This is a genomic window from Sphingomonas sp. Leaf38, from assembly GCF_001421825.1.
Lineage (GTDB): Bacteria > Pseudomonadota > Alphaproteobacteria > Sphingomonadales > Sphingomonadaceae > Sphingomonas.
The window spans coordinates 186,307-235,893 of sequence record NZ_LMLD01000012.1 but is presented as its reverse complement, the minus strand read 5'-3'; the positions used below and the strand labels follow the sequence as shown (position 1 = coordinate 235,893).

Sequence of the window (49,587 nt, the reverse complement as noted above, 5' to 3'; positions counted from 1 at the left end):
ATGGGTATCTGCAGGACTATCCGATCGAACGCTTCTGGCGCGACCTGCGCGTGCATTCGATCCTCGAGGGGACCAACCAGGTCATGCGCATGATCGTCGGCCGCGAGCTGACGCGGCAATGAGTCCGCGCAGCTTTGCTCGCTCCTTCTCCTCCGCGGCTCCGCGTCTCCGCGTGAACCAAGCATTTTCTCACGCGGAGACGCGGAGGCGCGGAGATTGTGCCCGGGAGGAGACCGCGTGACTGAGGATCTGATCGTTGCGAATGAAGGGCCTGTCGGCCGTATTCGGTTGAACCGACCAAAGGCATTGCACGCGCTTAACCTCGCTATGTGCGAGGGCGTGCTGGAGGCGCTCGAGGCGTGGCGCGGGGATCCGTCGTTCGAGGCGATCATCGTGGATCATGCCGAGGGTCGTGGGTTCTGTGCGGGCGGGGATATCCGGATGCTGGCCGCATCGGGTGCAACCGACGGCGTCGAGGCGCGGGCGTTCTTCCATGCCGAGTACCGGATGAACCACCGGCTGTTCGTCTATGCCAAGCCGATCGTGGCCTTCATGGACGGGATCACAATGGGCGGCGGCGTCGGGCTCGCGCTGCCGTGCACGTACCGGGTGGCGACCGAGAACACGAAGTTCGCGATGCCCGAGACGGGGATCGGGTTGTTCCCCGATGTCGGTGGCGGCTGGTATCTGTCGCGGCTGCCCGGGCGGATAGGGCAGTATCTTGCGCTGACCGGGCATCGGATCAACGGCGCCGATTGCCTGGCGCTGGGCCTGGCGACGCATTATCTGACGAGCGCCAAGCTCGAGAGCGTGAAGGACTGGATCGTCGAGCGTCCGCGCGAGATCGACGTCATACTCGAAGGGTCGTCCGACGTGCCCGACGATGCCGAGATCATGACGCATCGTGACGAGATCGCCCGGCTGTTTGCGTCCGACGTGCTCGAGGAGATCTATGCCGCGCTCGACGCCGATGGTGGCGCGTGGGCGGCAAAGACGCTTGCGACGCTCAGGACCAAGTCGCCGCAGACGATGAAGGTGTCGCTGCGGCTGCTCCACGATGGTGCGGCGATGGCGAGCTTCGCGGACGAGATGAAACAGGAATACGCGGTCGGCGCGCATGTCGTGCAGCGGCACGACTTCATCGAGGGCGTCCGCGCGGTGATCGTCGACAAGGACAATGCGCCGCGCTGGGATCCGGCGACGCCCGAGGACGTGACCGATCACGTGATCGACCAGATCTTCGCGCCGCTGCCGGAGAGCGAGGCGTGGACGCCGGGTTAATCCGTCATTCGGACGAAAGTCGGGATCCAGAGCCATTTGCGATGACGCTCGTGGCTCTGGATCCTGGATCAAGTCCAGGATGACGATGCTTATTGGAGACTGACATGGCCGATTACGAAACGATCCTCGTCGAGCAGCGCGGGCAGGTCACGCTCGTCACGCTCAACCGGCCGCAGGCGCTCAACGCGCTCAATTCGCAGGTGCTCGCGGACCTGATCGCCGCATTCGCCGCGTTCGATGCGGATCCGTCGCAGGGCTGCGCGGTGCTGACCGGTAGCGCCAAGGCGTTCGCCGCGGGCGCGGACATCAAGGAGATGCAGAGCCAGGGCTTTGCCGACATGTATGCGAGCAACTTCTTCGCCGGCTGGGAGCAGGTGACGCGGACGCGCAAGCCGATCATCGCCGCGGTCGCGGGCTATGCGCTGGGCGGCGGCTGCGAGGTCGCGATGATGTGCGACTTCATCCTCGCCGCGGACACCGCCAAGTTCGGCCAGCCCGAGATCAAGCTCGCGGTGTCCCCCGGCATGGGCGGATCGCAGCGCCTCACGCATGCGGTCGGCAAGGCCAAGGCGATGGAGATGGTGCTGACCGGGCGGATGATGGATGCGGTCGAGGCCGAGCGCGCAGGGCTGGTCTCGCGGATCATCCCCGCCGACGAGCTGATCGAGGAAGCGGTGAAGACCGCAGCCACCATCGCCGCGATGGCGCCGTTGGCGGTGCTGGCGAACAAGGAGATGGTCAACGCGGCGTTCGAGACGGGGCTCGCGATGGGCGTCCAGTTCGAGCGGCGGCTGTTCCACGGGCTGTTCGGCACCGCGGACCAGAGCGAAGGCATGGCCGCCTTCGTCGAGAAGCGCGCGGGGAGCTGGACGGGGAAGTAGCAGGCGCGTCGCCGCCCGCCCGTTATCCTGACGAAAGTCAGGATCCAGGGTTACGGGCGGTGTCGGTCTTGGCTCTGGATCCTGACTTTCGTCAGGGCGACGGAGTTTGGGGGGCAGGACGTAGCCGCAGATCGCGGGGTTGGATCGCGAGCGACACAGTCGCCGCGGCAGATTTAGGAGAGAGAACATGGCACGCATCGGATTCATCGGGCTCGGCAACATGGGCGGCGGGATGGCTGCCAACCTGGCGAAGAAGGGCCATGACGTCCGCGCGTTCGACCTGAGCGCCGATGCGCTCGCCAAGGCGAAGGCCGCGGGCTGCCTGCCGGTCACCTCCGCCGCCGAAGCCGCGGACGGTGCCGAGGCGATCGTGACGATGCTCCCCGCCGGCAAGCATGTCGCCGAGGTGTACGACACGCTGTTCGGCGTCGCATCGCCCTCCGCGATCCTGATCGACTGCTCGACGATCGACGTCGCGACCGCCAAGCAGGTCGCCGAGGCGGCGCAGGCCAAGGGGCTCGCCGCGGTCGATGCGCCTGTCTCGGGCGGGATCGGTGCGGCCAATGCGGGGACGCTCACCTTCATGGTCGGCGGTTCGCGCGAGGCGTTCGATCGCGCGCAGCCGATCCTCGCCGACATGGGCAAAGCGGTGATCCACGCCGGCGCGAACGGCGCGGGGCAGGCGGCGAAGATCTGCAACAACATGATCCTCGGCGCGACGATGATCGCGACCTGCGAGGCGTTCGTGCTGGCCGACAAGCTCGGGCTCGACCCGCAGGCCTTTTACGACATCGCCAGCGTATCCTCGGGCCAGAGCTGGTCGATGACGAGCTATGCGCCGCTGCCCGGGATCGGGCCCGACACGCCCGCCGACCATGACTATCAGGGCGGGTTCGCAGCCGCGCTGATGCTCAAGGACCTGCGCCTCGCAATGGCGGCAGCGCAGGACGTCGGCGCGGATACGCCAATGGGCGCGAAGGCCGCCGAGCGCTACGAAGCGTTCGCGGCGGCCGGGCAGGGTGGGCTCGACTTCTCGGCGATCATCCGCACCTTGCGCGACTGAATCTCAGAGGAAGCGGATCAGCATCAGCAGAAGCCCGAGGATCGACGCCAGCCAGCACAGGCTGCGGACGTAGCGGATACCAAACAGATATAGCGGGATGTACGCGATCCGCGCGCCGAACCACAGCCAAGCACCGATCGCGCCGAGCCCGCCGGTGCGATCGGTCACCGCCAGCCCCAGCGCGAGCGCGACGAACACCGGATAGGTTTCCTGGAAGTTCTTGAGCGCGCGTTCGGCGCGGCCGGCCATCTCGCCCAGCGGCTTCTGGTCGCCGTCGCGTGGGCCGGCATTCCAGTCGAGCCCGCGATCGCGCGTCGCGGTCTGTCCCTGGATCATGACATAGGCGAACAGCAGGACCGTCGACCAGCCCAGCAGCAGCAATTCGGTAGGCAGCGTCATCGTCGATCTCCGCAAGGGGTGCGGGTCTCGAACGCCGCTACGCGCGCGGGGTTGCGCCGTGTCGGGGTGCGCTGACACGCTGGCGCGCATCATGCGCGCGGTGGAACGCGCGATCGGCATCGTCGATCGCGCCGAGCAACGCACCGAAGCACGGCGCCTCGTCGATCGGATAGACCCGCGACAGGTCGTGGCCGAGCGCGAAGACGTCGCGCTGCGTGAGCAACCCGATCGCGACGATGCGGTCTTGATCAGGCATGTGTCATGCTCCCATGGTGTAACACACGTTAACACGCCAAAGCGGTTATGTATCACAACTATTATACGACAAAGGGATCAAGCGAGGCTTAGTCAAGTCCAAGCCGTTCGCGGGCGTGCCACCGCGTCATCATCAGCACCGCCACCACCGCCAGGCCGGTCGCCAGTCCCGTCCAGATGCCGACCCCGCCCCAGCCGTGCGCGAAGGCGAGCCAGGCGCCGACGCCGATGCCGATCCCCCAATAGCCGATCGCCGCGAAGATCATCGGCACCGTCGTGTCGCCGAGCCCGCGCAGCATCCCCGCGCCGATCACCTGCGCGCCGTCGACGACCTGGAACACCGCAGCCACCGCGAGCAGCGAGATCGCCAGCGCGACGACCGGGGCGTTGGCAGGCGCGTCGACGTCGAGGATGATACCGATCAGCAGTTGCGGCGCGAGCACGAGCAGCAGGGCGGTCAGCACCATGAAGCCCTCGCCGATCGCGAACGCCGTCCAGCCGGCGCGGCCGATCCCGGCGCGGTCGCCCCGCCCCGAGGCGAGACCGACGCGGATCGTCGCCGCCTGCGCGATGCCGAGCGGGACCATGAAGGTGACGCTCGCGATCTGGATCGCGATGGCATGTGCGGCAAGTGGCACGGTGCCCAGCAGGCCCATGAGGAAGACGGCGGCGATAAACACGGTCGATTCGAACCCGAGCGTGATCGCGATCGGCAGCCCGAGTGTCCACACCGCGCGGTACCTCGGCCAATCCGGGCGCCAGAACCGGCCGAGCAGACGGTAGCGGCGGAACGGCCGAACGTAGACGATGACGGCGGCCATCGCGACGAAGCTCAGACCGTTGGCGATGCTGCTCGCGGTGCCAGACCCGAGCAGGCCGAGCGCGGGCAGCCCTGCATGGCCGAAGATCAGCAGCCAGTTGAGCGCGGCGTTGACGACCAGCAATCCGACCATCACCACCAGCGACCAGGCCGGTTTCTCGAGCGCGGCGACGAACGCGCGCAACACCAGGAAGGCGAGGCTCGGCAACATCCCCCACATGACCGCGCGTACGAACCGCGCCGCTTCGTGCGCGAGGCGCGGATCCTGATCGAGCAGGTGGACGAGGATCGCTTCGGCGTTCCACAGGATGATCCAGGACGGGATGCAGAGCGTGGCGGCGACCCAGATGGTCTGGCGCACGGTCCGCCGGATATCGCGCACCGCATGCGGCCGTGCGCCACGCTCGCGCGCGATCATCGGCACCGCCGCGGTGGTCAGGCCCATGCCGAAGATCAGGAAGACGAGATAGAGGTTGAGCCCCAGCGTCGCCGCGGCCAGCGTATCCGACCCGAGCCGCCCGAGCATCGCCACGTCGGTCGCGCCGACCAGCGCTTGCGCGAGGTTCGTCGCGACCAGCGGCCACGCGAGTGTCAGCGTGGATTTGAATTCGGTGCGCCAGGGGCGGGGCGGGGTGATCATGTCCCGGCTTTACCCCGGTTCGCCGGCAAGTCGATCACCGACCGATGCTTCGGCGTGGGGCAATCCGGCGCGCGCTCGCGGCGAGGACCCCGCCACTACCTACTCCGTCATCCTGACGAAAGGGGGGTGAGTGCGCATCAAAGACCTTAACGCTAGTCGGTATGCCGCCCTATCGCATCAACCCGGCGGCGCGGAGTGCGTGTTCGATCGTCGCCTGGACCCCCGCCGGAGCCGCCGCGCGCGGCTTCGCGGCGGGCTTGGGCGTCACCGGAATCGCGATCTTCGCAACGCGGTCGCCCGCCGCGGGCTTGGGCGCGGCGGCGGTGTCGATCAGGCCCCAGGAGCTGGCGATGACCGCGGTGCTCGAAATCCCGACGTCGAGCATGTACGGCCCCACAGCGCCGAGCCGTTCGCCGCGCGATGGATCGATCGGCGTGCCGTGCCCCATCCCCGGCACGGTCCAATCCTCGACCACCGCGCGCCCCTGCGCGTCCGACCAGGTCCGGTGCACCGCGTTTCCCTTGCGGTCCTCACGCACCGTTTTCGCGTCGACGCCGTGGATGCCGCGCCACTGCCTTGCGATCGTGTCGGCGTTGGCGACGCTCACGGTCGCGTCCGCGCCGCCATGCCAGATCGCCAAGGTCGGCCAGCGCCCGTCATGACCGCGCGCGCCGCTGCGGACGAGCTCGACCAGCGCCGTGTCGCTGGTGTCGCCATGCCCGCGCATCCGGTCGAGCGCCTGCGACACGCCTGTCGCGGTGCCGTAGGCGAGTCCACCGATCGCGGCACCGCCCGCGAACAGGTCGGGTCGCGTGGCCAGCATCGCGACCGTCATCGCGCCGCCCGCGGACAGACCGGTGACGTACACGCGGCTGCGGTCGAGAGCGTGGCGCGCGATCATCGTCTCGGTCATCTGTGCGATCGATTCCGCCTCGCCGCCCGCCTGCGCGGTGTCTTCGGAGGCGAACCAGTTGAAGCAGAGGTTGGGATTATTCGCGCGCGTCTGTTCGGGAAACAACAGCGCAAAGCCGGCCCGGTCGGCAAGCTGCGACCAGCCCGACCCGTGATCATAGCCCGCCGCGGTCTGCGTGCAGCCGTGCAGGACGACGACCAAAGGCGCGCCGGCGCGCAGACCGGGCGGTGCATAGCTGTAGCCGAGTAACGCGCCCGGGTTCGTGCCGAATTCGATCAACGGTGTCAGGCGGGTCGGCGCAGTGTCGCGCGGGATTGGTGCCCCGGCACGCGCCATGCGGGCGATGGTATCGGCGATGTTTCTCACAAATCGAGCCTTTCGTCGCAACGCGAACTCGGCCGCGATCATGTCTCAACGTGGGAAGTACATCATTTGTTGCTGCACTGCAGCAAAAAGGTCAGGTGTCTTGCCCGAGCATGTCGCACGCTTCGCCAATCGCTGTGTAGATCCGGTCGAGATCGGCATCGTCGATGCAATAGGGCGGCATGACGTAGACGGTGTTGCCGAGCGGGCGGAGCAGCAGGTCGCGGGCGCCGAAGAACGCGAGCAGGCGTGGGCCGATCTGCGACAGATAGCCGTCTTCGCCGCGCAGTTCGACCGCCGTGATGGTGCCGATCTGGCGCGCATTGGCGATGCGGGGATGTTGGGCGAGTGCCTCCAGCCGCGTCGCCTGACGGGCGGCGAGATCGGCGATGCGGTCGCGCACCGGTTCGTCGCGCCAGATCGACAGGTTCGCAGTGGCGGCGGCGCAGGCGATCGGGTTGGCGGTGTAGCTCGACGAGTGGAAGAACATCCGCGACCGGTCGGTGCCGTAATGCGCCTGGTAGATTGCCTCGGTCGCCATCGTCACCGCGAGCGGGATCGCGCCACCGGTCAGCCCCTTTGACAGGCACAGGATATCGGGCACCACGCCTGCCTGTTCGCACGCGAGCAGCGTGCCCGTGCGGCCCCAGCCGGTCATCACCTCGTCGGCGATAAACAGGACTCCGTGGCGCGCGCAGATGCGGCGCATTTCGGCTAGGATATGCGCGGGATAGATATGCATCCCGCCTGCGCCGAGCAGCAGCGGCTCGACGATGAACGCGGCCGGATGCGCGGCGCAGGCCTTCTCCAGCGCGTCGAGCGTCGCCTGCTCAAGCCCGGCGGCGGGAAACGGGATCGTCCCGACGTCGAACAGCAGCGGCGCATATGCCCGGTTGAACACGCCGCGCGCGCCGACCGACATCGCGCCGATCGTGTCGCCGTGATAGCCGTGTTCGAGCACGAGGATGCGGTGGCGATCCTCGCCGCGATCGAGCCAGTAGCCGAGCGCCATCTTCAGCGCGCACTCGACGCTGGTGGATCCTGAGTCGGAGAAGAACACGCGCGTCAGTTCGGGCGGCATGATCGCGGTGAGGCCGCGCGCGAGGTCCTCGGCGGGCTGATGCGTCCAGCCGGCGAAGATGATCTGGTCGAGCTTGCCCGCCTGCTCGGCGATCGCCGCCATGATCTTCGGGTTGGCATGGCCATGCGTGGTCACCCACCAGGACGAGATCGCATCGACGATCCGCCGGCCATCCGCCGTGTAGAGCGCGGCGCCCTCGGCATGCGTGACGAGCGGGATCGGCTCGCGCAGGCCGTGCTGCGTGAAGGGGTGCCAGACGGGGGACTCGCTCACCGGAACGCCGCCAGGTCGAAATTCGCGGCGAACGCTGCGGCCAGCGTCGCCGCGTTCAGCGGATCGAGACGCGGCAGGCGGCCGAGCCGGCGGACCTGGCCGAGCGCGGCGATCGTCGCCTCGCTATCCTCGACCGCATCGCCGACGAACGCGATGCCGAGGATCGGCACGCCGCGGTTGCGCAGTGCCTCGATCGACAACAGGCTGTGGTTGATCGTGCCGAGCCCGGTCCGCGCGACGAGCACCACGGGCTTTGCCCATCGCGCGAAAAGGTCGGCGAAGATCAACTCGCGCGTGACGGGCACCATGACTCCACCCGCGCCCTCGACCACCAGCGCGCTGTCGACCTCGGGCAGCGCGAGCCGCTCCGGATCGATCGCCACGCGGTCGATCTCGGCGGCGAGATGCGGCGAGCACGGTGTCGTCAGCCGGTAGGCTTCGGGGAGGACGCGGTCCGCGGGGACGCCGAGCGTCACGACCGACGCCGCATCGCTGCCGTCCGCCAGCCCGGCCTGCACCGGCTTCCAGTAGCGCGCGCCGAGCGCGGCGGTCAGGCCGGCGGCGAACACGGTCTTGCCGATATCGGTGTCCGTCCCGGTGACCACGATCGTCATTGCAGCGCCTCTTTCATAACCGCACCCAAAGCCTCGATATCCGCCGCGGTCGCGTTCAACGTTAACGATATCCGCAACCGCGACCCGCCCTCGGGCACGGTCGGCGGGCGGATCCCGCGCACGTCGAACCCTGCCGCCTGGATCGCGCCCGCGACGCGCATCGTCCGCGCCGCATCGCCGAGGACCAGCGGCAGGATCTGCGACCCGGTCGCCGCCACGCCATAGGGTGCCAGCACGCGCTCGGCGACCGCGACCAGATCCCACAGCCGATCGCGCCGCGCGGGTTCGTCCGCCATGATCCTCAAAGCCTCGCCGACGGCCAGCGCCATCAGCGGCGACGGCGCGGTCGAGAAGATGAAGCCACGACCGCGATTGACGATGAAGTCGCGCATCACCGCGGCGCCACACAGCAACGCGCCCTCGCAACCGAGCGCCTTGCCGCAGGTGCGCAGGCTGATGACGTTCTCTCGCCCGTCGAGTCCCTCGGCAAGGCCACGACCATCGGTGCCGAACACGCCCGTCGCATGCGCCTCGTCGATCAGCAGGATCGCGTCGTGGCGATCGGCGATCTCGGCGAGTGCGGCGAGCGGGGCTTGGTCGCCATCCATACTGTAGAGGCTTTCGACGGCGATCCACACGCGACCGGTACCGCCCGACGTGCGCCATGCGACGATCGCGTCCGCGAATGCGGCCGCGTTATTATGCGCCGCCGCGACGACGGTCGCGCGCGTCAGGCGCATCCCTTCGTGCGCGCTGGCATGGATCAGCGCGTCGTGGACGATCAGGTCGCCGCGCTGCGGCAGCGTCGCAAACAGGATAGTGTTGGCGACATATCCGCTGGCGAAGAATAGCGCGGCCTCGGTCCCGAAGAATCGCGCGGCATCCGTTTCCAGCGCCTCATGCTCGGGCGCATTGCCCCGCAGCAGCCGCGATCCGCCTGAGCCTACCGGTACGCCGGTCGCCAGAGCCTCGGTCATCGCGGCGCGCAATCGCTCCGATCCGGCAAGCCCCAAATAGTCGTTCGAGGCGAAGTCGATGCCTGTGCGCGGGCGGAGCGACCGGTACCGGTCGGCGGCGGTCAGCGTGGCGAGGTCTCGTTCCTGGTCGGCGAACATCATCGCGCCGCCCTAGTCATTATGCGGCGTGAAGACGATAGCGCGGGGTCCAAACCTCGCGTCATCTCACGCGGACGGCGCTTCATGCTACGGCACGTCGCTCATCGCTCGATATCGCGACTCCGCCGACCGGACATCAACACCCGCGAGTTGCGATCACCGCGAAAGTCTCGCGCTGGCCAATCGCACCCGCGGCGCTAGGTTAGGCCTTTAACGCCGCGATGAACCCGCGCGCGCGCGCGCCGACATCCGCTGCGGTCATCCCTGGCGCATACAGGGCAGAGCCGAGGCCAAATCCAGCCGCACCCGCCTTGCGCCAACCCGCCATGATCTCGGGCACGATCCCGCCGACCGGGAGGACACGTGCGTCCTTGGGGAGGATCGCGCGCATCGCCTTCAACACCGCGGGGCTTGCGGCTTCGGCGGGGAACAGTTTGAGCGCAGCGGCGCCAGCGTCGAGCGCGGCGAACGCCTCGGTCGGCGTCGCGATGCCCGGCAGCGCGACATAGCCCTGCTCTGCCGCGGCGGCGATCACGCGCACATTCGCGTTGGGCGCGATGATCAGGGTCCCACCCGCCGCGCCGACCGCCGCGACGTCCTCGACGCGCAAGACCGTGCCTGCGCCGACGACCGCACGCCCTTCGAACCGCCGCGCCAGCCGCGCGATGCTGTCGAGCGGGTCGGGCGAGTTCATCGGCACTTCGAGGATCGTAAAGCCCGCCTCGACCAGTGCTTCGCCGATCGCCTCGACCTCATCGGGTTTCACGCCGCGCAGGATCGCGATCAGCGGGCATTTGGCGAAGGCGTCGTCAAAGGCTTGGCGGTGCGTTGTGCCGGGGGTCATGCTGCAAGATCCTGGATGCGGGTGATGCCGGCCACGAACGCGGCCTGGCTGTCGATATGGTGTGAGATGCCGCCGAGCGCATCGATCGCGTCGGCATAGAGTGCGCCAAGCGCGGGGTCGGCAAGGATATGTACCGTCGTTCCGCGCTCGATCCGCGCGGCAGTATCCGCCCCGATCAGCAAACCACTTGCGAACGAGGCGGCGTGCGCATCGTCGGCGAGTCCGAGCACACCGCGCGCGCGGATCGCAAACAGGCTGGCGGCGAGATCGCGTTTCGCGCCCTCGCTAACGCCTTCGCGGAATGCTGGGCCGGGTTCGACCGGATGGCCGAGCTGGCTGGCGAGAATGCCGTGCGTCCGCAGCAGCGCGAAGAGTTCGCCGGTCATCGCGGTGGTGAAGCGGGTAATCGCGCCGCGCTCGATCGTCGCCCATTTGCAGTGCGTGCCGGGTTGGCACAGCAATGCGTCGGCAGGCACAAGCCCGGCAGCGACCGCACCGAGCAACTGCACTTCCTCGCCGCGCATCACGTCCGCGTGCAATCCGTCGCGGTACGACAGGCCAGGCACGATCGCGGTTCTATCGTCGATCCGGTGGAGCGCGGTGGCGATCTCCGCGAGCCCGGCGGGGGCAGCGACATAGGAAACGGTGTGCCAGCCGATGGTCGACCCGACCATGCCGGCAAGCAGCATCGGCAGATCGCCGAGCCGATCGCGGATGCCGGCGACCTCGCCCGCAAAATCGTCTGATTTCACGCTGGCCGCACCGCGTCCGTCACGCTCGACCGCGGCGACCTGGCCATCGTCGATCCGAAACGCGCGCCGATTGGAGGTGCCCCAGTCGACTGCGATGAAAGACGTCATCCCCGCACCCTCGATCCCGTCAGCCTGGTTCTCGCGCCTGCATATCGCCGGCCGTCTCCAGGCAAACCCATATCATGTCCCCAGAGCGACGCTCTGGACGTTCGGGGACAATTATACGACAATTGTTCAAAGTCCAGTGGGGTGCCTGATGACGCCATTATATGCTCGCTCGATCCAGACAGGTGACAGCGCGCTGATCTTGCGCCAGAACTTCGGGCGATGACGGCGGACATGACAGAGCATGATGGGGCGATCCCGGTGACGGCCGGCGGGCGGAACCTGACTCAGGCGCTGCTCGATACGCTGGGTCGCGCGATCGTGACCGGCTATTACGAGACGCGGTCGTTTCCAACCGAGGCGGACATCGCCACCAAGCATGACGTCAGCCGTTCGGTCACGCGCGAGGCGGTCAAGATGCTGACCGCCAAGGGGCTGGTGAGCGCCCGTCCGCGGCAGGGGACGATGGTGCAGCCATCGAGCACCTGGAACCTGTTCGACACCGACGTGCTGCGCTGGACGCTGGAGCGTAAATTCTCGGTCGACCTGTTGCGGCACTTCAACCAGTTGCGGATCGCGATCGAGCCCGAAGGTGCTGCGCTGGCGGCGCAGTTCGGCGACGAATCGGACCTGCTGGCGATTCACCGCGGGCTGGACCGGATGGCCGCCGCGGAGGCCGGCTCGGGCGACCCGCTCGATGCGGACATCGCGTTTCACGTCGCGATCCTGCGGGCGTCGAAGAACCCGTTCTATGCACAATTCCAGTCTGTCGTATCGACCGCGCTGCAGACCTCGATCCGCTTCACCAACCGGATCAAGGGCCGCTCGGCGAACGTCGCCGACCACGGTGCGGTCGCGGCCGCGATCGCCGCACGCGATCCGGACGCCGCCCGGATCGCCATGCGGCGGATCATCGGCGACGTACTGACGTTGATCGGCGACGAGTAACCGTCCGCCGATCTGGCGAGCGCGCGGCGTTATCCTCGATCACCTTTCCCGGCGGTTTTCGATTCACTTGGCTGATCCACGATAGGATTGCCGGAACGGGCCCGTTGGCGTGCCGTTGATCTGCAAAAGAGGGATGCGGATCGGTGCTCAAGATCAGTGAACGCGTAGAGAATAGTGTAGAATTGATGGCGGCGGCGCCGGTGGCGGCGGCACTGGTCGACCGACTGGCGCACGGCGGCATGGTCTATGTCGCCGCGGATGACCTGCGCGCGACCGAGATCGCCGCGATCGCCAGCGCATTGGCACCCGATGCGGTCGTCGTCGCATTGTCGTCGAGCGATGCGTTGCCAGGTGACGATTCGCCGGCATCGCCCGCCAATGTTGGCTTGCGGGTGGCTGCGCTCCGTCGCTTGCGGGCTGCGACCACGAGTGGAACCGGACCAATCCTGCTGGTGACGACCGCCGAGGCTACTGCGGTGCGCTATCCCGACCCTGCGATGTTCGACGCCGCGCCACCGCGGTTGGCGGTCGGCGAGACGATCGACAGCGACGCGTTCGCCACGACCGCCGCGGAAATCGGCTATTGCGTCGACGACCGTATCGACGAACCCGGGGAGATCGCGGTCCGCGGCAACGTGATCGACATCTTTCCCGCCGACCGCGCCTCGCCCGTCAGGATCGAATTCGCCGATGGCCGGATCACCGCGCTTCGGGATTATGACCCTGTGTCGCAATTGGGGTCGGCGGACGTCGCTTTCGTCGAGATCGGCCGTGCGACCGAACCATCGGCGGACAAGGGCGTCGCGATCCTGGTGCATCTCCCCGGCGCGGCGGTGGCGTTCGATCCCGGCGTCGATCGTCGTCGCGACCGGTTTCTCTCGCTCGCCGCCGATGGCCTGCCGCGGCGCAGGGCGAGCGCCGATCTGGTCACGGCAAAGGCGTGGGACGCCGCAGTCGCCAAGCGTGACGTCGTTGCCCTCGCGCCGGGCGACGACCGGGTACCGCGCTTTATCGAGCTGCGCGATCCGACGCGCGGGTTTGTGCGGCTGGCACGCGATGTCCTCGCCGATTCGCGGCTGGTGCTGATGGGATCGCCGCGCGACCTGCGGTTCCTCCAGCCGCGGCTCGAACGCGGTGCGAAGATCCAATTCGCGACGATCTCCTGCTGGTCCGAGGTGGCGGCCGCCAAGCCCGGCACTGCGATGATGCTTGCTGCGCCGGTCGACCGTGGCTTCGTCGCGGCGGGCGTCACCGTCGTCGCGAGCGCCGACCTGCTGGGTGGCCGTGCCCGCGGTGACGAACTCGGCGCGAGCGGCGGCGCTGCGCTTGCCGGCCTGTCGAGCGAACTGCGCTGCGGCGACGTCGTCGTCCATGAGGAGTTCGGGATCGGCATCGTCCGCGGGCTGGAAATGCTGCCCGATACCGGTGGCGATGCGATCGTCCTGGGCTATGCTAAGGACGGCCGTCGCCTTGTGCCGGTCGCGGAGGCGGATCGTATCTGGCGCTATGGTGCGGATGCGGATGCGGTGACGCTCGACGCGCTCGATGGATCGTCGTGGCAGAAACGACGTGGTGCGATCGATGCGGCAATCGCGGAGAGCGCTCGCACGCTTGCCGCGCTCGCCGCCGAACGTGCGGCGCGTACGACCGACCCGATCGTCCCCGACCGCGCCGCCTATGAGCGTTTTGCGGCCGGATTCGCCTTCACCGAAACCCCCGATCAGGCGCGCGCGATCACGACCACGCTGGCCGACCTCGCGCGCGGCACGCCGATGGACCGGCTGGTCATCGGCGATGTCGGCTATGGCAAGACCGAGATCGCCTTGCGCGCGGCGGCGGCGGTCGCGTTGGCGGGCCGGCAGGTCGCGATCGCCGCACCGACGACGGTGCTCGTCCGCCAGCATATCGAGACGTTCACGCGCCGCTTCGCCGGCACCGGCGTCACGGTTGCCGGGCTGTCCCGTCTTTCGAGCACGGCCGAAAAGGCCCGCGTGAAGGCGGGGCTCGCGGACGGGTCGATCGGCGTCGTGATCGGCACCGGCGCGATTGCGGGCAAGGGCGTCGCCTATCGCGATCTCGCGCTCGTCGTGATCGACGAGGAGCAGCGTTTCGGGGCCGCGGACAAGGCCAAGCTGCACGCGCTCGGTGCGGGCCATGTGCTCACGCTCAGCGCGACACCGATCCCCCGGACGCTGCAATCGGCGATGATCGGGCTGCAGGGTTTGTCGGTCATCGCGACGCCGCCCGCGCGTCGCCAGCCGATCCGGACCGCGGTCGCGACCTTTGACGACGCCGCCGTCCGTGCGGCATTGCGGCGCGAACGCGCGCGTGGCGGGCAGAGCTTCGTCGTGGTGCCGCGGATCGACGACATGGCGCCGCTCGCCGCGAAACTCGCCAAGCTCGTGCCCGAACTCGGGCTCGTCCAGGCGCACGGCAAGATGGCCGCCGCCGAGATCGACGAAGCGATGGTCGCGTTCGCCGCGGGGGACGGCGACGTGCTGCTCGCGACCAACATCATCGAGGCGGGGCTCGACGTGCCGCGCGCCAACACGATGATCGTCCACCACGCCGATCGGTTCGGCCTGTCGCAGCTGCATCAGTTGCGCGGGCGCGTCGGGCGTGGCGGGCGGCGCGGGCAGATCATGCTGCTGACCGACGGCGACGCGACGATCGCCGAGGCGACGCTTAAGCGGCTGCGGACGTTGCAGGCGTTCGATAGGCTCGGCGCGGGCTTCGCGATCAGCGCACGCGATCTCGATCTGCGCGGGGCGGGCGATCTCGTCGGCGAAGCGCAGGCGGGCCATATGAAGCTGATCGGCATCGACTTGTACCAGCATCTGTTCGGCCGCGCGCTACGGCTGGCGCGCGGCGAAAGCGTCGACGACGGGGTTCCCGACCTGCATCTCGACATCGGTGGGAGCCTGCCGGAGGCGTGGATCCCCGAGGAGGAAATCCGGCTGTCGCTCTATGGCCGCCTCGCGCGGCTCGAAGACGTCGCCGCGCTCGACCAGTTCGAGGCGGAACTGGAGGATCGCTTCGGAACCATTCCCGATCCGGCCCACCATCTGCTGCTGGCGACCCGCATCCGCCTGCGCGCCTGCGCGGCGGGAATCCGCCGGATCGATGCCGGCCCCGCCGCGATCGCGTTCACGCCGCACGATCGGCGCCGGAATGTACCCGCCGCCGATCTGGTCAAGAAGAACGGCCGCTGGATCGCCAGGCTCGCGATCGACGATCCGGTAGAGCGTGCTGCACGGATCGAGGCGATACTCGACACGCTCGCCGACTGATCACTCGGCGGCGGCCAGCGGGATCGATCCCGCGTCGCCACGCAATGCTTCGTCGGCCAGTGCCGCCAGTATGGCGCGGACCAGGTCGACGACGCGCGCGAACCCGGCACCCGGCGCGTGCAGCTTGCGGTCGAGATACAGCGTCCGGTCGAGTTCGAGCTGGATCGCGTGGATGCCGATAGCCGGACGGGCATGGCGTTCGAGAATGTGCCCGCCGGCATAGGGGGCGTTGCGCGCAACCGAAAAGCCGCGCGTGGCACATATCGCGTCGGCCCGATCGACGAACCGCGGCGCGGCGGCATGGCCGAACCGATCGCCGAGCACGATACGCGTCCCGCCCGGTCCAAGCGGCGGCATCGAATGCAGGTCGAGCAGCACCGCCGCGCCGAACCGCGCATGGGCGGCCTCGAGCGCGGCGGCGACCGCGGCATGATAGGGACGGTGATCGTTCGTGATCCGCGCCGTCACCTCCGCATCGCTGAACCGCCGCGCCCACAGATCGCCCGCGCCTGATACACGGCGCGGCACCAAGCCTAGGCCGCTGCGCAATTTGGCGGATTGGTGCGCGGCGGCGATCGTCGCGGCACCCTCGTCGAGCAGCGGATCGCGTTCGTGCTCGGCGCGATTAAGATCGATCCAGGCGCGTGCCCGGCGCTGGACGATCATCGCCTGATCGGTCCGCGCTGCCCGCGCGACCGCATCGACCAGCCGATCCTCGAGCGGGAGCAATGCCGCTAGCGGGACCCGCAACGCAGTTTTCAGGGCTAGTGGATAGTCGCGCCCGGCGTGCGGGACGGAGATAACCACCGGGCTCGACGGCGGCGCGGCGTCGACCCTGTCGAAGGATGGCCCATCGAGGGAGGGCCCGTCGAAGGAGGGGAGATGCATCGCGCCACGCTATAGCGACGCGTCGGCGCGGGCAATCGATCTGGAAATGTTAACCGCTTTGCGCGTACGAACAGTGTCTCAATGTAGGCGTGAAAACAGGACTTTAGATCGATGTTGCGAATCCTGCTGGCCGAGGACGACCAGGTCATGCGCGAATATCTCACGCGGGCACTCGAACGGTCGGGCTATGCCGTGACCGCGGTCGACCGTGGGACGGCGGCGATCCCGCTGCTCGAAACCGAGACGTTCGACCTGTTGCTGACCGACATCGTCATGCCCGAGATGGATGGGATCGAGCTCGCACAGAAGGCGGGCGAGATGTGCAAGGACCTGCGCGTCATGTTCATCACCGGCTTTGCGGCGGTCACGTTGAAGGCCGGCCGCGCGATGCCGCAGGCCCGCGTCCTGTCGAAGCCGTTCCACCTGCGCGACCTGGTCGCCGAGGTGGATCGGCTGTTCGAGATGGATAATGTCACCGGGATGCATTGAAGGCTTGCGCCCCGCGATAAGCGCGGCTAGTGGAGCGCTCCGGCGGGCGTGTAGCTCAGTGGTAGAGCACTGTGTTGACATCGCAGGGGTCGCAAGTTCAATCCTTGCCACGCCCACCATTGAATTGGCTCTATCCGGTCATCTCCTGCCCTGCGGCGGAAACGACGGATAGAGCCGCTTCACCGCACGGTGTGCGCGCGACGCGCGATGTATCGGCGTCGATCCCCCCAAAATGCGATGAACCGCGGGTCAGTCGATCTTGGATCGGCCCGGCGCGCAGAAATCCGGTTCGTGAGGAACGGGAACGATCCTCAATTGCCGTGGTGTGACGAGGCATGGCCAACGGTGGCGGTGCCGACGCGCCGTGGCTACGTAGCGGGAATGAACCCGCCCGCGCCGATGACCGAAGAACGCGACCTATCGTCGATCATCGCAGCGCGGAAATCGGCCTGGATACGGTCCGGGCGTACCACCAGAAGCGCTTCGGTTTCATCGAACCAAACTAGGCTGCGATCTTGAGGTCCTGCATCACGTCGGCGGTGATCGACAAGCTCCGCTTGCGCGCGTCGTGATCGTAGATCGCGCTCGTCACCATGACCTCGTCGACACCGGTTCGGGCAACAAACGCCGCGATCCCGCGCGCGACGGTGGCCGGGCTGCCGACCGCCGAGCATTGCAGGACATGTCCGAGGATCTGGTTGCCCTGCGCGCCGAGCGACTCACGGTAGCCCGCGACGGGCGGCGGCAGCTGGCGGGGGTTGCCGGTCCGCAGCGCGACGAACGACTGTTGTTGCGAACTGGCGAGCAGTTCGGCCTCGGCGTCTGTGTCGGCCGCGAAGACGTTGAACCCGGCCATCGCATGCGGCTTGGCGAGGCGCGCGGACGGGCGGAAATCGCGGCGGTAGATCGCGAGCGCGGCGTCGAGCGCATCGGGCGCGAAATGCGACGCGAAGGCGTAGGGCAGACCGAGCGCGGCCGCCAATTGCGCGCCGAACGTGCTGGAGCCGAGGATCCACATGTCGACGTCGGCGCCCGCGCCGGGCGTCGCGACGATGCCGGTCTGGCCGTCGTTCGCGAAATAGCTCTGCAACTCCATCACGTCCTGCGGGAAGGCGTTGGCGTCGGTCTCCAGCGTGCGGCGCATCGCGCGCGCGACGCGCTGGTCCGAGCCGGGTGCGCGGCCGAGGCCGAGGTCGATCCGGCCGGGAAACAGCGCGTCGAGCGTGCCGAACTGCTCGGCGATCGTCAGCGGCGCGTGGTTGGGGAGCATGATGCCGCCCGAGCCGACTCGGATCGTGCTGGTGGCTGCCGCGATATGCGCGATCACGACCGCGGTCGCGGCGGAGGCGATCCCGGTCATGCCGTGATGTTCGGCGACCCAATAGCGCTGGAAGCCGACACTTTCGGCGTGGCGCGCGAGATCGGCGGCATTAGCGAGCGCCTGGGAGACGGTGCCGCCTTCGACGACGGGGACGAGATCGAGCAGGGAATAGCGTGTCATCCGTCAGAGATAGGTACCGAGCGGTAGCTTATCCACCCCCCGTCATCCTGACGTCTACCGCCGTCATCCTGACGAAAGTCAGGACCCAGGGTTGCGGGGGGCGGCGCTTTTGGCTCTGGGTCCTGACTTTCGTCAGGATGACGGATTGGGGGGGGGCGTGGCCCTCAAAACCCCAGACTGTACCGCACGGCCATGCCGTGGTCGTCGGGCAGCGCGGCGATGTTGCCGGGGTCGCGGCGCCAGAACAGGTTCGTGTCGAGCCCGCCGCCGAACGCGGGCAGCCCGTAGCGCAGCTCGACGTCGAGTTCGCGGCCTTGCGGGGCGAGGTTGAGGCGTTGCGTGGTCCAGTCGGTGACGGTGCCGCTGGAATAGTCGAAATAGGTCGGGAGGCGGAGGTCGACGCCGCCGCGCGCGACGCGCAAGGGTTGGGCGATGCGCAGGCCCAGGCTGTCGCGGCCGAACACGCCGTCCTTGCCGATGTCGGCGGCAAACGCGGTGGTGCGGATCAGGCCATCGCCGTCGAACCCGCTGCGGACCAGCGCTCGCGTCCAGCCCTTCCGCATCGATCCGCCGACGCTCCAGCCCGCGCCCGCGTCGAATCGTGTCTTCGCATCGACGAACCACGTCGCTGCGCGCGTCGCCCCTAGCGCCGCATCGAAGCGCGCGCCGAGGACGGTGTCGCGCTCGTCCATCCGGGTGGCGGAGATCATCGTGGATACTCTGCCGAAGCGACGATCGACCGTCAGCGAGGCGCGGGTATAGGCCGAGCGCTGCCAGCGATCGCGGAGCCGCACGTCGCCGCCGCGCTGCGTCAGGACGTCGCCATTCTCGATTCCCGCGGTGAAGCCGAACCCGGCAACGCTCTGCCGCATCGCGCTGGAGGCGCGCGTGGTGCTGTCGAAGCCGATGCCGCCGGTGTTGGCGATCAGGAACGCGGGTTCGGACTGGTTGGAAAGCTGCGCGCTCAGCGCGCCGGATCCCTGCGCGAAGCCAAAACCGAACGACAAATTGCCGCCGAGCCGCTGCGTCACCATCCCGGCGATCGCGCGCGCGCTGGTCGCGTCGGTGGCGGACAGCGATGTGCGATCGAGCACAACGTCGCCGTTGGCGCGCGGGGCGAGCGTCATGGATACGGTCATCCCGCCTTGTGCTAGCGCGACGGTGCGGAAGCGCGATTGCAGCGCGCCGCCGAGCGAGCGTTCCGGGCTGCGACGGGCAATCGTCTTGGCAAGGTCGATTGCGAACGGGCGGCTGTAGCCGTCGAGGATTACCGCGCCGAGTTCGCCCTGCACTGCGTCGCCCATGGGGGCAGAGAGCGTGGCGTTGCCGCTCGTCGAGACGACGGCTTTCGAGCCCGCCATCGAGGTCGCCCCGAGCGGCTGAAATGCGCGCGTCAGGTCGAGCACGCCATTACCATAGACCGAGTCGACGCCCGGTGCGCCAACGTCGCGCGCGCTCTTGAACAGGATGTCGACGATCTGCGCGCCGGTGAGGTTGGGAAACGCCTGCGCCAGCAACGCGACTGCACCCGATATCTGCGGCGCGGCGAACGACGTGCCCGACCAAAGATAGGCGGTGTCGGTCTGGTCGGGCGCGCGGACGCTTTCACCGACCGCGGTGAGGAAATGCGCGGCGCCGGTGCCGGCGCGGTCGCTGAAGCTCGATATGCCATCGCCCGCGCCGATCGAGCCGGCGATGATGACCTGGTTGCGGCCTTGCGCCTCGCTGGCGACGTTGGTGAATGGATCGGGGTTGGTCGAGCCGTCATTGCCCGCCGCGATCACGACGACGAGCCCCGCGGCGGTGGCGCGGCCGACCGCATCCTTCAGGCTTTGCGGCATATCGGAGCCGCCGAGCGAGATGTTGACGACCTTTGCGCCCGCGACCCGTGCCGCGTCGAGGCCCTTGGCGATTGCGTCGGTGCCGAACTTACAGCCCGAATCCTCGTCGTCCTTGCTTGCGGTCGCGCAGGTGCCGGGGCGGTCGGCGCGCAGGACGATCAGGGTCGCGTCGAACGCCACGCCGTGCGTGCCCGTGCCGTTGCGGCGTCCGGCGAGCGTGAATGCGACCGCGGTGCCGTGGCCCCCCTCGTCGTCGATCGACGTGTTGCCGGCGACGTCCTGCGACGCGGATGAGATGCGGCTGCCGAACTCCTGGCTCTGCAGGTCGATGCCGCTGTCGATCACGCCTACGCCGATGCCCTTGCCGGTCGCGCCGACGGTATAGGCCGCGAGCGCGTTCATCGAGACGGCGCCGACGGTCGCGCGATATTCGGTGGTGTCGTTGCTGGACGGAGTCGGGGTCGGCGTAGGAGCGGGGGGCGGGGTCGGCGTCGGTGTCGGGGTCGGGGTCGGTGCCGGAATCGTCACCGACGGCGGAGTCGGCGTGCTGTTGATGCCGCCGCCACCGCCCCCACAGGCCGCAAGGAGAAGTCCTGTTGCCACTGGCGCCGATCGCAACAGGTCGGCCTTGATCCGTCGCATGAGTCCCACCCCTTTTACCCCGCCAAGCTACTGGAATATAAAGCGTTACGCGATGGTAAACATAGCGGGCAGACACGGCGGCGGTCGGAGCCGGCTTGCCCGCCCGGTTCGCGGTGCCTAGAGGTTCGCGCCATGCTTGCCAGCCTCGACCATGTTCGCAACTGGATCTTCGATCTCGACAACACGCTGTACCCGGCGAGCGCGGACCTGTTCGCGCAGGTCGACGCGCGAATGACCGGGTTCATCCAGGATCTGCTGGGGCTCGATCACGAACAGGCGCGGCGCGTGCAGAAGGGGTATTTCCACAATCACGGCACGACTTTGTCGGGGTTGATGACCGAGCATCACGTCGACCCGCACGCGTTCCTCGCGCATGTCCACGATATCGAGATGGACGTGATCGAGCATGACGCGCCCCTGGTCGCCGCGATCGCCAAGCTGCCGGGGCGCAAGCTCGTCTTCACCAACGGCGACACGCCGTACGCGACGCGGATCCTCGACCGGCTGGGCTTGAGCGAGAGTTTCGAGGCGATCCATGACATCCACGCGATGAACCTGATGCCGAAGCCGCACGCGTCGGCCTATGCCGGGTTCTGCGCGGCGTTCGATATCGATCCGGCGCAATCGCTGTTCGCCGACGACATGGCGCGCAACCTGACGCCGGCCAAGGCGATCGGGATGACGACCGTGTGGATCGACAACGGCTCCGAACAGTCGCCCGACGCGGCGCGCGACCATATCGATTTTACCGTGCCGGTGCTCGCACCGTGGCTCGAAACCATCCTGGAGACATCATGACCTTGCAGACCATCATCGACGCCGCCTGGGACGATCGCGCCAACCTCGGCCTGGAGACGAAGGGCGAAATCCGCGATGCCGTCGAGTCCGCGCTGGCGATGCTGGACGCGGGCACTGCGCGCGTCGCCGAGCCGACGGCTGACGGCTGGCAGGTCAATCAGTGGCTCAAAAAGGCGGTGCTGCTCTCGTTCCGGCTGAACGACAACGTCGTGATCGAAGGCGGCTCGGCTGGCGCGCCTGCGTTCGACAAGGTGCCGTCGAAGTTCGCCGGCTGGGGCGACGCAGAGTTCCGCGCGGCAGGCATCCGCGTCGTGCCGGGCGCGGTCGCGCGCCGCGGCAGCTTCATCGCCAAGGGTGCGATCCTGATGCCGAGCTTCGTCAATATCGGCGCCTATGTCGGCGAGGGCACGATGGTCGACGCCTGGGCGACGGTGGGCAGTTGTGCGCAGATCGGCAAGAACGTCCATCTGTCGGGCGGTGCCGGCATCGGCGGCGTGCTCGAGCCGCTCCAGGCCGACCCGGTGATCATCGGCGACGGCGCGTTCATCGGTGCACGCGCCGAAGTCGCCGAGGGCGTTCGCGTCGGCGAGGGCGCGGTTCTGTCGATGGGCGTGTATCTGGGCGCGTCGACCAAGATCATCGACCGCGCGACCGGCGAGGTGTTCAAGGGCGAGGTGCCGCCCTATGCGGTGGTCGTGCCGGGCTCGATCGGCGGCGGCGACGGCAAGCCTGCCTTGTACTGCGCGGTCATCGTAAAGCGGGTCGATGCGCAAACTCGTTCCAAAACCTCGATCAATGACTTGCTGAGGGACTGATCGGGTCGACAACCGGATGGGCGCTGCCTATCCGGGTCGAAACACACCTAGGAGAAATATTTTGACCGCTGCCGCCAGCCAGGTGCTCGACCGCGTCCTCGTTCTCGAAATGGTCCGCGTGACCGAGGCGGCGGCGATCGCCGCGTCCACGCTCGTCGGGCGCGGCGACGAGAAGGCGGCGGATGCCGCCGCGGTCGAGGCAATGCGCGAGGCGCTCAACTCGCTGTACATGGACGGCACCGTCGTCATCGGCGAGGGCGAGCGCGACGAGGCACCGATGCTGTTCATCGGCGAGAAGGTCGGCTCGGCGATCGGCAAGGGTCCGAAGATCGACATCGCGCTCGATCCGCTCGAAGGCACGACGATCTGCGCCACCGCAGGGCCGAACAGCCTCGCCGTGCTGGCGATCGCCGAAGAGGGCGGGCTGCTCAACGCCCCCGACGTCTATATGGACAAGATCGCGGTCGGTCCGGGCTATCCGGAGGGCATCATCGATCTCGACAAGACGCCGACCGAGAACATCATGGCGGTTGCGGCCGCCAAGGGCGTGCCGGCGCGCGACCTGATCGTGTGCGTGCTCGATCGCCCGAGGCATGAAAAGCTGATCGCCGAGCTGCGCGCGGTTGGATGCGGCGTGATGCTGATCGGCGACGGCGATGTCGCCGGCGTGATCGCGACGTCCGATCCGGAGACGACCGTGGACGTGTATATGGGCTCGGGTGGCGCACCCGAGGGCGTGCTGGCATGCGCGGCGCTGCGCTGCGTCGGTGGCCAGTTCAAGGGGCGTCTCCTGTTCCGCAACGACGACGAGCGCGGCCGTGCGGCGAAGTGGGGGATCACCGATCTCGACAAGCAGTACGACCTGTCCGAGCTGGCCAAGGGCGACTGCATCTTTGCCGCGACCGGCGTGACCGATGGCTCGCTACTGGCCGGCGTGAAGCGGAAGAAGGGCAAGATGACCACCGAGAGCGTGGTCATGCGCGCGTCGTCGGGGACGGTGCGTTGGGTCAAGGGCGAGCATCGGACGGATTGATCGGGGCAACACCCGGCGACCGTTCGGCCACGGCGTCCGCTGGCATAGGCAGTTCCTCGGCGGGAGGCCGAAGCGCGTCGCCACTCAGGCGACGCGCTTCTGTATCCAGTCCGCTCCGATAGCGACCCGGCCTTCGCCGGGGTGAGGTATTTGGTTCGGGGTGCGGACCGCAATGCTGTTTCCCCGCGAACACGGGGATCCAGTCCCACCTCCCGCCTTCGCGGGTGAACGAGGAGGAGGGCCCGGCATGATGCTTCCGACCGTCCTTCTATGCGCCACTCTCGTGGCGATGCTCTGGTTCCTCAAGGGCGACCTGCTCGGCTATCGTCGCACCAAGCGTCTCCCCGACACCGCATCACGTCAAAAGACCTACCGCCTGTGGATCGCCAAGGCGGTGATCGCCTTCGTCCTGCCGGCCGCCGCTGGGCTCGCGCTGCTCGAGCGGCTCGACGCACTTATCATGATCCCGTCGGAGTTCGACGACCTTCGCATGCTGCTCCCGCGCTTCGAGGGGGACAGTCGCGCGTTCGTGCTGGGGATGATGGGAGGCGGTGCGCTTGCAGGACTGGCGATCGGCGCGTTCCTCGCGACCCGGCGAAACGGGCGCATGCTGAAGCCGATCGGCAACGTCGGATCGCTCCTGCCGCGCAACCGCGCCGAGATCGCGAACGCCGCCGCCATGGCGATCACGGCAGGCATCGCCGAGGAACTCGCCTTTCGGCTGTTCCTCCCGCTTCTGCTGGCGCTCATCAGCGGCAGCGCGATCGTCGCATTCTGTCTGTCGCTTGCGCTGTTCGGGGCGATGCACCGGTATCAGGGATGGGCCGGCGTCATCGCCACGATGGTCGTCGGCGCATTGTTGACCGCGATTTACGTCATGACCGCATCGCTGTGGCTGGCGATGCTGGTTCACGCGCTGATCGACCTGAATGGATTGGTCATACGGCCGATCGTCGCCGGAGCGTGGCGCGTCAGTTCTTCATCCGCCAGCCGGTCTTGAAGATCAGCGCGATGACGATGAGGCATGCGGCGAGGAAGCCCGCCGTGACCGCGAGGCTGATCCCCACCGCGACGTCGCCCTGCCCGAAGAAGCTCCAGCGGAAGCCGCTGATCAGATAGACGACCGGGTTGAACAGGCTGACGGTGCGCCACGGCTCGGGCAGCATGTCGATCGAGTAGAACGCGCCGCCGAGGAAGGTGAGCGGCGTGATCAGCAGCGCAGGCACGAAGTTCAGCTGTTCGAACCCGTTCGCCCAGACGCCGATGATGAACCCGAACAGGCTGAACGCGACCGCGGTCAGCACCAGGAACGCGATCATCGCGAGCGGGTGTTCGATGCGCAGATCCACGAAGAACGAGGCGGTCGCGAGGATGATGAGGCCTAGGATCACCGACTTGGTGGTCGCCGCGCCGACATAGCCGATCACCATCTCCATCGCCGAGACGGGCGCGGACAGGAGCTCGTAGATCGTGCCGGTGAATTTGGGGAAGTAGATCCCGATCGACGCGTTCGAGATGCTCTGCGTGAGCAGCGACAGCATGATCAGGCCGGGGACGATGAAGCTGCCATAGCCGACGCCGCCGACCTGTTGCATCCGGCTGCCGATCGCACCGCCGAAGACGATGAAATACAGCGAGGTGGTAAGGACGGGGGTGACGAGGCTCTGCCACAAGGTGCGCAGCGCGCGGGCCATTTCGAAGCGGTAGATCGCCCAGATGCCGTGGATATTCATGCGCGCTCTCCGACGAGATCGACGAAGATGTCTTCGAGGCTCGATTTGCTGGTTTCGAGATCCTTGAAGCCGATGCCGAGTTCGGCGAGCTTGCGGAGCAACGAGGGGATGCCGGTGTGATCGGCCTGCGCGTCGAACACGTAGCGCAGACGCTTGCCGTCGTCCTGAAGCGACACGTCCCAGTCCGCCAGTTCGGCGGGGATCACGGTCATCGGATCCTGGAGCGACACGTCGAGTTCGCGCTTGCCGAGCTGCTTCATCAGCGCCGCCTTGTCGTCGACCAGCAGCAGCTTGCCCTTGTTGATGACGCCGACGCGGTCGGCCATCTCCTCGGCCTCCTCGATATAATGCGTCGTCAGGATGATCGTCGTGCCGCCTTCGCGCAGGCGGTGGACGAGCTTCCACATGTCGCGGCGCAGCGCCACGTCGACGCCCGCGGTTGGTTCGTCGAGAAACAGGATCTCGGGCTCGTGGCTGAGCGCCTTGGCGATCAGCACGCGGCGCTTCATCCCGCCCGACAATTCCATGATCTTGGCGTGGCGCTTGTCCCACAGCGACAGGTCGCGGAGCACCTGTTCGATATACGCGCTGTGGCCGGAGCGGCCGAACAGACGGCGGCTGAAGGTGACGGTGGCGAGCACCGTCTCGAACATGTCGACGTTGAGTTCCTGCGGCACCAGCCCGATTCGGCTGCGCGCCTGCTTATAGTCGCGGATCGCGTCGTAGCCGGCGACCTTGATCGTACCGGCGGTGGGCGTGACGATGCCGCAGATGATGCTGATCAGCGTCGTCTTGCCCGCGCCGTTGGGGCCGAGCAGCGCGAAGATCTCGCCGTTGCGGATGTCGAGATCGACGGGGTGGAGCGCGGTGGTACCGCTCTTGTAGGTCTTGGTGACGCCCGCGACGGACAGGATCGGTTCGGTCATTGGCACCCCTTTTTGTGTGGGGGAGATGGGGGTGGGGGGAGCTTATTGATAGGGGGCGGGCTACCCAAATCCCGTCATCCTGGGCTCGACCCAGGATCCAGAACCATGCACGTTCCGATTGTGGCTCTGGGTCCTGACTTTCGTCAGGATGACGGAGTGGGTGGGGTTAGCCCGCCCGCGCTGCCGCTACGGCCTTTTGCAGGTCTTCGAGCGGCAGCGCGCCGGACAGGACTCGGTCGCCGACGACCCAGCTCGGGGTGCCGGTCAGGCCGAGCTTGGCGGCGGTTTCCATGTTCTTGGCGATCTCGGCGTCGGCGGTCTTCGTGAAGCCCGCCTGCGAGAGGTCGACCCCGGCCTTGCCCGCCGCTGCGGCGATCGAGGCGTCGCTGACCGGGCCGCCGGCGTAGAGCGCGTCGTGGAACGGGGCGAACTTGCCCTGCTGTGCTGCCGCCAAGCTCGCGCGTGCGGCAATGCGGCTTTCGGCGCTGAGGATCGGGAGTTCGCGGAAGACGACGCGGACCTTGGGATCGGCGGCGATCAGCTTGGCGATCATCGGCAGGCTCGCACGGCAATAGCCGCAATTGTAATCGAAATACTCGACCAGCGTGACGTCGCCCTTGGGATTGCCCGCCCAGGCGCTGCCGAACGGCGTGAGAATCGCATCGCGGTTCGCGGTGACGGTTTTGCCGGACTCGCGGTCGCGCAGCTTCTCCATCGCCTCGGGGAGGATTTCGGGGTGCGCCAGCACGTAATCATGGACGATCGATTCGACCTGCGCGCGCTCGACGCCGCCGCCTTGCCGATCGAAACCCCAGACCGCGAGGCCTCCGATGACGGCGCCGGCGACAGCGATCGCCGGGAATGTGAATTTGCTCATTTGCGGCGCTTATACTGCTTGGGATTGTCGTCCATCACGTTCTGCGCGGCCATCGCGATATCCTGCGCGCGGATCCAGTCGGTGGTGTTCGCAGGGATATTGGCGAGCGCATATTGCGCGCTGGCCGACGCGGTCCGCATGTCGCCGCCCATGCTTGCGCGCTCGGCGGTCGCCAGCGCGGCGCGCGCGGTGTCGCCGGTCAGTTCGTAGACCGTGCCGAGCTGCATCCAGGCGAACGGGTTCTGGTCGTCGCGGCCGACCGCGGTGCGCAGGACGCGAGTCGCCTCGGGATAGTTCGCCTTGTTCTCGGTCGCTATCAGCGCGTGGCCGAAGGTGGTCGCGATCAGCGGGTTGTTGCGCGAGCCTTCGGTCGCCTCGCGCAACGGCACCAGAGCGTCGGTCGGCTTGCCCGCCTCGAGCAGGATCTGACCCTTGATCTCGAGGAAATAGGGGTCGGTCGGCTCGGCCTTCACCAGCGCGTTCGCCTCGGCATCGGCTTTCTCGGGATAGCCGGCTTTGTGGTACGCATAGGCGCGGGCGTAGTGCGCGTAGATCGACTGGTTGCTGGGCGGGAAGGCCTGCAGCGTCTGGTCGGCGGGCAGGACGTAACCGGCGAGCTTGGCCTTCACGCGGCGGAAGCGCTCCTCGAGCGCGGCGTCGGGCTTGTTGGCCCAGGCGGGCGAGGCCTGGAGATCGGCGGTAAGCGTCGCGACGCGCTCGCCCGACAGCGGATGCGACTGCATGAACGGATCGATGTTCGCGGTACCGAAGCGATATTCCTGCTGCTGCAATTTCTTGAAGAAGCTGAGCATGCCGCGGCCCGAGACGTTGGCCTCGCGGAGGAACTTCGCGCCGGTCGCGTCGGCGGTCGATTCCTGGACTCGGCTGAACGAGAGATAGCTGCCCATCGCCGCCTGCTGACCCGCCGCCATGATGCCCGCGCCGGCTTCGCCGCTGCCCGCGGCCATCGCGGCGAGGCCGAGCACCATCGAGAGCAGGTACATGCCCATGGCGGGCTTGGTGCCGCGGTCGGCGAGGACGACATGGCCGTCGGCGATGTGGCCGAGCTCGTGCGCGATGACGCCCTGGACTTCGTTGGCGTTGTCGGCGGCCTGGATCAGGCCTGAGTGAACGTAGACGGTCTGCCCGCCCGCGACGAACGCGTTGATCGACTCGTCGTTGATCAGGACGACCTTCACGTCGCGCGTCGACAGGCCGGCGGCCTTGATGAGCGGGTTCGACATCTCGGCGAACATCGTCTCGGTCTCGGCGTCGCGAAGAATCGACTGCGCCTGAAGGGGTTGCGTCCAGAGGAGGAGGGCGGTGGCTGCGGCGGCTACGAAGCGCTTCATGCCGGGGGTTATCGTCGATTGGTGGCGGGGGGGCAATGGTCGTGCGGCCGGGCGTGCGGTGGTCGGAGACGCGGGATCGTTCGGGGCGCGCGTCGACGCACTGTTGTGGTGATGGAGGGCGCGCTTGGAAACTGGACCTCCCCGGCGGAGGCCGGGGTCCAATTAGGGGACGGTGCTAATTGAGGGTGGCGCTTCGTTATTGCCACCTTTCCAATCGGGCCCCGGCCTTCGCCGGGGTGGTGGTGGGTGGGGGAGCCGGGGGCGTCCCTCTACACGCCGAACGTCCCAACCGCGCATTGCTCTTGTGTCATGTTCTCCCGCGAAGGCGGGAGCCCAGTCTGTGTCCCCGCCTTCGCGGGGACCCATGTTTTTGGCGCGGGGAACACGTCACCGGTAGCCGTCGTCCGTCCCACAAACGAAAACGGGCGCGGCCTTTCGGTCGCGCCCGTTTCTTTGGTCACAGCGTCCGGCGTTAGCCGAAGGTGCGCTGCCACCAGCCGCGGCGCGGGGCGCCGTCGGGGCCGTCGTTGGTGCCATCGTCGGCGCGGTCGGTCGCGACGTCCTGCGGCTGGACTTCGGCCTTGGGCGGCGTGGTCGCGATCGGCGTATCGAGCGGTTCGCTGGTCGGCGCGGCATCGCCGGCGTCGACCACGGCCGCCTTGCGCGGGCGACCGCGGGGCTTGGCGACCTTGGCAGGCGCGTCCTCGACGACCGGCGTTTCGGCCACCGCGTCCGACGCCTTGCGGCGCGCACGCTTGGGCTTCGGCGCCGCAGCCTCGATAGTCTCGGCGGGCGTTGCGCTCACCTCGTCCATCGTCGCTTCGGCGATCGCCTCACGACGACGGCGGCTCGGCTTTGGCGCAGCCGGCTCGGCCGCGACGGGCTCGGGCGCGACCGGCTCCGGCGCGACCGTCTCGACGTCCGCCTCGACCGCGCGCGGCTTGCGACCGCGGCGGGCCTTGGGGGCTGCCTCTGCAACCGGCTCGGCGATGTTTGCCGCAGCGGCTGCTGCGCGGGCGCGGGGACGACGGCGCATCTTCGGACCGTCCGCGACCTCTGCGACCGGCGCCTCCTGAACGACCGGCTCTTGCGCCGGCTCGTAGGGGGGCTCGGCATAGGTCGATTCAACCGGCTCATACGCCTCGGGCTCGGGGGCCTCGGCGATCAGCTGGGCATCGTCGATGCTGCTGACGGCGACCGACTGGCCGTTCTCCGACCCCTGCTCGTTGCGGCGACCGCCGCGACGTCCGCGACGTCCGCGACGACGACGGCCTTCGCCCTCGACGCCGTTGGCCTGTTCGGCCGACATGATGGTCTCGGCCTCCTCGCCACCACCGACTTCGACGATGTCGCCCTCGACCGCGTCGATTTCCTCGACGTTGGTGTCGGCGTCCTCGAACGAACCCTCGCCGTTGGTGCCTTCGACCGCGCCGTCCTCGCCGGGACGCGCGCGACCGCGACGACCGCGGCGACGACGACGCTTCTTGCCGCCTTCACCGTCCGCATCGCGACCCTCGCGTGGTGCGCGCTGCTCGCCGTTCGCCTCGCGACTCCCTTCGCGACGGCGTGGCTGCTCGGCCTCGGCCTCTTCGACCTCGTCCTCCTCGATCTCGTCCTCGATCTCCTCGGGAAGGTCGTCCTCGTCTTCCTCGATGATCTGGACGAACTTGGGGGCGTGCGCGGGCGGCGGGCCACTGGCCTCGACCGTCATGTGCGCGCCTTCCTCGTCCTGGCCGGGGATGATCTCGACGATCACGCCGTAGCGATCCTCGATCTCGGCGATGTCGGCGCGCTTGCGGTTGAGGATGTAGACCGCAGCCTCCTGGCTCGCGCGCAGCGTCAGCAGCGAGCCGCGACCGCGCGCGGCCTCGTCCTCGATGAGGCGGAGCGCGGAGATGCCCGACGACGATGCGGTGCGGACGAGCCCGGTGCCCTCGCAATGCGGGCAGGCGCGCGTCGATGCTTCGAGCACGCCGGTGCGGAGGCGCTGGCGGCTCATTTCCATGAGGCCGAACGACGAGATGCGGCCGATCTGGATGCGCGCACGATCGTTCTTCAGCGCCTCCTTCATCGCCTTCTCGACCTTACGGACGTTGGAATTGTTATCCATGTCGATGAAGTCGATGACGACGAGCCCGGCCATGTCGCGCAGGCGGAGCTGGCGCCCGATTTCCTGTGCGGCCTCGAGGTTGGTCGCGGTCGCGGTCTGCTCGATGCTGTGCTCGCGCGTCGAGCGGCCCGAGTTGATGTCGATCGAGACGAGCGCCTCGGTCGGGTTGATGACCAGATAGCCGCCCGACTTCAGCTGGACGACGGGATGGTACATCGCCGACAGCTGATCCTCGACGCCCGCGCGCTGGAACAGCGGCACGGGATCGGCATAGTGCTTGATGCGACGCGCGTGCGTGGGCATCAGCAGGCGCATGAACTCGCGCGCCTGGCGATAGCCGTCCTCGCCCTCGACGATGACCTCTTCGATTTCCTTGTTGTAGATGTCGCGGATCGCGCGCTTGATCAGGTCGCTGTCGCCATAGACGAGCGCAGGGGCCGACGCCTGCAGCGTGGCCTCGCGGATCCCGTCCCACAGGCGGGCGAGGTAATCGAAGTCGCGCTTGATCTCGACCTTGCTGCGCTGGAGCCCGGCGGTGCGGACGATGCAGCCCATCGAGGGCGGCAGCTGCATATCGGCCATGATCGACTTCAGGCGCTTGCGATCGCCCGCGTTGCTGATCTTGCGCGAGATGCCGCCACCGTGGCTCGTGTTGGGCATCAGCACGCAGTAGCGACCGGCCAGCGACAGATACGTCGTCAGCGCCGCGCCCTTGTTGCCGCGCTCTTCCTTGACGACCTGGACGAGCAGCACCTGGCGGCGATGGATCACGTCCTGGATCTTGTAGCGGCGGCGCAGGTTCATGCGACGCTCGCGCAGGTCCTCGACCGCGGCATCGTCGCTGCTCGACTTGCGCTTGCGACGTGGGGCGTCGCTCGCTTCGCCGCCTTCGAGTTCCTCGGCGACGTCGGGATCTACCCCGCCATCGTCCTCGAAGCGCTCGATATCGTCCTCGTCGTCACCTTCTTCGTCGTCCGCGTCATAGTCGGCGCGCAGCGCGGCCTCCTCTGCGGCATGCTCGGCTTCCTCGCGGAGCAGCGCGTCGCGGTCTTCCTTGGGGATCTGGTAGTAATCGGGATGGATCTCGCTGAACGCGAGGAAGCCGTGGCGATTGCCGCCGTAATCGATAAACGCCGCCTGGAGCGACGGCTCGACCCGCGTGACCTTGGCGAGGTAGATATTGCCTTTCAGCTGCTTGCGTTCGGCACTCTCGAAATCGAATTCCTCGATCCGGTTACCTTTGACGACGGCGATCCGGGTTTCTTCCCGGTGGCGTGCGTCGATCAGCATGCGCGTTGTCATTATAGAATCTCCGCGCGCGCGCCGGGCCTGTCGGCAGCCGTCGCGCGCTTGATGGTGGGGCGGTCGGACACGGACGTCCTGAGCCGCGGAAGGTATGCAAAACTGCCTCTGCTCGGTTTGCATGCCGCGGGAACTCTCCCTGCGGCGCCCGCACGACCGCGATCCCGTCGGCAAAGGCCGGTCGGAGAGCGGGGCGGGGGGAATGCGTCATTCGAGCGTCAACCTGAATTGCCGCGCCGGCGAGGATCCGCAGGCGGGCGTCGAGACCAGCGCGTCGCTGGTCAAAACCAGGCGACACACGGCTGTACGACAGGACTAGCACTGCATACCCGATCCCGCAATGCGCCACATTGTGTCGGCAAACCGCCCGCAGACACGCGCGCTTCACCGCGGAACTGGGGCAGCAAGGCGCAGAATTGCCGGAGCGGCAGCGCGTTGCCGGCAAATTCGTGGCAAACGGCAAATTAACCGCACACCGCAACGCGCCCTTGTGACACCGGGGCTTACCTGTCCGTGCAGCGATCGGATGTATCGATCAAAGGGGTGTAGCATGGATTTTCGCTGGACCGGCGGCACGTCCGCACGGCAAGGACGCGGGGTGTTGACCGTCATCGCCCTCATGGCCGGCTGGCTGGCGAGCGTGCCCGCCTGGGCGGCGACCGTGCAGAGCGTCGCGATCCGGGACGGGCGGATCGTGATCCGGTTCGACGAGGCGGTCGGCGATGCCGCCAGCCGCGTGCTGACCGGGCCGCGCCAGATCGCGGTCGACGTGACCGGTGCGTCTCCGGGCCGCGAGGTCGCGGCTCGTGGGCTGGTGACGGGCGTCACGCAGATGCGCAGCGGGCATTCGGGAATGCGGATGGTGTTCGATCTCGCCGAGCCGGCGATCGTCACCGATGGCGGGTTCGATTCCGAGGGCCGCGAACTCACGCTGGCGCTGCGCACGGTCGACGACAACCAGTTCGCGCAGGCCGGGATCGCCGGGCCGATCAACTTCTTCCCGTTCAATTTCGGGGCGGCGTCGCGGCCCAGATACAAGGTGTCGGTGCCGGTGCCGCCCAAGGCGCGCGGGGTTCGGCTGCCACGCGTGGAGGGTGACGACACGCGGCCGCTGGTGGTGATCGATGCGGGACATGGCGGCGTCGATCCGGGTGCGATCGGGCCCAATGGGCTGCGCGAGAAGGACGTGACGCTCAAGGTCGCCAAGGCCATTCGTGACGAATTGCTGGCATCGGGGCGCGTGCGCGTGGCGCTGACGCGCAGCGACGACCGCTATCTGATCCTGCGCGAGCGGTACGGCGTCGCGCGGCGGCTGAAGGGCGATCTGTTCATCTCGATCCACTGCGACAGCACCGGCACCGAGACCGCGAGCGGCGCAACCGCGTACACGCTGTCCGAGGTGGCGTCGGACAAGGAGGCAGCCCGGCTGGCGGCACGCGAGAACAAGGCGGACGTGATCTCGGGCGTGAACCTGGGCGAGGCGCCCGCGGACGTGTCGTCGATCCTGATCGACCTGACTCAGCGCGAGACGATGAACGCGTCGGCGACGTTCGCGCGGTTGCTCGGGCGCGAGGCCAAGCCGCTGATGCCGCTCAAAGCGAACTTCCACCGGATGGCGTCGCTGATGGTGCTCAAGGCGCCGGACATGCCGTCGATCCTGTTCGAGACGGGGTATATCTCGAATCCGCAGGACGCGGCGTTCCTGGACAGCGCCGAGGGGCGGCAGCGGATCGCGGAAAGCGTGACGCGCGCGGTCGAGGTCAATTTCGCGCGGCGGATGGCGACGCGGTAGGGTTTGGGGAGGGGGCAGCCCCTTCTTGTTCTCCCGCGAAGGCGGGAGCCCCCGTCTGGACTCCCGCCTTCGCGGGAGAACATGCTTCTGGCGGGCGTTGCGGTTTCCTCCCGCCCCACATCATGCCACAAGTCGCCCGAATTGCTTTGAGGCTGACGACATGACCGACGCGACGCGGGGCGCACCCGAGACGGGGCCCGAGACGAGCCCCGAAACGAGCATTCGCGAGCTTACCTTTCGCGGGATCGTGCTCGGCGGGATCATCACGCTGCTGTTCACCGCGGCGAACGTCTATCTCGGGCTCAAGATCGGGCTGACGTTCGCAACGTCGATCCCCGCCGCGGTGATCTCGATGGCGGTGCTGCGATTGTTCAAGGATTCGACGATCCTCGAGAACAACATCGTCCAGACGATCGCATCCGCCGCGGGCACGCTGGCGGCGATTATCTTCGTGCTGCCCGGCCTCGTTATGATCGGCTGGTGGCAGGGCTTTCCGTTCTTCACCACCGCGGCGATCACGATGTTCGGCGGCGTGCTCGGCGTGCTGTTCTCGGTGCCGTTGCGCCGCGCGCTCGTCGTCGACACCGTGCTGCCCTACCCTGAGGGACGCGCGGCGGCGGAAGTGCTGAAAGTCGGCGCGGGCAGCCGCGAGGGCGGCGAGGAGAGCGCGCGCGGGCTCGGCATCATCGTCGCCAACGCGGTCGTCTCGGCGGGCTTCGCGATCCTCACGCAGACCAAGCTGGTCGCGGCCGAGGCCGCGACGTGGTTCCGCGTTGGCGCGGGCGCGACCGGGATCTCGGGCGGGCTGTCGTTCGCGCTGCTGGGCGCGGGGCATCTGGTCGGCATCTCGGTCGGCATGGCGATGTTCGCGGGCGTCATCATCGGCTGGTGGATCCTGCTGCCGATCCTGACCTCGGGAGGGAGCATCACCGGCACCGCGGAGGTGATCGCGACCACGGTGTTCCGCTCGGACGTGCGCTTCTTCGGTGCGGGCGTGATCGGCGTCGCGGCGATCTGGACGTTGCTCAAGATCGCAGGACCCGTGGTCGGCGGCGTGCGCTCGGCGCTGGCGGCGTCGGCGGCCAAGCGGGGCGGCGAAGTGCTGGCGCTGGAGGAGCGCGACATTCCGATCGGGATCGTCGGGATCGGCTCGCTCGCGATGCTCGTGCCGATCGGCATCCTGCTGTGGACGGTGTTGCAGGGCGGTCCGCTCGAGGCGTCCGCGATCGGGCTCATCGCGGGCAGCCTGATGTTTATCCTGGTCATCGGCCTCGTGATCGCGGCGGTCTGCGGGTATATGGCCGGGCTGATCGGCGCGTCGAATTCGCCGGTCTCGGGGATCGGCATCCTCGCCATTCTCGCCGCCTCGATCCTGCTGGTGTCGTGGTTCGGCCGCGCGGTCGAGCCGGGGACGACGCAGGCTCTGGTCGCCTACGGGCTGATCGTGACGGGGATTGTGTTCGGGATCGCGACGATCTCCAACGACAATCTGCAGGATCTGAAGACGGGCCAGTTGGTCGGCGCGACGCCATGGAAGCAGCAGGTCGCGTTGCTGATCGGCGTGGTGTTCGGATCGATCGTGGTGCCGCCGGTGCTCAACCTGCTTGGCAGTACGCTCGGGTTTGCGGGCGCGCCGGGGGCGGGGCCCAATGCGCTGGCGGCCCCGCAGGCGGCGCTGATCTCGGCGCTCGCGAAGGGTGTGCTGGGGGGTAATCTCAATTGGGCGATGATCGGCTATGGCGCGCTGACGGGCGTGGTCGTCATCGCGGTCGACGAGCTGCTGGGCAAGGCGGGCAAGCTGCGCTTGCCGCCGCTCGGCGTCGGGCTGGGCGTGTATCTGCCGATGTCGGTGACGCTGCCGGTCACGATCGGCGCGGTCGTGGGGTTTGCGTATGATCGTTGGGCGGATCGGGCGCGGGATCCTGAGTTGGCCAAGCGGATGGGTGTGTTGACCGCTACCGGCATGATCGTCGGGGAGTCGCTGTGGGGCGTTGGCTTTGCGGGGATCGTGTATCTGACGAACAAGGAGACGCCGTTGGCGGTGGTTGGGGATGGGTTTGCTAGCGTAGCGCTGGTCGGCGGGACGCTGCTGTTCGGCGTGCTGACTTGGGTGATGTACCGCCGGACGATGGCGGTGTCGCGGTAGGCGCGTGCCCCCACCCTTCCCACTCGGCAAGAGCCGGGCGGGCCCTTCCCTCTCCCCCGAGGGGAGAGGGGAAAGGTAAGCTTGTTTCCCCGCGAAGGCGGGGATCCAGACTGGGCTCCCGCCTTCGCGGGAGAACAAGAAGCGGGAGATGCGTTCGGTTCTAGTGCACCACCCCGGCGGAGGCCGGGGCCCAGTTGGGGGACGTCGCTGACTGAGCGATGCGCGTCGTTACTACAGCCTTGCCAACTGGGCCCCGGCCTCCGCCGGGGTGGCGGCTTAGTGCCGGGGTGGCGGCTTAGTGTCGGGGTGGTGCTAACGAGCGAGCGAAGGATGGTGTCCGTCCGGACGCCCCCCCGTCACTTCATCGCGGCGAGCATGTCCTTGATCGGCACGAACGCGAAGCCCACCGAGCTGTCGGCGATTCCGTACGGCATGAAGATCGTGTCGCCATGCTTCAACGCGCCGCAGCTATAGACGACGTTGGGGACATAGCCCTCGCGATCCTGATCCTTAGCGGCGAGGATCGGCTGCTTGGTGCGGCCGATCACCTTCGACGGATCGTCCTTGTCGAGCAGCACCGCGCCGATCGAATATTTGCGCATCGCACCGACGCCGTGGGTCAGCAGCAGCCACCCCTCGTCGAGCTCGATCGGCGGCCCGCAATTGCCGATCTGCACCAGCTCCCACGGATATTCGGGCGTCAGGATCTTCTCGCCATCGTCCCAGTCGGTCAGCGTGTCCGACTTGAGCAGGAACAGGTTCTCGCCGTCCTGCCGGCCGATCATCATATACTGGCCGTTCACTTTCCGCGGGAACAGCGCCATGCCTTTATTTCGCGCGGCGGGGCCGGTCATCGGCACGAGATCGAACGCGCGGAAGTCGCGCGTGCGCATCAGCTCGGACTGGATCACCGAGCCGTTATACGCGGTGTAGGTGCCGATCCATTCGTAATCGCCGTTCTCGTGCTGGAAGCGGACGATGCGCAGATCCTCGAGGCCCTTCGACTGCGCCTGCGTGATCGGGAAGATCACCGTGCCGCTCAGCGTGCTGTCGCGGTGGCGATAGACGGTGACGGGGCCGATCGGCATCTCGTCCTCGCCGCTGCCGACCGCATCGGTCGCGGTCGCGAACGGCGGCTCGGGCGCGAGCTTCATCTGGTTTTCGCAGGTGATTATGCCTTCGCGGAACGCGACCGACGAGATGTGCCCCTCGCCGACCGCGCGCAGGCTCATCAGGATGCGCATCGAGCCCGGCGGCATCCCCGACTGGTCGAAATGCGGCACCGCGCTCGGGTTCATCAGCGCGGCGGCGGCATAGCTGTATTCGTGGCAGAAATAGGCGCCGATCAGCTGGCGCTTCTCGTCGCCGATCTCGGCACCATTCAGCCCGAGCATGTCCTCGATCTGGTCGTAGCGAGTCATGAATACGCGGCGCGTCTGCCAGTGGCGCGCCTCGAAATCCTTCAGCACGACCTCAAGCTGCGACCGCGCTTGTGCGGGCGTCATTTCCAGCACTTCGCCGACGAGCCGCTCGGTGCGGCTCGGCGCGCCGCCATGACCGCCCCAGGCGATGTGAAACGGCCGGACGACGACACGCGAAGGGTCCGCGTGCAGCCGCAGCTGGTGGTTGAACAGATCCATCGTAGCAGTGCCCCGCGTCGTTCCACTCAACGCGCCGTCAAGACCGGGACCCGCTGAGGTCCGGCTAAGCGACGACGCGGGTGGCTCCTGCCACGCTTTGCGCTGCTTTAGATACCCCTGAAATGGCGCAACTTGCGAGTTGCAGTGCCAAAATCGACTCGGCGCCCTGGTTTCGGTTGAGCCCGGTCGGCATCAGACCGTCATAGCAGCCGCCATCCGCGACGCTCGCGAGCGGCAGATCGAGGTCGTTGACGCCGAGGAACCAGCCATAGGCGCGCAACGCCTCGTCGCGCCAGCGCACGTCGCCGGTCGCGTCATAGGCAGCGGCGCACGCGTCGACGGTCGCCTGCGCTTCGAGCGGCTGCTGGTCGAACTGCAACGGCTCGGCATAGGGCCGGTTGAAGCTCTCCGACCCGACCGCGCGGAAGCGGCCTTCGGGCGAGGTCTGCTTGGCGACGATCCAGTCGAGCGTGGCGAGGCCGCACTCGATCAGGTCCTGACGCCCCAGCGTCTGGCCCGCCCGGATCAACGCCTGCGGGAGACGCGTATTGTCATAGGCGAGCACGATCTCGAACCACTGCCATTCGGGGCGGCGGGCCTTGGCGAGCAGGTCGAGATGGACCTTGGGGAACGCCTCGAGGATCGACAGCGACAGCTGGTGGCCGGGCTTGGCCTCGAGCATCGCCGCCGCGCCGAGCATCGCGAACGCCTGCGCACGCAGGCTGCCGAGTTCGAGCGCCATCGATGCGGTCGAATCGAACATCGCGGTCGCCCAGTCGCGATGCTTGGCCGCCTGCGCATCGCGCGCGGTCACGCCGAGCGACCAGAGCGTGCGACCGTTCGAATCCTCCGACCCCGCATCCTCGCACCAGGTGCGATCGAAATTCATGAAATTGCGGAAGCGGCGCGTGTCCGGGTTCCAGGCATATTGCACGAACGACGCGTAGATCGTCATCCACTTGTCGCGCAGGACCTCGTCCATGTCGGGGATCGCGCTCATCAGCATCAGCGCGCGGCAGTTGTCGTCGATGCAGTAGCCGTGACGGCGATCCGGGATCGAATAGATCGAATGCTGGAGCATGCCCGTAGAATCGCTCATCCGCTCGACCGCGGCGAAATCGGGCGCGAGCTGCTTGAGCGGCGCGGGCACCTTGGCAAGGCGGAACGGGCGTGCGGCCACGATCGCGCGGATTTCCGTCATCATCGCCTCGGCGAGCTTGGGCCAGATCATCGTGCGACCGCGCGCATAGGCACGCTCGGCCAGCCGGTTGCGATCGCGATCGTTCGACATCAGCGTGTCGATCTCGCGCGCGAACGCGTCGACATCGCCGAAGGGCACGAGCACGCCGTGGCCGTCCGCGAGGATTTCGGTCGCGTGGACGTATGGCGTCGAGATGACGGGCTTGCCGACGCCGATCGCGTAGCTGAGCGTACCCGACGTGATCTGCGCAGGGTTGGTGTACGGCGTCACGTAGACGTCCGCGGCCTGGAGATAGTCGAGCAGCTCGCCATGTTCGAGAAACGCATCGACGAACGCGACATTGTCGGCCACGCCCTTGTCGGCGGCGAGCGCCTTGAGCTTGTCGCGGTACTTCTCGCCTTCATAGGCGACGAGGTTCGGATGCGTGGCACCCAGCACGACGTAGAGCAGGTCGGGATGCTTCGCGATCACCGCGGGCAGCGCGTTGATGACCGTCTCGATCCCCTTGTTGGGCGCGAGCAGGCCGAACGTCAGCATGACCTTGCGGCCGTCCCAGCCGAACTTGTCCTTGAGCGTCGCTGGATCGAGCAGATCGCGGTCGGGCACGCCGTGCGGGATCATGACGACCTGGCGCGGATTGGCGCCATAGACGCGCTGCAGAATGTCGCGGCCACGCTCGGCCATGACGACCACGCGCGCGGCGCGGCGGAGCAGGCCTTCGAGCACGCGACGCTGGTCAGCGTTGGGCTTTTCGAGGATGGTGTGCAGCGTAACGATCACCGGCAGCGTCGTACGGTCGAGCAGCGCGAGGATATGTTCGCCGGCGGGGCCGCCGAAGATGCCATATTCGTGCTGGAGCCAGATCGCCTGCGCGCCGCTCGCCTCGATCTTTCGCGCGGTGTCGATATACGCCGACAGCTCCGGCTCGGGGATCGTCCCGGTGACTTCGGCCGGATAATCGTATTTACCGGGGTGATCATCCATCGCGTACACATCGACGGCGATTTCGGGAAAGCGCGCGCGCATGGCCGTGAAAACGTCGGTCGTGAAGGTAGCGAGCCCGCACTGCCTCGGTAAGAAATTACCGATCAGCGCCAGTCGCGCGATATTCCCACCGTCCGCCGGTTTCACCATACCCTGTCCCTCGTTTGAGCGCGCACTTCTGGGAGAACCCGGTCGCGCATCCATTTGAACGGTTCAGGTAGCATAAAGTTTCATCCCATACTGCAGTGCAGCACGGGAAAAATATCAATCCAAATCAATTTGATATTTCGCAAGCCCTATCCGCGGCCCCGGTACGACGCGACCCCCTGATCGGGCAGCCACAGATCCTGTGGCGGTGCACTCGATTGCCAGAACACGTCGATCGGAATTCCGCCGCGCGGATACCAATAGCCGCCGATGCGTAGCCACACGGGCTTCATCTCCTCGAACAGCCGCTCGCCGATGCCGACGGTGCAATCCTCGTGGAAGCCGGCATGGTTGCGGAAGCTGCTGAGGAACAGCTTCAGGGACTTCGACTCGACGATCGTTTCGCCGGGAACATAGTCGATCACGAGATGCGCGAAGTCGGGCTGGCCGGTGACGGGGCAGAGCGACGTGAACTCGGGCGCCGCAAACCGCACGAGATAGGTCCGTCCGGGCCGCGGGTTCGGAACATAATCGAGCACGGCCTCTTCTGGAGAGGCGGGAAGGGCGCTGTTCTGGCCAAGATGCAATGGGTTCTGGGGAGCGGTCATACGCCGCCATGTAGGATGCGATGACGCGCAAGAAAACCACACTCGTACCGATCCTCGGCGACCAGCTCACGATCGACCTCGCCGCGCTGCGCGGGCAGGATCCCGCGACGACGATCGTGCTGATGATGGAGGTCGACGACGAGACGACCTATGTCCGCCATCACAAGCGCAAGATCGCCTATATCCTGTCCGCAATGCGGCATCATGCCGAGGCGTTGCGCGCGGCGGGCTGGACGGTGGAATACACCAGGCTCGACGATCCCGACAATGCGGGCAGCTTCACCGGCGAGATCGCGCGCGCGGTTGCGCGGCACGACCCCGCGCGGATCGTCGTCACCGAGGGCGGCGAGTGGCGCGTGATGGCGATGTTCGAAAGCTGGGAGACGCTGTTCGGCATCCCCGTCACGATCCGCAGCGACGACCGGTTTTTGGCAAGCCATGCCGATTTCGAGACCTGGGCGGCCGAGCGCAAGTCGCTGACGATGGAATGGTTCTACCGCCAGATGCGGACGCGTACCGGGCTGTTGATGACCGACGGCAAGCCCGAGGGCGATCGCTGGAACTTCGACAAGGAGAACCGCAAGCCCGCCAAGAACGACCTGCTGATGCCGCGCCCGCTGGTGTTCAAGCCGGATGCGATCACGCAGGACGTGCTGGCACTGGTTGCGGAGCGGTTCGCCGAGCATCCGGGGAGTCTCGACGGGTTCGACTATGCGGTGACCGCCGGGGATGCCGAGCGGCAGGCGGCGAACTTCTTCAAACACGCGCTGGCGCAGTTCGGCGATTACGAGGATGCGATGCTCACCGGCGAGCGGCATCTGTGGCACTCGATCCTGTCGCCCTACATCAATTCGGGGCTGCTCGATCCGCTCGACCTGTGCAGGCGCGCGGAGGCGGAATATCGCGCCGGGCGCGCGCCGCTGAACGCGGTCGAGGGCTATATCCGCCAGATCATCGGCTGGCGCGAATATATGCGCGGGATCTACTGGCGCGAGGGGCCCGATTACGTCGAACGCAACTTCCTCGACCATCACCGCGAACTCCCCGGCTGGTACTGGACCGGCGACACCGACATGCACTGCCTGCGCGAGGCGATCGGCCAGACGCTCGAGACCGCGCATGCGCACCACATCCAGCGGCTGATGGTGACGGGCAATTTCGCGCTGCTGATCGGGGCCGACCCGGCCAAGGTCCACCAATGGTACCTCGAGGTCTATGTCGACGCGTATGAATGGGTCGAGCTGCCCAACACGCTGGGGATGAGTCAGTTCGGCGATGGCGGGCTGCTGGGGTCGAAGCCGTATATCTCGTCGGGTGCGTATATCGACCGGATGTCCGATTATTGCGGGACATGCCGGTACAAGGTTAAGCAGCGGATCGGGCCCGACGCGTGCCCGTTCAACGCGCTCTACTGGGATTTCCTCGCGCGACACGAGGACAAGCTCGGGCGCAACAACCGGCTCGCGATGCCGTATCGCAACTGGCACAAACAGACCGAGGCGGACCGCGACGCGACGCGTGCGCAGGCCGCGCAGTTTCTCGCCTCCCTCGACGCGAGCGGCCCCGCTGGCTACTGATACGTCAGCAAAAGGAGCCGGATATGGACGCGTTGGTGACCACCGAATGGCTGGCGAGCGAACTCGGCGCGAATGATCTCAGGATCGTCGACGCGACCTATGCCGAGGGACGCGACGCGGCGGCGGAATATGAGGCGGCGCACATTCCCGGCGCGGTGTTCATGAACCTCGCCGAGCTGCGCGATACCGACAGCGACCTGCCCAACATGCTGCCGTCCGCGGAGAAGTTCGCGAGCCGGATGCAGACGCTGGGTCTGGGCGATGGCAGCCGGATCATACTGTACGACAGCTCGCCCTGGCATACCGCGGCGCGCGCGTGGTGGATGTTGCGGCTGTTCGGCGCGCACAATGTCGCGATCCTCGACGGCGGGCTGGCCAAATGGCAGGCCGAGGGGCGCGAGACGGCGTCGGGCAAGGAGACGCTGCGGCATCGCCACTTCACGACCTGGGCGGACCTCGAGGGCGTGCGCGATCTCGATCAGATGACGGCGAACGTCGACAGCGGCGCGGAGCAGGTGCTCGACGCACGCTCGGCAGCGCGCTTCACGGGGGCGGAGGAAGACCCGCGGCCCGGCACGGCGCCGGGGCATATTCCGGGCTCGAAGAACCTGCCGCAGGGCGCGGTGTTCAACGCGGACGGGACGTGGAAGACCGGCGACGCGCTGAAGGCCGAGTTCGACAAGGCGGGCGTCGATCTGTCGAAGCCGCTCGTGATGACCTGCGGCTCGGGCATTACTGCGGCGGTGCTCGCGTTCGGCGCGCATCTGCTCGGCAACGACGCGGCGCTGTACGACGGCAGCTGGTCCGAATGGGGTGGCGACCCCTCGACTCCCAAGGCGACAGGAACGGCATGAGCGATACGAACAAGCCGGTCGGCGATGCGACCAAAGTCGTTCTCGCCGGTCGTCGCCCTGAATGGACGCGCGGTGTTGGAGAGGGGGGCATCGTCAGCCCGCCGGTCTGGCGCGCGTCGACGATCCTGTACGATTCGGTCGGCCATCTTCGCGACAGCGCCACGCGCGATACGCATCACCGGCTGTTCTACGGCCGCAAGGGGACGCCGACGCAGTGGAGCCTTGCCGATGCGCTCACCTCGCTCGAGCCGGGTGCGGAGGGGACGTTCCTCTATTGCTCGGGCGTCGCGGCGATCGCGGCGGCGTTGCTGTCGGTGCTGTCGCCCGGCGACGAACTGCTGCTGGTCGACAGCGCCTATGATCCGACGCGCGGGATGGCGGGCGGGCTGCTCAAGCGGTTCGGCATCACCACGCGCTATTACGACCCGATGATCGGCGCGGGCATCGCCGACCTGATTGGCGAGAATACGCGCGCGATCTTCATGGAAAGCCCCGGCTCGCTCAGTTTCGAGGTGCAGGACGTCCCCGCGATCGTCGCCGCCGCCAAGGCGCGGGGGGTGACGACGTTGCTCGACAACACCTGGGCCACCCCGCTGTTCTTCCCCGCGATCGAACGCGGCGTCGACCTCACGATCCTCGCCGGCACGAAATACGTCGTCGGCCATTCGGACGTGATGCTCGGCTCGGTCACCGCCGCCCCCGGGCATTTCAAGAAACTGCGCGAGACGAGTTTCCAGCTCGGCCAGGTCGCGAGCCCCGACGATTGCTGGCTCGGCAGCCGTGGCCTGCGCACGATGGCGGTCCGCCTCGCGCAGCACCAGTCGAGCGCGCTCCAGATCGCCAAGTGGCTCCAGTCGCGTTCCGAGGTCGCGCAGGTGCTCCATCCGGCGCTCCCCGATTGCCCCGGCCACGACCTGTTCGTCCGCGACTTCAAGGGATCGAGCGGGCTGTTCTCGTTCGTGCTGAACGGCGGCGACGAGGCGGCGCGCGCTGCGCTGATCGACAAGCTAGAGCTGTTCGGGATCGGCTATAGCTGGGGCGGGTTCGAAAGCCTCGCCATCCCCGCCGACCCGCAGCGGTACCGCAGCGTCACCAGACGCGACGCGGCGGGGCCGATGGTCCGTCTCCAGATCGGCCTCGAAGACCCCGTCGACCTCATGACCGATCTCGAAGCAGGGCTGGCCGCGTTCGCAGTCGCGCGGGGGTAAGCGCAAATACCACTGCAAGTGCGTGCACGGTTCGACGCGATGCGCGCGCGCGTGTCGCGCATCACTGTGGCTGTTGCGCAACATCCGTGTCGTCAATCCCACGGTTGGCGCAATATTATCTTGTGCGGCCAGCGCTCCGCTGTCACATGTCGGTCATCGCAAGGAAAGACCGCACTCGGAGGGCACGCCCTCGATAGATGCGGCGTCCGCGGTTGCAGGCGGGGACATCGCATTTCCAGTATCGAAAGGGAAACGATGCGCTTCACCACACTTCTTCTCGGCGGCATCGCACTGGCCGCTGCTACCCCCGTGTTCGCACAGGACGAGGCGACCGCACCGCCCAAGGACATTACCGTCTCGGGCTCGGTCGGGCTGGTCAGCGACTATCGCTTCCGCGGCGTGTCGCAGTCGGACGAGAATCTCGCCGTGCAGGGCGGCATCACCATCGCGCACAAGAGCGGGCTGTACATCGGCACCTGGGGATCGAACCTGGCGGGCTGGGGTACGTTCGGCGGCGCGAACATGGAGCTCGACCTGATCGCGGGCTACAAACTGCCCGTCGGCGGCGGCGGGACACTCGACGTCGGGGCGACGTGGTACATGTACCCGTCGGGCTTCAACAACACCGACTTCATCGAACCCTATGCCAAGCTGTCGGGCACGGCCGGACCGGTCGCGCTGACCGCTGGCGTCGCCTATGCGCCCAAGCAGCAGGCGCTGGGGCCGTGGTACAGCAGCGGCGCCTCGGTGGCGGTCGGCTATGACCGCGTCAACGCCAAGGACAGCAACCTGTATCTGTGGGGCGACGTCAGCAGCGGTATTCCCAACACCGGGCTGACCGTGAAGGGGCATGTCGGCTATTCGAACGGCAACAAGGGGCTCGGGCCGTTCGCGACCAGCGTGTCGCCGACCGGCGAGTATTTCGACTGGCTGCTCGGCGCCGACTATGTGATCCCGTCGACTCCGCTGACGCTAGGTGTCGCGTATGTCGATACCGATATCGGCAAGGGCGAGTCGGCGTATCTCCAGCCGAGCTTCAGCCGCGGGCAGGACGGCAATGGCTCGATCGCCAACGGCAAGGTGCTCGTCTCGCTCACCGCGGCGTTCTGAACGGTTTCGGAAGACGGCGCTCCTGACCCTTGCGTCCCCGCGAAGGCGGGGACGCAGACTGGGCTCCCGCCTTCGCGGGAAAACAAGAGGGTGAGATGAAACTTGCGGACTTCGTCGCGGGAGAACAAGGCGCGCGCCGAGACTTCCCAACTCTTTCGGGAGAACACGGGAGCCGCGCCGAGACTTCCCAACCCGTCACCCCAGCGAACGCTGGGGTATCTCTCGGGGCAGATGACGTCTGCCACAGGGGGAGATCCCAGCGCGCGCTGGGATGACGGTGGGGTGGGCCCTTCCCGACGAGGGACCAAGCCTTACGGAGCAAGTCTTACCGGCACAAAAAAAGGGCGGCTCCCGCGCGGGAGCCGCCCTTTTTCGTTCGTCGCGATCAGTTCGCGGTGGTGCGCGCGTCCTGGCCGTCGCCCTCTGGCGCAGCGACGATGTCGCGCGTCGTCGAGCCCTTGTCCACGACCGTCGTGCCCGGATCGCCCGCGCTCGATCGGATGCCGGGATCGTCGCTGTCCGCGCCGGCATTGGCGACGACCCCCGATTCCGCCGGGCTGCGCGCGGCGGCGCCGCCGAACAGCGCGTCGAGCGTCTGCGCGTTGGCGGCGGTATCCTGCGGGCGGGCGGCACCCGGCTGCGGCGGGACCAGCGCGAAGTCGGGCGGGATCACGAGCGGGGCCTGGCGCGCTACGGCGAACTCGTCCGGGCGCGCACGGTCGAGGCTTCGGCCTGCGCCGCAACCGGACAGGAGGGCGACGCTCGCCAGACCGGCAGCCAGGGGTACGAACTTACGCATGGGAATTCTCCACAGGGGGCTTCTCGCGCACGAGCAGCGCCCGAACAAGCAGGACGAGCACGCCGACAGTAATCGCTGCATCGGCGACATTGAAGACCAAAAACGGACGCCACTCGCCGATGTGTAGGTCGGCGAAATCGACGACATAGCCGAGCCGGATCCGGTCGAGGATGTTGCCGATCGCGCCGCCGAGTACGAAGCCCAGCGCGACCTGATCGGCCGGGTTCTTCTCGCGCGTCATCCACACCGCGACGCCGACCGCGATCGCGCCGGTCAGCAGCACCAGCGCCCAGCGCGTCAGGTGGCCGTCGGCGGGGAGCAGCCCGAGCGAGATGCCGATATTCGGCACGAACCGCAGGTCGAAGAACGACGTGATCGTCTGCGAATCGCCGAGCGAATCGATCCCGAGCGGCTTCGTCACCGCCCATTTGCTCAGCTGGTCGGCGAGGAAGAGCGCGGCGGCGGCGGCGAACCCCGCCTTGGGGAGGTTACGCATGCGCCACGACCCCTTCGCAGCGATCGCATAGCTCGCCATCGACCTTCACCTCGGGAAGGTGGCGCCAGCAGCGGCCGCATTTGTGGAAGTCGGTGCGCGTCACGGTAACCGTGTCGCCGGGCGTGACCTTGGCGACGATGAACGCCTCGGCCAGCGCGTCGGCGTCGAGCAGCATCGTGGGGACGGTGACTTCGGCCTCAAGGCTGGAGCGGACCGTCTTCTCGCGGCGCAGCGGCTCGATCGCCTCGGTGACGGCCACGCGCAACTCGCGGATCTCACGCCACTTGCTGCCGACCACGTCGTCCGCGTCGAGCGACGGGAGCGACGGCCATTCGAGGTAATGCACCGAACTGTCGTCGCTCGGGAACCTCGCCTGCCAGACTTCCTCCGCGGTGAAGCAGAGCACCGGTGCGGCGTAGCGGACCAGCGCGTGGAACAGCACGTCAAGGACGGTACGGTACGACCGTCGCTTCACGTCGTCCGACGCATCGCAATAGAGCGAATCCTTGCGGATATCGAAGAAGAACGCGGACAGATCCTCGTTCGCGAAGTCGGTCAGCAGGCGCGTGTAGCGGTTGAACTCATAGCTTTCCGCCGCCTGGCGCAGTTCGGTGTCGATCATCCGCAAGCGGTGGAGGACGTAGCGCTCCAGCTCGGGCATGTCGGAAACCGCGACGCGCTCCGATTCCTCGAAGCCTTCGAGCGCGCCGAGCATGTAGCGGAACGTGTTGCGCAGTTTACGGTACGCGTCGGAGGCGGTGGCGAGCACCTCCTTGCCGATCTTCACGTCGTCGAAATAGTCGGTCGAGGCGACCCACATGCGCAGGATGTCCGCGCCGCTCTCGCCGATGATCTTCAAGGGATCGACGACGTTGCCGAGGCTCTTCGACATCTTGCGGCCCTGGCCGTCGAGCGCGAAGCCGTGCGTGAGGACCGCGTCATAGGGTGCGCGACCGCGCGTGCCGCAGCTTTCGAGCAAGCTCGACTGGAACCAGCCGCGATGCTGGTCCGAGCCTTCGAGATACAGGTTGGCGCGCGTTCCTTCGCCGTAGCGCGCCTCGACGGTGAAGACGTGCGTGCAGCCCGAATCGAACCACACGTCGAGGATGTCCTTCACGACCTCATAGTCGGCGAGGTCGTAGTCGGGGCCGAGCAGCGCCTGGTGGCCGTCGGCATACCAGGCATCCGCGCCGTTCTCGCGGAAGGCTTCGACGATGCGTGCGTTGACCGCGGGGTCGTTCAGATACTGGCCGGTGACGCGGTTCACGAACAGCGCGATGGGGACGCCCCAGGCGCGCTGGCGCGAGATGACCCAGTCGGGTCGGCCCTGCACCATCGACGTGATCCGGTTTTCGGAGCGCGCGGGGATCCAGGTGGTCGCGGCGATCGCGTCGAGCGCGATTTCGCGGAGCGTGGCGCCGTTGCTCGACCCAGGCCCTTCGACTTCGCTCAGGGCGAACGGGGTGGGTGTGGATGCATCCCCAACCCCGTTCGTGCTGAGCGCAGTCGAAGCACCTTCGGTCCCGACCGATGAAGGCGCATCCATCGGGATGAACCATTGCGGGGTCGCGCGGAAGATCACCTTGGCCTTCGAGCGCCACGAATGCGGGTAGCTGTGCTTGAAGTCGTCGCTCGCCGCGAGCAGCGCGCCGGTCGCGCGCAGGTCGGTGCAGATCGGGCCGTCGGCGGCCACGAACTTCTTGTTGATAACCGAGCCTTGCCCGCCGAGCCAGGCCCAGTCGGCGCGGTACATCCCCGCGCCGTCGACCGCGAAGACCGGGTCGATGCCGTATTGCTTGCAGAGCTCGAAATCGTCCTCGCCATGGTCCGGCGACATGTGGACGAGCCCGGTGCCCGCGTCCGTCGTGACGAAATCGCCGGGGAGGAACGGGCGGGGCTTTGCGAAGAAGCCGCCGAGTGCGTGCATCGGGTGACGCGCGGTGGCGCCTTCGAGTTGCGAGCCCGTACCCGACCACTCTTCCTCAAACGTAGTGGTAACCACAGTGTCTTGAGAATGCTTGATGTCGAACGCTCTGGCCGCGAACGATTCGATTAGGCTACGCGCGATCAGCAGGCGGCCATAGCGAACGTCTGGCGTACGACTGACGTCTTGCATTGGCTGGCGCATGTCAGCAGGCCCAGCCTCTGATTTGAACCGGCCGACAACATACTCGATTTCAGGCCCATAGCTCAGCGCCTGGTTCACCGGGATCGTCCACGGCGTCGTCGTCCAGATCACCGCATGCGCGCCGACCAGTTCGGGTGCGTTCGGCGCCTCCACGATCTCGAACGCGACGTCGATCTGCGTGGAAACGATGTCCTCATACTCGACCTCGGCCTCGGCGAGCGCGGTCTTCTCTACCGGCGACCACATCACGGGCTTCGCACCGCGGTACAGCTGGCCGCTCTCGGCGAACTTGAGCAGCTCGCCGACGATCGTGGCCTCGGCGTCGTACTTCATCGTGAGGTACGGATCGGCCCAGTCGCCCATCACGCCGAGCCGCTCGAACTCGCCCTTCTGCACGGCAACCCATTTTTCGGCATAGGCGCGGCATTCGGCGCGGAACTGGTCGACGGGGACGTCGTCCTTGTTCAGCTTCTTGGCACGATACGCTTCCTCGACCTTCCACTCGATCGGCAGGCCGTGGCAGTCCCAGCCGGGGACATAGGGTGCGTCCTTGCCCATCAAGGATTGCGAGCGGACGATGATGTCCTTCAGCACCTTGTTCATGGCGTGACCCATGTGGATGTCGCCGTTCGCGTAGGGGGGGCCGTCGTGCAGGATGAACCGCTCGCGCCCGAGCCGCTGTTCGCGCAGCCGGTCGTAGATGCCGAGTTTCGCCCAGCGCTCGAGGATCGCCGGCTCCTTGGCGGCGAGGCCCGCCTTCATCGGGAAGTCGGTCTTCGGCAGGAAGACGGTGTCGCGGTAATCGCGGGCGGGCGCAGGAGTGTCGATCATAAGTGGGCCGGGCTGTAGCCGAGCGGAGGACGCGTTGCCATCCCCCTCCCACCTCTGCCGTCGCCCCAACGAAAGCCGGGATCTCGTGCGGCGGGGCCCGGTTCCATGACCGGGATACGCCA

40 protein-coding genes and 1 tRNA gene are annotated in these 49,587 nt (G+C 67.3%); 18 read left to right on the top strand and 23 right to left on the bottom strand.

Annotated features, from left to right (window positions below; translation table 11 throughout):
• The 4 genes from ASE88_RS19640 to mmsB all read left to right on the top strand — a co-directional run.
• On the top strand, positions 1-122 hold a 122-nt coding region (locus ASE88_RS19640; RefSeq protein WP_268795233.1), incomplete at its 5' end, for an acyl-CoA dehydrogenase family protein.
• A gap of 115 nt (positions 123-237) precedes the next feature.
• On the top strand, positions 238-1,281 hold the full coding sequence (locus ASE88_RS16655) for an enoyl-CoA hydratase/isomerase family protein (RefSeq protein ID WP_056480048.1): 1,044 nt from the start codon (positions 238-240) through the stop codon (positions 1,279-1,281).
• 104 nt (positions 1,282-1,385) lie between these two features.
• Complete coding sequence (locus tag ASE88_RS16650; RefSeq protein WP_056480045.1) at positions 1,386-2,162, top strand: enoyl-CoA hydratase; 777 nt, start codon at positions 1,386-1,388, stop codon at positions 2,160-2,162.
• Positions 2,163-2,349: 187 nt separating this feature from the next.
• The gene (gene mmsB, locus ASE88_RS16645; protein ID WP_056480042.1) at positions 2,350-3,225 is read left to right on the top strand and encodes a 3-hydroxyisobutyrate dehydrogenase; all 876 of its coding nucleotides are present in this window, start codon (positions 2,350-2,352) and stop codon (positions 3,223-3,225) included.
• Positions 3,226-3,228: 3 nt separating this feature from the next.
• Here the strand turns inward: mmsB and ASE88_RS16640 are convergent, their stop codons facing one another.
• The 9 genes from ASE88_RS16640 to ASE88_RS16600 form a co-directional block, all read right to left on the bottom strand.
• Positions 3,229-3,624, bottom strand: a complete 396-nt coding sequence (locus ASE88_RS16640) for an MAPEG family protein (protein WP_055881326.1) — start codon at positions 3,622-3,624, stop codon at positions 3,229-3,231.
• A gap of 37 nt (positions 3,625-3,661) precedes the next feature.
• Positions 3,662-3,880: a hypothetical protein gene (locus ASE88_RS16635; RefSeq protein ID WP_056480039.1), complete on the bottom strand. Its 219-nt coding sequence runs from the start codon at positions 3,878-3,880 to the stop codon at positions 3,662-3,664.
• Between the two features lie 88 nt (positions 3,881-3,968).
• Positions 3,969-5,339 (bottom strand): MATE family efflux transporter, encoded by a 1,371-nt coding sequence (locus tag ASE88_RS16630; protein ID WP_055881319.1) that lies wholly within the window; start codon positions 5,337-5,339, stop codon positions 3,969-3,971.
• Positions 5,340-5,508: 169 nt separating this feature from the next.
• Entirely contained in the window at positions 5,509-6,618 is a 1,110-nt protein-coding gene (locus ASE88_RS16625) for an alpha/beta hydrolase family esterase (protein ID WP_056480374.1), read from the bottom strand.
• Between the two features lie 91 nt (positions 6,619-6,709).
• Positions 6,710-7,969: an adenosylmethionine--8-amino-7-oxononanoate transaminase gene (locus ASE88_RS16620; RefSeq protein ID WP_056480036.1), complete on the bottom strand. Its 1,260-nt coding sequence runs from the start codon at positions 7,967-7,969 to the stop codon at positions 6,710-6,712.
• Positions 7,966-8,583, bottom strand: a complete 618-nt coding sequence (gene bioD, locus ASE88_RS16615) for a dethiobiotin synthase (protein WP_056480034.1) — start codon at positions 8,581-8,583, stop codon at positions 7,966-7,968. Before bioD ends, ASE88_RS16620 begins: the two co-directional genes overlap by 4 nt.
• A complete protein-coding gene (locus ASE88_RS16610; RefSeq protein WP_056480031.1) occupies positions 8,580-9,701 on the bottom strand; it encodes an 8-amino-7-oxononanoate synthase in 1,122 nt (373 codons plus the stop codon). The genes bioD and ASE88_RS16610 overlap by 4 nt, the downstream gene beginning before the upstream one ends.
• Before the next feature lie 199 nt (positions 9,702-9,900).
• The gene (locus ASE88_RS16605; protein WP_056480028.1) at positions 9,901-10,542 is read right to left on the bottom strand and encodes a 2-dehydro-3-deoxy-6-phosphogalactonate aldolase; all 642 of its coding nucleotides are present in this window, start codon (positions 10,540-10,542) and stop codon (positions 9,901-9,903) included.
• Positions 10,539-11,402, bottom strand: coding sequence for a 2-dehydro-3-deoxygalactonokinase (locus ASE88_RS16600; RefSeq protein WP_056480025.1), 864 nt, complete (start codon positions 11,400-11,402; stop codon positions 10,539-10,541). Before ASE88_RS16600 ends, ASE88_RS16605 begins: the two co-directional genes overlap by 4 nt.
• Before the next feature lie 231 nt (positions 11,403-11,633).
• On the opposite strand from ASE88_RS16600, the gene ASE88_RS16595 reads away from it, so the two are divergent.
• Together ASE88_RS16595 and ASE88_RS16590 are read left to right on the top strand one after the other, a co-directional pair.
• Positions 11,634-12,347 (top strand): FadR/GntR family transcriptional regulator, encoded by a 714-nt coding sequence (locus tag ASE88_RS16595; RefSeq protein WP_055882344.1) that lies wholly within the window; start codon positions 11,634-11,636, stop codon positions 12,345-12,347.
• 143 nt (positions 12,348-12,490) lie between these two features.
• Complete coding sequence (locus ASE88_RS16590) at positions 12,491-15,637, top strand: TRCF domain-containing protein (RefSeq protein ID WP_321163434.1); 3,147 nt, start codon at positions 12,491-12,493, stop codon at positions 15,635-15,637.
• On the opposite strand, the gene ASE88_RS16585 is transcribed toward ASE88_RS16590, so the two are convergent.
• On the bottom strand, positions 15,638-16,525 hold the full coding sequence (locus tag ASE88_RS16585) for an N-formylglutamate amidohydrolase (protein ID WP_055881298.1): 888 nt from the start codon (positions 16,523-16,525) through the stop codon (positions 15,638-15,640).
• Between the two features lie 111 nt (positions 16,526-16,636).
• Here ASE88_RS16585 and cpdR point away from each other — a divergent pair, with 111 nt between their 5' ends.
• Positions 16,637-17,014: a cell cycle two-component system response regulator CpdR gene (cpdR, locus tag ASE88_RS16580; RefSeq protein ID WP_055881295.1), complete on the top strand. Its 378-nt coding sequence runs from the start codon at positions 16,637-16,639 to the stop codon at positions 17,012-17,014.
• A gap of 44 nt (positions 17,015-17,058) precedes the next feature.
• Positions 17,059-17,133 (top strand) — tRNA-Val (locus ASE88_RS16575).
• 383 nt (positions 17,134-17,516) lie between these two features.
• Here ASE88_RS16575 and ASE88_RS16570 read toward each other — a convergent pair.
• Positions 17,517-18,515, bottom strand: a complete 999-nt coding sequence (locus tag ASE88_RS16570) for an LLM class flavin-dependent oxidoreductase (RefSeq protein ID WP_056480019.1) — start codon at positions 18,513-18,515, stop codon at positions 17,517-17,519.
• A 164-nt stretch (positions 18,516-18,679) separates the two neighbouring features.
• A complete protein-coding gene (locus tag ASE88_RS16565) occupies positions 18,680-20,998 on the bottom strand; it encodes a S8 family peptidase (protein ID WP_082466615.1) in 2,319 nt (772 codons plus the stop codon).
• Positions 20,999-21,130: 132 nt separating this feature from the next.
• Here ASE88_RS16565 and ASE88_RS16560 point away from each other — a divergent pair, with 132 nt between their 5' ends.
• The 4 genes from ASE88_RS16560 (at position 21,131) to ASE88_RS16545 (ending at position 24,644) form a co-directional block, all read left to right on the top strand.
• Positions 21,131-21,796, top strand: a complete 666-nt coding sequence (locus ASE88_RS16560) for a pyrimidine 5'-nucleotidase (protein WP_056480016.1) — start codon at positions 21,131-21,133, stop codon at positions 21,794-21,796.
• Positions 21,793-22,611: a 2,3,4,5-tetrahydropyridine-2,6-dicarboxylate N-succinyltransferase gene (gene dapD, locus ASE88_RS16555; RefSeq protein WP_056480013.1), complete on the top strand. Its 819-nt coding sequence runs from the start codon at positions 21,793-21,795 to the stop codon at positions 22,609-22,611. The genes ASE88_RS16560 and dapD overlap by 4 nt, the downstream gene beginning before the upstream one ends.
• Positions 22,612-22,627: 16 nt before the next feature.
• Positions 22,628-23,644 (top strand): class II fructose-bisphosphatase, encoded by a 1,017-nt coding sequence (gene glpX, locus ASE88_RS16550; RefSeq protein ID WP_056480010.1) that lies wholly within the window; start codon positions 22,628-22,630, stop codon positions 23,642-23,644.
• A gap of 247 nt (positions 23,645-23,891) precedes the next feature.
• A complete protein-coding gene (locus ASE88_RS16545) occupies positions 23,892-24,644 on the top strand; it encodes a CPBP family intramembrane glutamic endopeptidase (RefSeq protein ID WP_056480007.1) in 753 nt (250 codons plus the stop codon).
• Here ASE88_RS16545 and ASE88_RS16540 read toward each other — a convergent pair.
• The 5 genes from ASE88_RS16540 to ASE88_RS16520 form a co-directional block, all read right to left on the bottom strand.
• Positions 24,616-25,377: an ABC transporter permease gene (locus ASE88_RS16540; RefSeq protein ID WP_055881242.1), complete on the bottom strand. Its 762-nt coding sequence runs from the start codon at positions 25,375-25,377 to the stop codon at positions 24,616-24,618. The two genes, ASE88_RS16545 and ASE88_RS16540, sit on opposite strands and share 29 nt — an antisense overlap.
• Positions 25,374-26,303, bottom strand: a complete 930-nt coding sequence (locus ASE88_RS16535) for an ABC transporter ATP-binding protein (RefSeq protein WP_056480004.1) — start codon at positions 26,301-26,303, stop codon at positions 25,374-25,376. Before ASE88_RS16535 ends, ASE88_RS16540 begins: the two co-directional genes overlap by 4 nt.
• A 166-nt stretch (positions 26,304-26,469) precedes the next feature.
• Complete coding sequence (locus ASE88_RS16530; protein WP_055881237.1) at positions 26,470-27,180, bottom strand: DsbA family protein; 711 nt, start codon at positions 27,178-27,180, stop codon at positions 26,470-26,472.
• Complete coding sequence (locus tag ASE88_RS16525) at positions 27,177-28,532, bottom strand: M48 family metalloprotease (RefSeq protein ID WP_055881234.1); 1,356 nt, start codon at positions 28,530-28,532, stop codon at positions 27,177-27,179. Before ASE88_RS16525 ends, ASE88_RS16530 begins: the two co-directional genes overlap by 4 nt.
• A gap of 472 nt (positions 28,533-29,004) precedes the next feature.
• On the bottom strand, positions 29,005-31,932 hold the full coding sequence (locus tag ASE88_RS16520; protein ID WP_056480001.1) for a ribonuclease E/G: 2,928 nt from the start codon (positions 31,930-31,932) through the stop codon (positions 29,005-29,007).
• Between the two features lie 562 nt (positions 31,933-32,494).
• Here ASE88_RS16520 and ASE88_RS16515 point away from each other — a divergent pair.
• Together ASE88_RS16515 and ASE88_RS16510 are read left to right on the top strand one after the other, a co-directional pair.
• Entirely contained in the window at positions 32,495-33,736 is a 1,242-nt protein-coding gene (locus tag ASE88_RS16515) for an N-acetylmuramoyl-L-alanine amidase (protein WP_056479997.1), read from the top strand.
• A gap of 160 nt (positions 33,737-33,896) precedes the next feature.
• A complete protein-coding gene (locus ASE88_RS16510) occupies positions 33,897-35,882 on the top strand; it encodes an OPT family oligopeptide transporter (RefSeq protein WP_056479994.1) in 1,986 nt (661 codons plus the stop codon).
• Positions 35,883-36,238: 356 nt separating this feature from the next.
• Here ASE88_RS16510 and ASE88_RS16505 read toward each other — a convergent pair whose 3' ends face one another.
• The 3 genes from ASE88_RS16505 to queF form a co-directional block, all read right to left on the bottom strand.
• The gene (locus ASE88_RS16505) at positions 36,239-37,522 is read right to left on the bottom strand and encodes a glycoside hydrolase family 130 protein (protein WP_056479991.1); all 1,284 of its coding nucleotides are present in this window, start codon (positions 37,520-37,522) and stop codon (positions 36,239-36,241) included.
• 64 nt (positions 37,523-37,586) lie between these two features.
• Entirely contained in the window at positions 37,587-39,857 is a 2,271-nt protein-coding gene (locus tag ASE88_RS16500; protein WP_055881222.1) for a glycosyltransferase family 4 protein, read from the bottom strand.
• 146 nt (positions 39,858-40,003) lie between these two features.
• Positions 40,004-40,462 carry a preQ(1) synthase gene (gene queF, locus ASE88_RS16495; protein WP_055881218.1) on the bottom strand — a complete coding sequence of 153 codons (459 nt, stop codon included), beginning with the start codon at positions 40,460-40,462 and terminating at the stop codon, positions 40,004-40,006.
• 20 nt (positions 40,463-40,482) lie between these two features.
• Between queF and ASE88_RS16490 the strand changes: the two genes are divergently transcribed.
• The 4 genes from ASE88_RS16490 to ASE88_RS16475 all read left to right on the top strand — a co-directional run bounded on the left by ASE88_RS16490 (position 40,483) and on the right by ASE88_RS16475 (position 45,211).
• On the top strand, positions 40,483-42,039 hold the full coding sequence (locus tag ASE88_RS16490) for a cryptochrome/photolyase family protein (protein WP_056479988.1): 1,557 nt from the start codon (positions 40,483-40,485) through the stop codon (positions 42,037-42,039).
• Positions 42,040-42,062: 23 nt separating this feature from the next.
• Positions 42,063-42,893, top strand: a complete 831-nt coding sequence (gene sseA / locus ASE88_RS16485; RefSeq protein WP_056479984.1) for a 3-mercaptopyruvate sulfurtransferase — start codon at positions 42,063-42,065, stop codon at positions 42,891-42,893.
• Entirely contained in the window at positions 42,890-44,101 is a 1,212-nt protein-coding gene (gene metC, locus ASE88_RS16480) for a cystathionine beta-lyase (RefSeq protein WP_056479982.1), read from the top strand. Before sseA ends, metC begins: the two co-directional genes overlap by 4 nt.
• Before the next feature lie 255 nt (positions 44,102-44,356).
• Positions 44,357-45,211 (top strand): TorF family putative porin, encoded by an 855-nt coding sequence (locus ASE88_RS16475; protein WP_056479979.1) that lies wholly within the window; start codon positions 44,357-44,359, stop codon positions 45,209-45,211.
• 385 nt (positions 45,212-45,596) lie between these two features.
• Here ASE88_RS16475 and ASE88_RS16470 read toward each other — a convergent pair whose 3' ends face one another.
• The 3 genes from ASE88_RS16470 to ileS are packed head-to-tail and all read right to left on the bottom strand — an operon-like array spanning position 45,597 to position 49,465.
• Positions 45,597-46,010, bottom strand: coding sequence for a DUF3035 domain-containing protein (locus tag ASE88_RS16470; protein ID WP_055881204.1), 414 nt, complete (start codon positions 46,008-46,010; stop codon positions 45,597-45,599).
• A complete protein-coding gene (lspA, locus tag ASE88_RS16465) occupies positions 46,003-46,506 on the bottom strand; it encodes a signal peptidase II (protein ID WP_056480369.1) in 504 nt (167 codons plus the stop codon). The genes ASE88_RS16470 and lspA overlap by 8 nt, the downstream gene beginning before the upstream one ends.
• A complete protein-coding gene (gene ileS, locus ASE88_RS16460; RefSeq protein ID WP_056479977.1) occupies positions 46,499-49,465 on the bottom strand; it encodes an isoleucine--tRNA ligase in 2,967 nt (988 codons plus the stop codon). The genes lspA and ileS overlap by 8 nt, the downstream gene beginning before the upstream one ends.
• Positions 49,466-49,587 lie beyond the last annotated feature (122 nt).

Bases quoted from the DNA above. Each gene is read 5' to 3' on its own strand.
- ASE88_RS16650 (WP_056480045.1), top strand. From the start codon at position 1,386: ATGGCCGATTACGAAACGATCCTCGTCGAGCAGCGCGGGCAGGTCACG.
- mmsB (WP_056480042.1), top strand. From the start codon at position 2,350: ATGGCACGCATCGGATTCATCGGGCTCGGCAACATGGGCGGCGGGATG.
- ASE88_RS16640 (WP_055881326.1), bottom strand. From the start codon at position 3,624: ATGACGCTGCCTACCGAATTGCTGCTGCTGGGCTGGTCGACGGTCCTG.
- ASE88_RS16635 (WP_056480039.1), bottom strand. From the start codon at position 3,880: ATGCCTGATCAAGACCGCATCGTCGCGATCGGGTTGCTCACGCAGCGC.
- ASE88_RS16630 (WP_055881319.1), bottom strand. From the start codon at position 5,339: ATGATCACCCCGCCCCGCCCCTGGCGCACCGAATTCAAATCCACGCTG.
- bioD (WP_056480034.1), bottom strand. From the start codon at position 8,583: ATGACGATCGTGGTCACCGGGACGGACACCGATATCGGCAAGACCGTG.
- ASE88_RS16610 (WP_056480031.1), bottom strand. From the start codon at position 9,701: ATGATGTTCGCCGACCAGGAACGAGACCTCGCCACGCTGACCGCCGCC.
- ASE88_RS16605 (WP_056480028.1), bottom strand. From the start codon at position 10,542: ATGACCCCCGGCACAACGCACCGCCAAGCCTTTGACGACGCCTTCGCC.
- ASE88_RS16600 (WP_056480025.1), bottom strand. From the start codon at position 11,402: ATGACGTCTTTCATCGCAGTCGACTGGGGCACCTCCAATCGGCGCGCG.
- ASE88_RS16595 (WP_055882344.1), top strand. From the start codon at position 11,634: ATGACAGAGCATGATGGGGCGATCCCGGTGACGGCCGGCGGGCGGAAC.
- ASE88_RS16585 (WP_055881298.1), bottom strand. From the start codon at position 16,525: ATGCATCTCCCCTCCTTCGACGGGCCCTCCCTCGATGGGCCATCCTTC.
- cpdR (WP_055881295.1), top strand. From the start codon at position 16,637: ATGTTGCGAATCCTGCTGGCCGAGGACGACCAGGTCATGCGCGAATAT.
- ASE88_RS16570 (WP_056480019.1), bottom strand. From the start codon at position 18,515: ATGACACGCTATTCCCTGCTCGATCTCGTCCCCGTCGTCGAAGGCGGC.
- ASE88_RS16565 (WP_082466615.1), bottom strand. From the start codon at position 20,998: ATGCGACGGATCAAGGCCGACCTGTTGCGATCGGCGCCAGTGGCAACA.
- ASE88_RS16560 (WP_056480016.1), top strand. From the start codon at position 21,131: ATGCTTGCCAGCCTCGACCATGTTCGCAACTGGATCTTCGATCTCGAC.
- dapD (WP_056480013.1), top strand. From the start codon at position 21,793: ATGACCTTGCAGACCATCATCGACGCCGCCTGGGACGATCGCGCCAAC.
- glpX (WP_056480010.1), top strand. From the start codon at position 22,628: ATGGGCGCTGCCTATCCGGGTCGAAACACACCTAGGAGAAATATTTTG.
- ASE88_RS16545 (WP_056480007.1), top strand. From the start codon at position 23,892: ATGATGCTTCCGACCGTCCTTCTATGCGCCACTCTCGTGGCGATGCTC.
- ASE88_RS16540 (WP_055881242.1), bottom strand. From the start codon at position 25,377: ATGAATATCCACGGCATCTGGGCGATCTACCGCTTCGAAATGGCCCGC.
- ASE88_RS16535 (WP_056480004.1), bottom strand. From the start codon at position 26,303: ATGACCGAACCGATCCTGTCCGTCGCGGGCGTCACCAAGACCTACAAG.
- ASE88_RS16530 (WP_055881237.1), bottom strand. From the start codon at position 27,180: ATGAGCAAATTCACATTCCCGGCGATCGCTGTCGCCGGCGCCGTCATC.
- ASE88_RS16525 (WP_055881234.1), bottom strand. From the start codon at position 28,532: ATGAAGCGCTTCGTAGCCGCCGCAGCCACCGCCCTCCTCCTCTGGACG.
- ASE88_RS16520 (WP_056480001.1), bottom strand. From the start codon at position 31,932: ATGCTGATCGACGCACGCCACCGGGAAGAAACCCGGATCGCCGTCGTC.
- ASE88_RS16515 (WP_056479997.1), top strand. From the start codon at position 32,495: ATGGATTTTCGCTGGACCGGCGGCACGTCCGCACGGCAAGGACGCGGG.
- ASE88_RS16510 (WP_056479994.1), top strand. From the start codon at position 33,897: ATGACCGACGCGACGCGGGGCGCACCCGAGACGGGGCCCGAGACGAGC.
- ASE88_RS16505 (WP_056479991.1), bottom strand. From the start codon at position 37,522: ATGGATCTGTTCAACCACCAGCTGCGGCTGCACGCGGACCCTTCGCGT.
- ASE88_RS16500 (WP_055881222.1), bottom strand. From the start codon at position 39,857: ATGGTGAAACCGGCGGACGGTGGGAATATCGCGCGACTGGCGCTGATC.
- queF (WP_055881218.1), bottom strand. From the start codon at position 40,462: ATGACCGCTCCCCAGAACCCATTGCATCTTGGCCAGAACAGCGCCCTT.
- ASE88_RS16490 (WP_056479988.1), top strand. From the start codon at position 40,483: ATGACGCGCAAGAAAACCACACTCGTACCGATCCTCGGCGACCAGCTC.
- sseA (WP_056479984.1), top strand. From the start codon at position 42,063: ATGGACGCGTTGGTGACCACCGAATGGCTGGCGAGCGAACTCGGCGCG.
- metC (WP_056479982.1), top strand. From the start codon at position 42,890: ATGAGCGATACGAACAAGCCGGTCGGCGATGCGACCAAAGTCGTTCTC.
- ASE88_RS16475 (WP_056479979.1), top strand. From the start codon at position 44,357: ATGCGCTTCACCACACTTCTTCTCGGCGGCATCGCACTGGCCGCTGCT.
- ASE88_RS16470 (WP_055881204.1), bottom strand. From the start codon at position 46,010: ATGCGTAAGTTCGTACCCCTGGCTGCCGGTCTGGCGAGCGTCGCCCTC.
- lspA (WP_056480369.1), bottom strand. From the start codon at position 46,506: ATGCGTAACCTCCCCAAGGCGGGGTTCGCCGCCGCCGCCGCGCTCTTC.
- ileS (WP_056479977.1), bottom strand. From the start codon at position 49,465: ATGATCGACACTCCTGCGCCCGCCCGCGATTACCGCGACACCGTCTTC.